Source organism: Azospirillum sp. TSO22-1, from assembly GCF_003116015.1.
GTDB lineage: Bacteria > Pseudomonadota > Alphaproteobacteria > Azospirillales > Azospirillaceae > Azospirillum.
This window is the reverse complement of the sequence record NZ_LGQZ01000072.1, coordinates 56,045-103,495: the sequence shown is the minus strand read 5'-3', so window position 1 is coordinate 103,495 and position 47,451 is coordinate 56,045. Positions and strand designations below refer to the sequence as shown.

Below are 47,451 nucleotides of genomic sequence, written 5' to 3'. Positions count from 1 at the left end.
CCACGCTGTCCGGCGCCTTCCTGGTCGCCTACCTGACCGGGGACGAGGACACCTACCGCATGCACGTCTTCTCCGGCTACGCTGCCCTGGCCGCGCTGGTGGCGCGCGTCATCGCCGGGCTGACGGCGGCCGACGGCAGCCCGCTACGCTTCCCCCGCCCTTCCATCGAGGACCTGCGGCACTGGGTGGCGCGGCTGGCCGCCGGCGACCCGCAGGCCCGCGCCGGGCGCAGCCCGCTGCTCCCCTGGATGGCGGCGGCGCTGCTGATCGGCGCCGGCGCCACCGCCCTGTCCGGCGCCGTGGCCGACTTCGTCACCCTGGTGGAGGACCTGCACGAGGCGCTCGGCGAGGTCGCGCTGTGGATCGTTCTCGGCCACATCGCCCTCGTCCTCGCCCTGCACCACCTGAAGCGGCCCCGCCCGCTCGGCGCCACCGCCTGATCCGACACGGAACCTGGACTCATGAAGCTATCCCTGACCTTCGCCGCGGCCGCCGCGCTGGCCGCCGGCTCCGCCTTCGCCGCGGGCGGCCAGCGCGCCGCGCTGCTCGACACGCTCGCCGCCCAGGCGGCCAAGGAGACGCCGGGCTTCGCCGGCTTCTCGGCGGAGCGTGGCCGCGCCCTCTACCTCGGTCCGCACGCCGGCGGCAAGGCGGAGACCAACGCCTGCGCCGCCTGCCACACGCAGACCCCGACCGCCACCGGCCGCCATTACAAGACCGGCCGCGACATCCCGCCGATGGCGGTCTCGGCGACCCCCAAGCGCTTCACCGACCCGGCCGAGGTGGAAAAGCGCTTCGAGCGCGACTGCCCGAACGTCCTCGGCCGCGCCTGCACGGCGCAGGAGAAGGGCGACTTCATCACCTACCTGTCCGGCCAGTGAGCGAACCCGCCATGAATCACAGCATCGACCCGCGCGCCATGCGCATCGCCTTCGGCCGCTTCGCCACCGGGGTGGCGGTGGTCACCACGCTGGCACCCGACCGCGCCCCAGTCGGGCTGACGGTGAATTCGTTCAGCTCGGTCTCGCTCGACCCGCCGCTGGTGCTGTGGGGGCTGATGCAGCGCTCCGCCCTGCTGCCGGTGTTCCTCGAATCGCCGCGCTTCGCCGTCAACGTCCTGGCGGCCGAGCAGCAGGCGCTGTCCGACCGCTTCGCCTCCCGCGCCGACGACCGCTTCGCCGGGGTGGGCTGGGAGCCGGGCGGCGACGGGATGCCGCTGCTGCACGACGCGCTGGCGCGCTTTGAATGCGCGGTCGAGCACGTCTTCGAGGCCGGCGACCACCTGATGTTCCTGGGCCGCGTGGAGCGCTTCGAGCACCGCGACGGCGACCCGCTGCTGTTCTTTTCCAGCCGTTACGCCGCGCTGCGGCCGGCGGCGCTGGCCGCCTGAAGGAGTCCGCCATGTCCCTGCGCCCCGTACGCCTGCACATCGCCACCGCCGTCCTCCTGCTCGCCACCGCCACCGCATGGGCCGACGAGATGGAGCGCGTGCTGCCCGTCGCCCATGCCGCCACGCAGAAGGAGTGTGGCGAGTGCCACATGGCCTACCAGCCCGGGCTGCTGCCGGCGGCCAGCTGGAACCGCGTGATGGATGGGCTGGCCGACCACTTCGGCGACAAGGCCACCCTGCCCGACGCGGTGGCCGCCGACATCCGGGCCTACCTGACGCGCAACGCCGGGCGCGGCGACGGACGGCTGCTGCGCATCAGCGAACAGCGCTGGTGGCTGCACGAGCACGACTTCCGCGCCGATGTCTGGCGCCGCAAGGAGGTCGGCTCCAAGGCCAACTGCGAGGCCTGCCACCGGCTGGCCGGCCAGGGCGACTACGACCACTGAGCGGCCGCCGGAGATACCGGCTTACGGCGCCTCGCGGTCGTGGACGGGCTCGCCCGGCAGGGCGCCGTCGGCCTTGGCGATGCCTTCCCACAGGCCGTTCAGGTAGACGGCCCCAAGCGCGCGATCGTAGAGGCCGTAGCCGGGCTTGCCGGTCTCGCCCCAGATCATGCGGCCGTGGTCGGGTCGGACGTAGCCGTCGAAACCGGCCTCGTAATAGGCCTTCACGATCTCGGCCATGTCGAGCGAGCCGTCCGCCGAGCGGTGGCTGGTCTCATAGAAGTCGCCGGCCTCGGTGACCTTGACGTTGCGCAGGTGCGCGAAGTGGATCCGCTTGCGGCCGGCAAACTCACGCACCATGGCGGGGATGTCGTTCTTGCAGGACGCCCCCAGCGAGCCCGAGCACAGCGTCAGCCCGTTGGCCGGATCGTCGACGATGGCAAGAAGCCGCGCGAGGTCGTCGCGGTTCTTCACGATGCGCGGCAGGCCGAAGATCGGGCGGGGCGGATCGTCCGGGTGGATGGCCATGCGGACGCCAGCCTCGGCGGCGACGGGGATGACCCGCTTCAGAAAACAGTCGAGGTTCCGCCACAGCGCCTCCTCATCGACCGCCGCGTATTCGGCGAGCAGCGCCCGAAGCTCCTCCGGACGGTAGCTGGCGTCCCATCCCGGAAGCGAGATGCCCTGGCTGACGTCGATCCGGTCGACGGTCCCGACGTCGAAGGACAGGGTGGTTGATCCGTCCGGCAGGCGCATGTCGAGTGCGGTGCGCGTCCAGTCGAACACCGGCATGAAATTGTAGCAGACCACCGTGATGCCACACCGGGCGAGGTTGCGCAGCGTGGTGCAGTAGTTGTCGATGAGGCGGTCGCGCGACGGCTTGCCGAGCTTGATGTCTTCGTGAACCGGCACGCTCTCGATGACGTCCAGCGTCAGGCCGTGCGCCTCGACCTTGTCCTTGAGCGCCTGGATGTTGGCGACCGGCCAGGGCTCCCCGACCGGCACGTCGTAGACGGCGGAGACGATGCCGTGCATGCCCGGAATCTGACGGATGTGGCTGAGCGGCACCGGGTCGCTGTCGCCGTACCACCGGAACGTCATCTTCATGATCTGCCCCCAAGGAAAAACGCCCGAAAGCGGAGGTACCCGCATCCGCGGTCTGGTGGACCACAGGCCTACTGGCCTGACCAGTGGACCACACGCTACACCCGCACGGGCGGCGCGGGCAAGCGGAATGTTTCGTCCGCACGGCTCCGAACGCCTTGATCTCCCCCCGCGGCCGACGCATTCCTATGCGTACCGCGCGCCACCACCGTTCCGGAGTAGCGATCCATGGACCTGCCGACGATCAAGGTCGAGCGCCTGTACCGGCAGATCTCGAACGTGCTGATCCAGTACATCCGCGACGGGCACTTCGCGGCGGGCCAGCTGCTGCCCGGGGAACGCGACCTGGCGAAGCAGCTGGGGGTCAGCCGGTCGTCGGTGCGCGAGGCGCTGATCGCGCTGGAGATCAACGGGTGGGTGGAGATCCGGACCGGGCATGGGGTGTACGTCGCCCAGAGGCTTCCCAGCCAGGAGGAGGTCCCGAACGACGAGGGCGTCGGCGTCGCGGACCTGATGGAAGCCCGGGAGGTAGTCGAGGGCGAGATCGCCGCGCTGGCGGCCAGGAAGGCCACCGACGCCCAGCTGGCCGACATCGCCCGGCTGGTCGAGGAGATGGAGGGCAGCGTGGACCGCATGGCCGCCTTCCACGACCACGACCGGCGCTTCCATGAACTGATCGGCGCGATGACCGGCAACCCGGTGTTCGTCGAGATCACCGACCTTCTGTGGAAGAAGCGGCAATCGCCGCATTACAGCAAGTTCGAGGAGCAGTATTCCGGGAACGCCATCGCCCGCAGCATGTGCGCCGACCACCGGGCCATCCTGGACGCGCTGCGGAGCCGCAACGCCAAGGCGGCACGCGCGGCCATGCAGACCCACATCCGGAACGCGCAGGGCCAGCTGTTCAATGCGGAAACCCCCGGCACCAGGCGGCGCACCGCACGGAAGGGGAATCCGGCGTAGGCGCGCCCCTGCGATTCCCGCGACGGATCGGGGCGGGCGGCCCGTACAAGGGGGTAGACCACAACCATCCGCCACCGCCCGCCCCATGATCATCCGCTGGAAACCGGCCGTCGCCGGGCTCACGGTCGCCCTCGTCGTCGCGGGGGTCGGCTATGCCGTACAGGAGCGGCTGGCACAGCCGCAGGGCGGCCCGGCCGCGGCCGGGGGGCGACGGGCCTTCGGCGGACCGGTGCCGGTGGTGGCCGGCACCGTCGGGCGCGAGGACGTGCCGATCTGGCTGGACGGCATCGGCACCGTGCAGGCCTTCAACAGCGTCACCGTGCGCGTACGCGTGGACGGCGAGCTGCAGCAGGTCGCCTTCACCGAGGGGCAGACGGTCAAGGCCGGCGATGTGCTGGCCCGCATCGACCCGCGCCCCTTGCAGGCCCAGCTCGCCCAGGCCGAGGCCAAGAAGGCGCAGGACGAGGCGCAGCTCGCCAACGCCCGGCGCGACCTGGAGCGCAACCTGAACCTGCGCGAGTACGCCTCCAAGCAGACGGTGGACACCCAGCGCGCCCAGGTCGCGCAGTTCGAAGCGCTGGTCCGCTCCGACGATGCAGCGATCGAAACGGTCAAGGTGCAGCTGGGCTACACCACGATCACCGCGCCCATCGGCGGGCGGATCGGCATCCGCGGCGTCGACCAGGGCAACATCGTCCGCGCATCCGACCAGAACGGGCTGGCCACCATCACCCAGGTGCAGCCGATCGCCGTGCTGTTCACCCTGCCGGAGCAGGCGCTGCCCCAGGTGCTCGACGCGCAGGCGGCGGGGCCGGTCAAGGTCGTGGCGCTCGACCGCGCCGGGCGGGCGCCGCTCGGCGAGGGGACGCTGGCGGTGGTCGACAACCAGATCGACACGGGCACCGGCACGGTGCGCCTCAAGGCCGTCTTCCCCAACGAGCCGCAGCGGCTGTGGCCGGGACAGTTCGTCAACGTCCGCCTGCTGGCGGCGGTGCGCAAGGGGGGCACGGTGGTGCCGGCCTCGGTGGTGCAGCGCGGGCCGCAGGGCACCTACGCCTACGTCGTCAAGGAGGACCAGACGGTCGAGCAACGCCCCGTCAAGGTCGCACGCAGCGAGGACACCCGCGCCCTGATCGACGAGGGGCTGAATCCCGGCGAGCGCGTGGTGGTGGACGGCCAGTACCGCCTGCAGCCCGGCGCCAAGGTGACGGCGACGGAAGCCGCTGCGGGCAACGCCCCGCCGCCCGCGGCCGCCGGCGACCAGCCGCGCGAGCGCCGCCGCGAGCGGGGCGAAAGCAGCGGGAACGGCCGCCCGAACCGCGATCCGAACCGCGGCCAGAACCGCGAACCGGCGCCGCAGCCATGAACATCTCCGCCCCCTTCATCCTGCGGCCGGTCGCCACCTCGCTGCTGATGGTGGCGGTGGTGCTGCTGGGCCTGCTGGGGTACCGGATGCTGCCGGTGTCGTCGCTGCCCACGGTGGACTTCCCCACCGTGCAGGTGACGACGCAGTTGCCGGGCGCCAGCCCGGACGTCATCGCCTCGTCGGTCACCGCGCCGCTGGAACGGCAACTGGGGCAGATCGCCGGGCTCAGCTCGATGATCTCCACCAGCTCCTTCGGGGTGTCGACCATCGCCTTGCAGTTCAGCCTCAGCCGCAACATCGACGCGGCGGCGCAGGACGTGCAGTCGGCGATCAGCGCCGCGGCCGGCGGCCTGCCCAAGGGGCTGCCGAACCCGCCCACCTACTCCAAGGTCAACCCGGCCGACACGCCGGTGATGGTGCTGGCGCTCAGCTCCGACAGCCTGCCGCTGGAGGTGGTGTCGGACGCCGCCGACACGCTGCTGGCGCAGAAGCTGTCCCAGGTGGACGGCGTCGGCTACGTCGGCATCGAGGGCGGGCTGCGGCCGGCCGTGCGCGTGCAGATCAACCCGGCGGCGGTCGCCGGCCTCGGCCTGACCATGGAGGACGTGCGCACCACCATCACCCAGGCCAACGTCAACGCGCCCAAGGGCAGCTTCGACGGCCCGCGGCAGGCCTTCTCCATCGGCGCCAACGACCAGATGGCATCCGCCTCCTCCTACCGGCCGATCATCGTCGCCTACCGCAACGGCGCGCCGGTGCGGCTACAGGACATCGGCGCGGTGGTGGATTCGGTGGAGAACACGCGGCTGGCCGCGTGGCACGACGGCAAGCCGGCTGTGCTGCTGAACATCCAGCGCCAGCCCGGCGCCAACATCATCGAGACGGTCGACCGCATCAAGGAGCTGCTGCCCCAGCTCCAGACCGCGATCCCGCCGCAGATCCGCGTCTCGGTGCTGACCGACCGCACCGACACCATCCGCGCCTCGGTGCGCGACGTGCAGTTCACCCTGGTGCTGACCGCGGCGCTGGTGGTGCTGACCATCTTCCTGTTCCTGCGCAAGGCGTGGGCGACGATGATCCCGGCGGCGGCGCTGCCGCTGTCGCTGATCGGCACCTTCGGCGTCATGGCGCTGTGCGGCTTCAGCCTCGACAATCTGTCGCTGATGGCGCTGACCATCGCCTCGGGCTTCGTCGTCGACGACGCCATCGTGATGATCGAGAACATCGTCCGCTACATCGAGGAGGGCGACCGGCCGCTCGACGCGGCGCTGAAGGGCGCCCGGCAGATCGGCTTCACCGTGGTGTCGCTGACGGTGTCGCTGATCGCGGTGTTCATCCCGCTGCTGTTCATGGGCGGCGTGGTCGGGCGGCTGTTCCGCGAGTTCGCCATCACGCTGTCGATCGCCGTGGTGGTCTCGGCCATCGTGTCGCTGACCCTGACGCCGATGATGTGCGCCCGCCTGCTGAAGCGCGACACCGGCGAGAAAGGCCATCTGTTCCGCTGGAGCGAGCGGGCCTTCGACGCGGCGCTCGACGGCTACGCCGCCTCCCTGCGCGTCGTGCTGCGCCACCAGCCGGCGACGCTGCTGGTGGCGGTGCTGACGCTGGCCGGCACGCTGTACCTGTACGACGCGGTGCCCAAGGGCTTCCTGCCGCAGCAGGACACCGGCGTCATCATCGGCGTCACCGACGCCGCCCCGTCCATCTCCTTCCGCGCCATGGGCGAGAAGCAGCGCGCGGTGGCGGAGGTCGTCGGCCGCGACCCGGACGTGGCGGGGGTGGCGAGCTTCGTCGGCGCCGGCACGGTGAACGCCACCAACAACACCGGCCGCCTGACCATCGCGCTGAAGCCGCGCGACCAGCGGGCGTCCTCGGCCGAGGAGATCGTCGCCCGCCTGCGCGCCGCCACGGCGAACCTGGAGGGCGTGTCGCTGTTCATGCAGGCGGTGCAGGACGTGCAGACCGACGCCCGGGTCAGCCGCACACAGTTCCAGTACGTCCTGCAGGACCCCGACCCGCAGGAACTGGCCGCCTGGGCGCCGCGCCTGCTCGCCGCGCTGCGCGCCCGGCCGGAGCTGGCCGACGTGGCAAGCGACCAGCAGCCGGACGGCTTGCAGGTGTTCCTGCGCATCGACCGCGACGCCGCGTCGCGGCTGCGCGTGCTGCCGCAGGCCATTGACGACACGCTGTACGACGCCTTCGGGCAGCGGCAGGTCTCCACCATCTACACGCAGACCAACCAGTACCGCGTCATCCTGGAGGTCGAGCCGGGGTTCCAGATGGACCCGGACTCGCTGTCCAAGATCTACGTGAAGGCGCAGACGGGCCAAGCGGTGCCGCTCAACACCCTGGTGACGGTGGAGCGCACCACCGCCCCGCTGGTCGTCACCCACCAAGGGCAGTTCCCGTCGGTGACGCTATCCTTCAACGTGGCGGCCGGGGCCTCGCTCGGCCACGCGGTGCAGGCGATTCAGGAGGCACAGGCGGAGATCGGCTTCCCCGACACCGTGTCCGCCACCTTCACCGGCACGGCGGCCGAGTTCCGCTCCTCGCTGGCCAGCCAGCCCTGGCTGATCCTCGCCGCGGTGGTCGCCGTCTACATCGTGCTGGGCATCCTGTACGAGAGCACGATCCACCCGATCACCATCCTCTCCACGCTGCCCTCCGCCGGCATCGGCGCGCTGCTGGCGCTGATGGCGACCGGGCACGATTTGTCGCTGATCGCGCTGGTCGGCATCGTGCTGCTGATCGGCATCGTCAAGAAGAACGCCATCATGATGATCGACTTCGCGCTCGACGCTGAGCGCGAGCGCGGGCTGCCGCCGGAACGGTCGATCTACGAGGCGTCGCTGCTGCGCTTCCGGCCAATCATGATGACGACCTTCGCGGCACTCCTGGGCGCCCTGCCGCTGGCGCTGGAGCACGGCACGGGCTCGGAGCTGCGCCGGCCGCTCGGCATCGCCATCGTCGGCGGGCTGCTGCTGAGCCAAGTCCTGACGCTCTACACCACGCCGGTGGTCTACCTGTACATGGACCGGCTGGGCGCGTGGCTGAAGGGCGGGCGCCGCGCCGAGGAGCTCCCTGACGCCGCGCACAAGCCGGCGGAGTAGCGCCATGGGCCTCTCCACCCCCTTCATCCACCGGCCGGTGGGCACCTCGCTCTTGATGGTGGGGATGCTGCTGCTGGGGATCGTCGCCTATCGGTTCCTGCCGGTGGCCTCGCTGCCGCAGGTGGAGTTCCCGACCATCGTCGTCTCCGCCTCGCTGCCCGGCGCCAGCCCGGAGATCATGGCCTCCACCGTCGCGACGCCGCTGGAGCGCCGGCTGGCCCGCATCGCCGACGTGACGGAGATCACCTCCAACAGCACGCTGGGCTCCACCTCGGTCGTCGTCCAGTTCGACCTCGGCCGCGACATCGAGGCGGCGTCGCGCGACGTGCAGGCGGCCATCAACGCGGCCGGCGGCGACCTGCCGAAGGAGCTGCCCAACCCGCCGCGCATGCGCCGGGTCAACCCGGCCGACGCGCCGGTGCTGGTGCTGGCGGTGACCTCCGACACGCTGGCGCCGGGCGAGGTCTTCAACCTCGCCGACACGGTCATCGGCCAGCGCCTGTCGCAGATCGAGGGCGTCTCCCAGGTCAGCATCAGCGGTGCCGAGAAGTCCGCCGTGCGGGTGCGCGCCAACGCCGCGGCGCTGGCCTCCATGGGCCTCAGCCTCGAGGACGTGCGCGCCGCCATCTCGCAGGCCAACGCCAACGCGCCGAAAGGCAGCTTCGACGGCGAGCGCGACAGCTGGGCCATCGGCGCCGACGACCAGCTGTTCGGCGCCGAGGCCTACCGCAACCTGATCGTCGCCGAGAAGGGCGGCGCCGTGGTGCGCCTCTCCGCCGTGGCCTCGGTGATCGACGCCACCGAGAACGCCCGCGTCGCCGCCTGGTACAACGGCCGGCGCGCCGTGCTGGTGCAGGTGCAGAAGCAGACCGGCTCCAACGTGGTGGAGACGGTCGACCGCGTCTACGCCGAGCTGCCGCAGCTGGAGCGCTGGCTGCCGCCGGGCGTGCAGGTGTCGGTGCGCACCGACCGCACGCCGACCATCCGCGCCTCGATCCGCGACGTGCAGTTCACCCTGGCGCTGACCGTCGCGCTGGTGGTGATGGTGATGTTCCTGTTCCTGCGCCGCGTCTCGGCGACGCTGATCCCGGCCGCCGCGGTGCCGCTGTCGCTGGCCGGCACCTTCGCCGCCATGTGGGCCTGCGGCTACAGCCTCGACAATCTGTCGCTGATGGCGCTGACCATCTCGGTCGGCTTCGTGGTGGACGACGCCATCGTCGTGGTCGAGAACGTCGTCCGCCACATCGAGGAGGGCATGCAGCCCCTGGCCGCCGCGGTGAAGGGCGCCCGGCAGGTGGCGTTCACCGTGGTCTCCATCAGCCTGTCGCTGGTCGCCGTGTTCATCCCGATCCTGTTCATGGGCGGCATCATCGGCCGCTATTTCCGCGAGTTCGCGGTGACGCTGTCGGTCGCTATCGGCGTCTCGGCCTTCGTGTCGCTGACGCTGACGCCGATGATGTGCGCCCGGCTGCTGCGCGCCGAGGCGGAGCGCGGGCCGCCCGGCCTGTTCTCCCGCCTCCTGGAACGTGGCTGGGACGCCGTGCACCGCGCCTACGCCGCCGGGCTGGACTGGGTGCTGCTGCACCGGGCGGTGATGCTGCTGGCGACCGCGGCCACCGTGGCGGCCAGCGTCTGGCTCTACACCGCGATTCCCAAGGGCTTCTTCCCGCAGCAGGACACCGGCCTGCTGTTCGGCACCACCGACGCGCCGCCGGACATCTCGTTCCAGGCCATGCTGGCCCGCCAGCGCGCCATCCAGGAGGCGGTGGCCGGCGACCCGGCGGTGGAGGGTGTCGGCTCCTTCATCGGCGGCGGCATGTCGGGCAGCACCGGCCGGCTGTTCGTGACGCTGAAGCCGCAGACCGAGCGCGATCCCATCGACGCGGTGATCAACCGCCTGCGCGGCCGCACCCAGCACGTGCAGGGGGTGCGGCTGTTCCTGCAGCCGGTGTCGGACATCCGCATCGGCGGGCGCACCGGCCAGTCGCAGTACCTCTACGCCCTGCAGGACACCGACCTGTCCGAGCTGAACGCCTGGGCGCCGCGGCTGGTCGCCAAGCTGCGCACCGTGCCGGAGCTGCGCGACGTCGGCAACGACCAGCAGAACGGCGGGCTGCGCTCCATGGTCACCATCGACCGCGACGCCGCCTCGCGCCTGGGCGTGGCGTTGCAGGACGTGGACGCGGCGCTCTACGATTCCTTCGGGCAGCGGCAGGTCTCCACCATGTACGCCATGCAGAACCAGCACCACGTGGTGCTGGAGGTGGACCCGACGCAGCAGCAGGGGCCGGACGGGCTGAACCGGGTGTTCGTCAAGGCGCGCGACGGCCGCATGGTGCCGCTGGCGGCGCTGGCGCGGTTCGAGACGCTGTCGGCGCCGCTCTCGGTGCAGCACCAGGGGCAGTTCCCGGTGGCGAACCTGTCCTTCAACCTCGCCCCCGGCGTCTCGCTGGGCGAGGCCACCGTCGCGGTGCGCCAGGCGGCGGAGGAGATCGGCATGCCGCCCACCGTGCGCGGCGGCTTCGCCGGCAACGCCAAGGCGTTCCGCGACTCGCTGTCCACCCAGCCTTTGCTGATCCTGGCGGCGCTGATCACAGTCTACATCGTGCTGGGCGTGCTGTACGAGAGCACGCTGCACCCGCTGACCATCCTGTCGACGCTGCCCTCGGCCGGGCTGGGGGCGCTGCTGGCGCTGGTGCTGGCCGGGCAGGACCTGTCCATCGTGGCGATGATCGGCATCGTGCTGCTGATCGGCATCGTCAAGAAGAACGCCATCATGATGATCGACTTCGCCCTGGAGGCGGAGCGCGAGCGCGGCCTGCCCCCCTTCGAGGCGATCCGCGAGGCGGCGCTGGTGCGCTTCCGCCCGATCATGATGACGACCTTCGCGGCGCTGCTCGGCGCCGTGCCGCTGGCGTTCGACTACGGCACGGGGGGCGAGCTGCGCCGGCCGCTGGGCATCGCCATCATGGGCGGGCTGATCGTCAGCCAGATTTTGACGCTCTACACCACGCCGGTGGTCTATCTGGCGCTGGAACGGCTGGCGCAGCGCCGCGGCGCGCGGCACCGGCTGGCGCCGGCGGAGTGAGGAGGCTAAGGTCGGATGCTGGCAGCGCTGAGAGGATGGCATGCGGTCTGGCCCGCGCGGTCGCCGATGACGGGCGCCCCCGACAGCGACGACGCGCTGATGGGCCGCGTCGCAGCCGGCGACGCAGCAGCGTTCGAGGACCTCGCCGCCCGCCACATGCGCCGCGCCGTGGCGCTGGCGCAGCGGCTGACCGGCAACGCCTCAGACGCCGACGAGATCGCCCAGGACGCCTTCCTGCGGGTCTGGCAGCACGCCGGCCGGTGGGAGCCGGGGCGCGCCCGCTTCGCCACTTGGCTGTACCGGATCGTCGTCAACCTCGCCGTCGACCGCAAGCGCCGGCCCGGCTTCCAGCCGCTGGACGCCGCGGCCGAGCTGGCGGACGAGCGCCCGGACGCCGTCGACCTCATCGCCGAACGCCAGACCGCCGACCGGGTGGGCCGGGCGCTGCTGGAACTGCCCGAGCGGCAGCGCGCCGCGGTCGTCCTCTTCCACCAGGAAGGGCTCAGCCAGCGGCAGGCCGCCGAGGTGCTGGGCGTCGGCGAGAACGCCTTCGAATCCTTGCTCGCCCGCGCCCGCCGGGCCCTGAGGACGGCGCTTGCCGCCGGGAGGACGCCATGACGCACGACGACTTCCTCGCCCTGCTCGACGCACATGGCAGCGATCTCAGCCTGTGGCCGGTGCCCGCGCGCGCCGCCGCCGAACGGCTGCTGGAGTCCTCGGACGAGGCCGCCGCGGCGTGGCGGGCGGCGCGGGCGGTGGAACGGCTGCTCGCCGAACCGCCGCAGGTCAGCGACGAGCGCGTCGGGCGGCTGCTCGCCGCGGTGGCGCGGCAGGCTGGCACGGCGCCGCGCGAGACCTTTCTGGTGCTGCTGTTCGGCCGCATGCCGGCGCGGCTGGCCGGAGCACTGTGCGCCGGCCTGCTGGCGCTCGGCTGGCTGGCGGGCGGGCTGACGATCGGGCCGGCGCCGTCCGACGGCGTGCTGCTGGCCGAGGACGTCCCCTCACTGTTCGACGGAGGCCCGCGATGATCACGCTGACGCAGCCCCGCGTCTCCTTCCGCCTGCTGGTGCTGGCGTCGCTGGGGCTCAACCTGTTCCTCGGCGCCATGCTGGTCAGCAGCTGGTGGAACCACCGCCCGCCGCCGTCCGGGCTGATGCCGGACCGGTTGGTCGAGCGCGTCGCCCCCGACCTGCCCGAGGTCGACGCCGTGCGGCTGCGCGCCGCCTTCTCCGCCACGCGCGCCCGGTTCGCCGCGCTGGAGGCGGAGTCCCGCGAGGCCTCGGCCGCCGTCCGCGCGGTCGCCATGCGCGAGCCGCTGGACGTCGGCGAGCTGCGCGCCCGCATGGACGCCGCTCGCGCCGTGCGCCGCCGCATGGGCGACCTGATCGAGGACACCGTGCTCACCCTGATGCCGGAGCTGTCGCTTCCCGCCCGCGAACGCTTGGCCGCCGGCCGCCGGTGACGCTGCCCGCACGGAGGGCGGCCAACAGCGCGCCGAAGCCCGCCAGTCCAGCCCCCCGCCGATCGTGAGTTCCATTGGTTGGAAACGTATGATTGTGTAAAAGTGCAAGACTTGGAAGTTTCCGTGATCCCGACGATGCTGCGCGCTGCAAGCAAGGAAGGCAGGGCAGACATGGCCATCGTCGGCTACGCGCGCGCCTCCACCGAGGACCAGTCCACCGAGGCGCAGATCCTCGACCTCAAGACGTTCGGCTGCACGGAGATCTTCCGCGAGAACGCGTCCGGCGCCGACCGCGAGCGCCCACAGCTCAAGGCGGTGCTGGCGCGCGTGAAGAAGGGCGACACGCTGGTGGTGGTGCACATCGACCGCCTCGCCCGCTCGCCCACCCACCTGCTCGACGTCATCGACACGCTGGAGAAGAAGGGGGTCGCCTTCAAGTCACTGGGCGACCCCATCGACACCGGCAGCCCGCAGGGCAAGTTCACCCTGCAGATCCTCGGCGCGGTGGCGGAGTTCGAGCGCTCCCTCATCCGCGAGCGCACCAAGGCCGGCGTGCGGATGGCCAAGGCGATGGGCAAGAGACCCGGCAACCCCGGCCTCATCGCCAGGGACCCGCTCGCCCGCCGCCGCGTCGCCCAGGCCCGCGACGAGCGCCTCAGCGAGCGCGTCATCGCCGGGGCGCAGGAGTTCCTGCCAGTGGTCCAGCGGCTGCGGCCGGAGCACCCGTGGGACCGGGTGGTCGATGTGTTGAACGGCGCCATGAAGATGCGCCCCGGCGACAACGCGTCACCCTGGACGCGCGACGCGCTGATCCGCGCGGTCAAACGTCTGGTCGGCGAGGGGCTGGCCGATCCGGGGCTGCTGAAGGCGGCGCCGCGGCGCTCGAAGAAGGCGGTGGCGCAGGGACGGCGGCTGGTCGAGCTGGTGGCGACCATCCACAACGCCTCCGGGGCCGAGAAGCCGATGCTGGCGCGCATCGGCCGGCAGTTGGAGCGCCAGGGCGTGCGCACCGCCACGGGGGCGAAGACGTGGGCGCCGTCCAGCGTCAAGGCACTGCTCGACAAGGCGCGCGAGGAAGGGCTGATCGATCCGGCGGATGCCGGGGGCTCGCCATGACGTCAGTCGATGGCGATGGCGATTCCCTTGGAGCGTAGAACGTCGACGAGGTTTCCCACGGCGGCGGCGCCCGCCATCTCGTCGGTGCGGAAGGTCACGCCGTAGGCGTCCTCGATCGCGACGATCAGGTTTATGTGGTTGAACGAGTCCCACCCCTTCACGTCCTTCGCGGTGAGATCGCGATGGATGACCAGGGTGTCGTCGCGGAACACGTCGCGGAAAATCGACTGGAGGCGGTCGAGGCTCATGGGGATCCGTCAGGTTACGAGGAAGGCGGCGATGCGCGGCACCGGCTCGTCCGCCCGGGGTTCATAGGCGATGTCCTCCTGGTGGTCGAGGACGCGGAACCCGGCGCCGACAAGCTGGTCGCGGATCTCCTCCCAAGAATTGTACAGGTAGATGTGGTCGGTGTTGGCCGACGTGATCACCGTCGCGATGAAGCCGATGCCACCCGCCTGCAGCATCCGGCGCAGGCTGCGCAGGAAGGCCGGCGGGTCCTCCAGATGCTCCAGAACGTCGGCCGAGACGATGAACGGCCACTGCCCGTCCGGTGAATCGATGGGCGGCGCGGCGATCACGTTGCGCAGCGTGCCGCTCCAGCGCTCGCGCACGCCGAACCGCTCCAGGTGGCGCGCCGTGTAGTCCAGGGAGTGCGCGCTGATGTCGAAGGCGTGCCCGCGCACGTCGGGCGCCACGGACAGCAGTTGCCGGCTGTAGAAACCACTCCCCACGCCGACCTCGCAGAAGCGGCGGTCGGCGGCCTCCCGGACCAGCGGTGCGAAGTGGGCGTGGAACCAGCGCAGCTGGTTGAAATAGTGCGGCCACAGGTAATGGCTCAGCAGGATGCCCGGCGCGTACAGGGTGTTGACGTACGCCTCGTTGTGATAGACTTGCGCCGCCGCCTCGGCATAGGTCTTGGCGGCGTAGACGCGCTCCCTCTCGAAGCGCTTCTGCAGCTTCGCCATCTCCAGCGAAAAGCCGACGTAGCCCTTGATCGCCAGTCCCATGGCCGCATCGTCGCCACCGAAGAAGCGATTCAGGAAGTCCTCGAAGGCCTCTTCCCACTCCCGGCCGAAGCGGGCGCGTGCCTTGGCAACGGTGCCGGCCATGAAGGGCGCCACGCGGGCCAGCGTCGCCTCGAAGCGTCCGATGGCGGGGGTGGCAAACGGGGTCTTCATGGGCCGATCATTCCTAAAGACGCGCGTGGAGCGGCGGATACCGTAGGTCCGGTATGCTTAACAACATCTCAACCCCGCAGCCGCCCCACCGGCCCCTGCTTCCCCACCGCAGGCCCGGCTGCCCTATCTTCTGCAGAAGAGGAAGGACGGACACTCGGCATGGCCGAACCTTAACGCCTTTTGGTGTTGTCAGGCTATGCAGTGCGTCAGGTGCGGGAGTGAGGAGCGGCGTTCTTTCGGGCTGCACGGTTCGGGCAGATCAACCCACACACGCGTGTATAGAAAGAAGCCAATCCACAACACATGATTGCAGCCCGTGCCGAAGCCGTGTTGTTGATGGCCTGGGGGTTATCGCCCTAACCACGGGGGCGTCTCTGAATGAAAAATCCTAAAAAAGGTTCTTGTTCCTATTTCGATATTGTGTTCCCATGAGGGGGGTTAGCCGGGGGCCGCAATGCGTGGGGAAGTGGGGTTGTCTGATCGGAAGCGGACGCTCGAATTGATCGCACTAGAAATTGAACAGGCGTCCGACGATCGCAGGGCTGCGTGTTGGAAGGCCCTGCGGTCTGCAGCGAAGGAGCTCAGGATTTCGCTTCGCGAACAGCGCGCAGGATCTCGGCCAGGCGGTCGTCCGGCACCTGCTTCAGTTCCGCCTCGATTCGAGACCTGATCGGTTCGGGGGTCGGGTCGTCCGTCAACCCCTTCAAATAGGCGGCACCGACGTTCAGCGCGTCGGCGATCTCGACCACGAATCGCGGATGCTTGGTCAGGCCCCGCTCGATCTTATCGATGGTCTGCTGACTCGTGCCAATCCGTCCGGCAAGCTCGGCCTGGGACAGGTTGGCTTTCTCGCGCACAGCTCGGAGACGTTGTCCAACGATGGTCATGGGAATCAGGCCGCAATACCCCTTTGCGCAACGTTTAACACGGACAGGTGTTGGAAGTCTAACAACAAACATTGTCTCCGGTACGCCCGTAAACGAATTAACCTCAATGGCGTGGACGACGGTCGTGGCCGGTCGTGACGGCAGGGTTGCCCTCTCCTTGCAACGCAACGCGACACAGACACAGAGTGGCACGGCATGATCGGGAAGCACGCCGCCTTGGCGGCCGAACTGAACCACAAGCATGAGGAACGGATGGCCAAGCTGCAGATGCTGCACGGCGTCGGCCAGCCCCCTCCCGCACCCGCGACGAAGCGCAAGCGGAAGCCCAAGAACGCCTCACCCGCGGAGCACACCCCGCGGGCGGGCGGCGCCGGCACGCTGGGGTGATCCCGAGGGCTCCCGGCGGCCGGTCGTGACAGCTCAATCGCGGGATCAACTTACCCGCGAGGCTCTGCATGTCCTACCCGTTTTCTGGAGCCGCGACGCCGATCGGCTCCGACGACATTCTCCGTATCGCCGAGTCCCTCGGCGTCGAACCGGCCGTGGTCCGCGCCGTCGATACCGTCGAGACCGGCGGCGTCGGCGGCTTCCTCTCCGACGGCTCGGGCCGTCCGCGCATCCTCGTCGAGGCGCATCTCTTCTCGGCCGCCACCGGGCGGCGCTGGGACACGTCGCACCCGGGCATTTCCTCGCCCACCTGGAACCGCGCCCTGTACCGCGGCGGCGCGGCCGAGTACCTGCGGCTCGCCGAGGCGTTGGAGCTGGATCGCGAGGCCGCCTTGAAGGCGGCGAGCTGGGGACGCTTCCAGATCCTCGGCGGCAACCACCGGATGGCGGGCTTCGACGACGTCGGGGGGTTCGTCGTCGCCATGGCGGACGACGAGGACAACCACCTCGAAGCCTTCGCCGCGTTCTGCCGCGCGGCGCGCCTAGTGGACGCGCTGCGGGACCGCGACTGGGAGACCTTCGCACGCCGTTACAACGGCCCGCAGTACGCCAGGAACCGCTATCACCTCCGCCTCGCCGCGGCGTACGCCGACGCGGCCGGCCGCGAGGCGGCGCCCGGCAGCGTGCTCCGCCTGGGCTCGGCGGGCCCGGCGGTGAAGGGGCTGCAGGTCGTGCTCAACGCGCGCGGTGCCGGCCTCATGGAGGACGGCGCATTCGGCCGTGTCACGGAACTGGCCGTCATGCGCTTCCAGGATGCCCACGGCTTGCTGGCCGACGGCATCGTGGGTCCGGACACGGCCGCGGCGCTGGGACTGCCTCCCGTCCACCGCAAGGCCTAGGAGGGCCGCATCATGTTCTCCTTCCTCCTGTCGCTGCTGCCGCTGATCCCGGATCTGGTCGGGATGGCGGACGACAAGCTTGGCAAGGTGGCCGAACGCTTCGTGCCGGCGGTCCAGGCCCTCACCGGTCAGAGCGAACCGGACGGCATCGCAGCCGCGCTGAAGGCCGATCCCGCGCTCCTCCTCCAGGTGCAGAAGCTGGCGACCAACGCCATGCTCGCCGTCGAGCGGGACGAGGTCGAACGGCTGCGCATCGTCAACGCGACCATGCAGAACGAGGCCAACAGCAAGGACCCGTTCGTCCGGCGCATGCGGCCGGCGTTCGGCTACCTCATTGCGCTGGTGATCCTGCTGCAGACGCTGATCATCGCGTACGTGGCGGTCATGCACCCGTCCGAGCTGGCGGCAAGCATCACGGCGATGTCGCAGATGTCCTCGATCCTGTTGCCGGCCCTGGCGGTGCTCGGCGTCTACGTCTACCGGCGCAGCGACGAGAAGGGCGTCGTGCCGGGCCCGTTCGACGCGCTGGCCGGCGCCCTGGGCAAACGCAAGCCGGGCGCCAAGTAGGGCCGTAATCCCCGGCGGCCACAATCGTTTTAACAACAAAAAGTGTTGATGGTTGTGGCCGCGCGAGGTACCGTGTTCGCCAGGTCGTGAACGACAGGTGCGAACATGTCCAATGCGTCAAGGGTAACCATACAGGGCGCCGCCGGCGGCCCGGTGATGATGCGCTGCCAGCGGCGCTCGGTAACGCTGGCCGAATCCAGCTGCGCGGCCAGTTGGGAGACCGCGCAGAAGAAGCGTCCGGAGCCTTGGGAAGGGCGCTGGCATTGCCGGTCCTGCGCGCTGGGGGCCGAAAAGGCCGGGAAACCCCTTCCCCAGACGGCCATTGCCGCCGACGCGCTGTCGTGCCTGTGCCCGCGCTGCTTCCGCCCCGCCCCACGCTTGATCAACGGGCATCTCTGCGTGTCCTGCTACAACCGCGACCGGGAGGTGGCGCGCGGCCGCAACGCCAAGGGCGGCGTGCCGCGCCTGACGGCGAAGCTGCACAATTTAACAATATTGATTGTTGAGGCGGGAGCCGTCCGGCGTGAAACCCTCGACCGCGTCACCGGGCCGCAGGAGGCGATGATCATGCTGGCCAAGCGCGCCCGCCGACCCATCGCGTTCCTCCGCCCGATCCATCGCATCGGTCCGGCCGGCCTGCCCCCGATATCAGAGGCCATGCAGTTGGAGTTGCCGCTATGAGCGCCGAGATGATCTGGACGCTGACCGAGCACGTCTGCCGTCACTGCAACATCGGACGCATCCTGGTGCGGGGCGCCGTGCACCGGTGCAGCGTCTGCGGGGAGTCGGTCACCGGCGGCATCGACACGCTGTGCGGCTGCGGCATCGGCGGCAGGAAGCGGGCCTTCCAGTGCCGGCCCAACCCGCTGCCGATGCCGAGCAACCCGGCCGAGTTCGTCATCATGTTCGTCGGCGGCGACCAACAGACGGCGGACTCCTCCGCCGACGCCCCGGCACCGCGCTGCACCGGCACCGCGACCCTGTTCTGAAGCGGTCAGCCGCCCGCGCGTCGGTTCAGCAACGCGCCAGGTCGTGACGGCAAGCTGCCGGAATGAAACACCGCGGTTCACCGGCATGATCACGCTCATACAGCCCCTTTCTGCGGGCAACGCCCTCAGACTCTTCATCACACCGCCACCGGGCGCGGAACGATGGCGCGTACTGCGCCGGACAGCCGACGCCTTCACCGGACCGGACGACGCCGGCGCGGCGACCGTGGCGGACGACTGCACCGATACCGTCGTGCTCGACCAGGGCAAGGCGCTGCTCAACGGCACGCTCTACCACTATCGCCCCTACTACCGCGTCGGCGGCTTCTGGGTGGCCGGGGACAGCGCGTCGGCAACGCCGGCCGCGACCTACCAGGGCGACGCCGTCGACCCGCAGACCCTGCTGTGCGAGCGGTTGGAATTGGGACTGGCGGTCGAGGTGGCGCGCGGCACGCTGGCGCCGGCCTCCGGCGCGGTCCCGGTGCTGACCGTTCCGCACGCGCTGTCCGGCCAAACCGTCTTCCCATGCGTCTCGGTCTGGGTGGAGGAGAACTCCACGGCGGAGCGCGCGGTGGGCGAGGTCCTGTGCGACGACGAGCATCTGGGCGACGGCGGCTGGGTGGAAACCGAAGGCTGGCTGTCAAGCACCAGGCTCAGCGTCGTCGGGGCGTCGTCCGACCCGGCCGGGCGCATCGCCCTGCGCACCGCCATCGGCCGTGTCATCGCTGCCAACCTGCCGGTCTTCGCCGAGTACGGGCTGACGCAGGTGACGTTCTCACAAAAGGATTCCGAAGACGTCACGCAGAGCGAGACCCCGCTCTATCTCGTCTTCGGTTCGTTCTCCTGCATGACGCCGTCGTACATCCGCAATGTCGTCGGCGAAATCACGGATGTCGAGACCACCGTTTCTTCCTCAAGATAGGGCAAGTCCATGGCCAAAACACAGACGCAGACGTCCATACAGGCGGCCGAAGCGACCGAATTCCCCGTCTCTCTCGACGAGTTCTGCGCCCGCCTGTCGGCGGACGACAAGCGCGTCGAGCTGATCGCCGCCTTCCACCACGACGAGGCGGCCGCCGGCCGCCTGCGCGACCTGGAAGGCCTCTACCACTCCCGCTTCGCCGAACTGGCAACGCGCCCGGCCTGATAAGGAGCTGCCCATATGGCTTCCCGTCTCTTCTTCAACGGCCGACTGTGGACCACCCCGGCCACCATGTCGGTGATCGACGACTCGGCCATGCAGCCGAAGGGCCTGACCGTCGGCAACATCCTGGCCCTGGTCGGCAAGGCCCTCGGCGGCAAGCCGAACACCGTCCTGAAGTTCGGCTCGCCGGCTGAAGCCGCCGCCGTGCTCAAGGGCGGCGAACTGCTGGCCGCCGTCCAGAAGGCGTTCGACCCGAGCCCCGAAACCAACGCCCCGGCGACGGTCGTCGCCATCCGCGTCGGCCAAGCCACGCAGGCCACGCTCACCCTCAAGGACGCCGGCGACGCGACGGTCGTCACCCTCGTCTCCGACGACTACGGCCTGGGTGCCAACCAGATCAAGGTGAAGATCGAGTCCGGCTCGGTGCGCGGCAAGAAGCTCACCACCATGCTGGGCAACGGCTACTTCAGCCAGGACAACGTCGCCCGCGACGCGCTGACCGTCCGCTATGCCGGCACCGGCACGGCGGCCACGATCGCCGTCGCCAGCACCACCGTCACCCTCGACGTGGACGGCACGGCGACGGTCATCGACCTGTCGTCCTTCGCGACCGTCGGCGAGTTGGTGGACCGCATCAACGCGGTGGCGGGCTTCACCGCGTCGGCGATCGCCGGGTCCGAGGACAGGCCGGCCCTGAACGGGCTGGACGGCGTCACCGGGCAGGACGTCAAGGCCGCCGCGTACACGGTCACCGCCAACCTCCAGGCCGTCGTCGACTGGCTGAACGGCGTCGGCGAGGGCTTCGTCACCGCGACGCGCGCCGCCGGCGCCGGCACCCTGCCGGTGAACGCCGACTGGACCTACCTCGCCGGCGCCGTCGATCCGGCCCCGGTCGTGGGCGACTGGACGAACGCGCTGACGACGCTGCAGGGCGAGGACGCGCAATGGGTGGTGCCGCTGACCGGCAACGCCGCCATCCACGCCGCGGTGGACGCGCACTGCGCCTACATGAGCAACGTCGCCCGGATGGAGCGGCGCGCCCTGGTCGGCCCCGCGGCCAACACCGCGCTCACCGCCGTCAAAGACCTGCCGAAGGCGCTGAACAGCGACCGCACGTCGCTGGTGTGGCCCGGCCACTACGACTACGACGCCAGCGGCAAGCTGGCGCTGCTGCCGCCGTACATGACCGCCGCGGTGATCGCCGCCGCCTTCGCCGGCAGCAACCCCGGCACGCCGCTGACCAACAAGGCGCTGAAGATCCGCGGCCTGGAGTTCAAGGTGCGCAACCCGACCGACACCGACGACCTGATCCAGGCCGGCGTGCTGTGCCTGGAGGAGACACCGAAGGGCTACAAGGTGGTGCGCAGCGTCTCCACCTGGCTGGTGAACGACAGCTACAACCGCGTCGAGGTATCGACCGGGGTCGCCACCGACTTCGTCGCCCGCAACGTCCGACAGGCGCTCGATGTCCTGCGCGGCGCCAAGGGCTCACCGATCGTGCTGTCCCGCGCCGTCTCCATCGCCGAGACGACGCTGCGCGAGCTGGCTCGGCCGGAGCCCCAGGGCCCGGGCGTCATCGTCGGCGACGAGGAACACCCCGCCTACAGGAACATCCGCGCCGAGCTGGACGGGGATGTGCTGCGCGTCGAGTTCCAGTGCTCGCCGGTGATTCCGGTGAACTTCATCCCCGTGTCCATCTTCGTCGTGCCGTACAGCGGCACCGCGGCCGCGGCGTAAGGAGACAGGCCAACATGCGCCAGAATCTGAAAACCCATTCCGGCAACCGCATCGCCGTGGAACTCGACGGCAAGGTGGTCGGGCTCGTCCAGTCCGTCATGGCGAAGGACAACTACGGACTCCAGGACGCCATCGGCATCGGCGACATCCACGTCCAGGAGCACATCCCGACCAAGGCCGACCACGCCCTGACCGTGGACACCATGGTCCTGTTCCGGGGCAACCTCCGCGATGCGGGCGTCGCCCCGCAGAACGGCGACGACGTCCTGCGCGGCGTCGTCTTCGACCTGTGCATCTACTCGAAGGACACCGGCCAGTTGCTGCGCAAGTACATCGGCTGCAGCTATCTGAGCGGCGAACTGAAGGTGGAGGCGCAGAAGATCGTCATGAACAAGGGTGATTTCAAAGCCCTCGACGTGGTCGGGACGGCCATGTGATGGGCAGGACTGACCGCAGCTATACGGTCAGCGTGGACGGCGTCGGAGACTTTGTCTTCCGACGCCGTGTCATGCGCGACCAGTTCCGGATCCACGCCGATACCCTGCGCATCCTGGGCGGCCCGGTCGACGAGCCGCTGCTGTGGAACAGCGCCGCGGCGATGGCCACCATCGGCGTGCTCATGGTCAGCGGCCCCGACGGCTGGGACGTCGAGGAATTGGACCCGCTGGCCCCCGAAGACCTGGAGGGACTCTACAAGGTGCACGGGAGGCTCCTGGAAGAGGAGGAGCGATTTCGCGGAGGCGCTCAACCGTAACGCCCGCCAGTGGGGCCGGGAGCTCAGCGACACCGTGGAGTTCGCCTTCCGCCGGCGGTACGGCCTGCCGCCGACGGACCCACGGTTCCTGGACGCCGGCCTGGACGAGATGCTGATCGACTGGTGGGCGCACCGCTTCACCGACGATCCGCAGCTGAAGGACGAGGTCGTCAACGTCAACTTCGAGGCGGACGTCGAGGCCATGGAGCGGTCGATGATGGACGCGGACCCGGACGGCTGGGAAGAGGTCGCGGCGGATACCTACGCGTGACCGGTCCGCAGGTCGTGACGGCACGCTGGCCCATGCCTCAAAAACGCATGGGCCAGCACCGTGTCCATCCCCACTCCGATTTCCGATGACGCCGCCGGCGTCGCCACCGCCTTCGAACGGATCCGCACCGCGCTTCGTCTTGCCGGCCAGGAAGGCAGAGCGCTCAAGGAGCTCGACCTGTCCCATCCCGCGCTGGCGGAGGTGGCCGGGGACATGCAACGGCTTCAGGAGAACTTCGAGACCCTGAAGCGCGTCACCCGCGGCGGCACGGCCGCCGCGCTGCGCGGCACCGGGGCCGACGACTGGCTGTCCTGGTACGCCGGCCTCGATCAGACCTTCCCGGACGGGAACGAGCGCCTCCGGCACACCGATGCGGTCGGCCGCTACCTGCTGCAGGGAAGCCGGTTCGCCCCGCCGTCCGACAACGGTACGCCCGAGGGCGACCTGTCCTACACGATGCCGCTGAACAGCGTCCCGACCACTGCGGTGTCCGGACCCGCCCCGGAGGAAGTGGCGGAGGGATCGTCGCCCAGCGACGCGCTGTTCCGCGCCCTCCACGACAACGGCGGCGACCTCGGCCTGCCACTGGCGAACGCTCTCCCCGAGCCTCCTTTCCCAGCGTCGGACAGCCCAACGAATGGGACGCATGCTGGCCGTATCCAGGATCCGATGCGGCCCGGCGCCGACTTCACCCCACCCCCCAGCCTGGAGCCTGATTCTGCGGCCGTGCTGCAGGCCCTACGGAAAGAGACCGCTCTGGAGCAGAAGCCAGCGCCATTCTCGGTGCCGTTCGCCGGCACCGCAAAGGACGGTTTCTTCGCCGGGGCACCAACACCCACCTTGTCTGGCGGCGATGCGGCGGAAACCCCAAGCGCTCCCTACCGGCACTGGAATGCCAGGTCGCTCACGGCTAGCCCGGCCATGCGTCAGGAGCCGGGGCCGGAACACGACTGGGACGGTGCCACCGACGTCGTGCCCGCCGCTGACAACCAGCGTGACGTACCCCACCAGACGCTCCTCCGCCACACCGGCACGGAGATGCCAGGAACCGCAGCCGCTATGGCAATGGGCGAACGGGGTGCGGGCCCGCGCAGGAAAACGGTCGGAACCCCAGCGCAGTCCGGTATGGAAACGACCGGTGGTGCGCGCGCCAATGGGATTCTAGAGACGCTGAGCAAAGGGCTGTTTGGCCTCAATGAACAGGCTTCTCCGCTGGTAGGCACTTGGGATGAATGGTTGCGTAGCGCCTCTGGCTCGGCGCAGCCCCCGGTCGAGGGGAAGTTTGGCTACGACGCAGTCAAGGCTCTCTTCACCCGGTCCATGGAGGCTGTGGAGAGCAGCAACGGCACCGACATGGCTGCGACGACCTCTTCCGCTCGCGGCTGGCACCAGTTCCTCGACGGCACATGGAAGAGTGTTGCCAGAAAATACGCACCAGAACGCGTTCGCGGCATGAATGATGAGGAACTCCTGAAGCTACGCTTCAATCGAGACTTCAGCCGTGACATGGTCTCGCTTTATGTTGATAGGGAATTGGCGCCGGCTCTGGAGAGAGCTGGCCTGCCGGTTACGCCACTGTCCTTGTATGCCACTTGGCATTTTGGTCCAGGCGGCGGGCCGAAGGTAATGGGCGCAGCCGATACGGAAATGATGGCAAAAATTCTGAGCAAAGAAGCGATCGATGCGAATGATTATCTGAAAGACATGAGCGTCGGTGAGTGGAAGAACAAGTACGCTCGCAAGTTCTACCCGCCACTGCCAGGCCACAAGCCGCCGGTGCCGCCCGAGCCACCGCTCTTCGTTCCGCCGCCACCGGCCCGCAAACCGGGCGTATCCACGAGCGAGGCTCCCTTCCTAACACCGTCGGAAGGCGGGCAGACCTCCTCGATCCCGTCCATCGACCGGCCGGCGGTCGGCATGCCGCTGCCGGAGGGCGGGCAGAGTGCGCCTGCACCGCAGAACACCAGCGTCAGCTTTCAGATCGCGCCACTGCGCGTCGTGCACGAGGCGCGGGACGGCACGGTGCGGGGCGTCGAGCATCTGCCGGTCGCGCCGGTCGGCCCGGCCCGGCCATGGGGGGTTTCCTGATGGCGATCACGACCTACACACCGCAACTCCAGGTCCGGCTGATCAAGCTGGTGGGGCGCCGGAACGGAGTCTCGGAGCGCCATGCCGCAGCGCAACGCGACCTGGACCTGCTGCATTATCTGGGCGATCACGGCGACGCCGGCACGGTGACGACAAGCAAGAACCTGACGGAGGCCGGCACCTTCACGGTGAGCTTCGCCGACCGGTCGCGCAGAGGGCTGGACACCGTATACGCCCTGGTCGAGCCCATGGACCTGATCGAGATCCGGGCCGCTCGGGTACCGACCGGCGGTTCCCTGCCGCTCATCATGCGCGGCTTCGTCGACCAGGTGCAACGCAAGGAGTCGTTGGGCAAGGACGGCGAACCGATACGCACCGTGGTCATCACGGGGCACGACTCCGGCAAACTCCTCGAGATGAGCCAGGTGTTCTATGAAATCGCCCCCGTGGCCGAGAAGAACTTCCTGTCCGATTTCATGCTTCGCGCTGACAGCGGCATGGCGCTCAAGATCATGAAGGTCGGCGAATTCATGAATGAAATCGTCGACAAGGTGGTCAACCCGCGCGCGCGCAAGCTGTTCGCGGTGAGCAGCCAAGCGGTGGGCGAATTCAAGCTGTACTCCTCGGTTGAGGAAGGCTCGCTCACGCCCAGCATGATGACCTCCAAGGAAAACAAGAACCAGCCGCTGTGGAAGGTGATGGAGGCCTACGCCGACCGTCCCTGGAACGAGTTGTTCGTGGAGGACGAGGACCGGGGACCCGCCATCCGCTTCCGGCCGGTGCCCTACAAGACCGTGGGCGGCCATTTCATCATGCCGGGAGCGATCGATCCGGGGACCGTCGCCATCGAGGACCGGGACGTCGTCAGCTGGGAAGCCAGGCGTGGCGACAAGCGCATCGCCAACTGGTACTGGGTGTCGCCGGAAAGGGCACTCATGGAGACCAACGGGGCGCTGAATCAGCAGTCCACGCGCACGCGGAAACACCTCGATTTCGAGCACCCCAACTCGCGCGAGGATCTATACGGCGCCAAGAAGATGGAATTCTTCTCGCACCTGATCCCCGACATCACCAGGCACCCGACGACCGCCCCGCCGGCGGAGCGGCAGCAGATCCTGTCCAAGTACGTCGATTGGTTCCATACGCGCGCCGAACGGCTCAAGGAGATGAACCGGGACAACAGCGCCTTCGAGGAGTGCACCGCGACGCTGAAGGGAAGCGAGGCGCTGAAGGTCGGACGATTCCTCCGCCTGACGCGCGGCGAACTGGTGTCGGAACTGGTGTCGGAAGGCTACGTCACCAAGGTCACCCACGAATTCAAGCCGCTGCGGACCTGGACGACGGCCGTCGAACTCGAACGCTGCACCGGTTTCCTGGAGCGGTCGAAACTCACCTCCAACCCGTACTGGAAGCAAGGCATCCGGGGGCCGTACACATGAGCCTGCGCATCGCACAAGTGGTCGCCGTCCACCCGTCGCGGCGGCGCGTCGATCTGGTGTTCCTCGACGACGGCTACCGCGCGGCCAACGTGCTGGTGGCCACCGGCGGCGCCAGCTCGGACGCCGGGTCCTGGAACGTCCCGAACGTCCCGAGGCCGGCCAGCGAGGCCGAGGCCGGCGGCTACAACCACTCCGGCCGCACCATGCTCGCCCTGGTCGGCTTCGTGGACGGCGGGCCCGTCGTCGTCGGCTGGGTGCCGCCGCTCAGCGGCGAGATGGAGTTCACGGAACAGAACCGGGAGGTGCACCGCCATCCTTCTGGAACCTGGTGGACGATCGCGCCGGATGGCTCGGTGGAGGTTCACCACAACGGCGGCGCCTATCTGCGGATCGGCTCCGGCGACCATGAGGACCTGGGCGGCGTCGCGGCCGGCGGCTGGTCCCCGCCCGGCGGCGCCCCGGCTCGGATCACGCTCCACACCGACGGCTTCACGCTGACGGTGCTGCCCGGCGGGACCGTCACCATGGAGGCCGACGCGTCCGTCACCGTCAAGACGCCGTCGGTCACCATCGATTCCCCGCAGTCGCTGTTCACCGGCGCCGTCACCGTGCAGGGAGCCTTCACCTACCAGGGCGGCATGACGGGTTCGGGTGGCGCCAAATCGGCCGCCATCACCGGCGACGTCCAGGTCACCGGCGGCGACGTCAAAGCCGACGGCGTCGGCCTCAAGAGCCACACGCATCCCGATCCGCAGGGCGGCGCCACGGCGCCTGGAGTGGGCTGACGGTCGTGACGCTACGGTGGAGGCATGACACCTCCATCGCAAAAACACCGCAAGATCGGCTTTTACCTGGAGGGTGGTGAAGGCGGGGTCCTGACCTGGAACTTCACCATCCGTCCGGAGGAACTGATCCGGGAAGAACCTTCCCGCCTCACCGTCCAGCAGACGCTGGGCAGCGCCTGGGTCGACGCCTTCGACCGAGGCGTGAGTACCATCACGCTGAAGGGGCACACCGGCTGGCGCGGCGGCTTCAGCGCAGACGGCGCGGCGCAGTTCGAAAATCTGCGCTCCACCGTCTTCACCCAATGGCATGCCCGCCGCAAGGCCCTGGCCGAGAAGGGCCAGGACCCGGAGGCCGTCGGCCTCTACTTCGCCGACACGCTCGACCGGATCACGGCGCGGGTGGCCCCGAAGACCTTCACGCTGCGGCGGTCGAAGGACGCGCCGCTGCTGATGCGGTACGACGTCAGCCTCCTGGTCTTGAACGACAACGCCGAACCGACCAGCGCCAAGGATGCCATCACCGGCGCTCTCTTCAACCCGCTGCGCTGGCTGACGGCGAAGCTCGGTCTGGAGAATCTGGTCCGGGAGATCGGCGAGATCATCAAGCAGGTGGGGCAGGCCTACTCCGCGGTGAAGGAGGTGGTGACGCAGGTCTGCGCCTTCGTCCAGAGCTGCGTCCGGCTCGTGCTCGACGTCATCGACGAGGTCCGCAGCGGCATCGGCAACCTGACGGCGCCGATCTTCTCGACGGTGCAGATGGTCGCCCAGGCGGCCGGCAACGGGTTCGGCATCCTGGCGACCGGGGAGTCGGCGGGTGCGGTCAAGGGCCTGCTGATGCGCGCGGCCTCCACCATGAACGACATTGCGTGCACCATCGCCAACGGCTTCGAGACCGGCCGCACCTTCCGTTCCTTCGACGACCTGTACGGCGCCAGCAACTGCTCCTCCACCGGCGGCGGGCGCGCCTGGTCGACCTATGCGGAAGCGGAAAGGAGCCCGCTCCAGGAGATGTTTCCGCCGGTGGCCTCGCGCGTGTCCGTATCCACGGCTGGCCGCAACGCGATCGACACGCTGCTGCGCGACCCGCTGACCATTCCGTCCGTGGCCGCCTCCCAGGCGCTCGCGGTCCTCCCGTCGGGAGTCAAGCTGCGATGAGTTTCACCAAAGCCCTCAACGGCTATCGGCGCGTCGCGACACGGGTCGGCGACAGCCTCCAGGCCATCGCCGCCCGGGAGATGGGCGACGCGGCGCGCTGGCCCGATCTGGCGCAGATCAACAACCTGATGCCACCCTACATCACCGACGACCCGGCCCTAGCCGGGTCCCAGGTCCTGCTGTCCGGCGCCCCGATCATGCTGCCGACCGCGGCCCCCCCATCGACGGGCGTGGCCGACGCGCACAGCATGTTCGGGTGCGACATCGCGCTCACCAACGGCCGGATCGAGGTGACGGACGGCGGCGACCTGCGGCTCACCGAAGGCGTGGCCAACCTGAACCAGGCGCTTCGCCACGCGCTGGCCACCGATCCGGGGGACCTGCTGTTCCACCAGGGCTACGGCTGCCCCGCTCGCACGCTGATCGGCCGGCCCGGCGGCGAAGTCAACAACCAGCTCGCGGCCATGTTCGTCGCGCGCACCCTGCGCGCCGACCCGCGGGTGGCCCGCGTCGAAAATCCGACGGCCGACATCCAAGGCGACGGCATCGCCGTCACGGCAACGGCCGTCACCGTGGACGGCCAGCACCTGCCGGTGGGAATGGGGATGAACAATGCCTTTTCAGATTAAGGACTTCCTGTCGATCGTCGCCGGCATGGTCAACCACATGCGGAAGACTTCGCCGAAGGTCACGGACTTCAACGTGGGATCGGTGGCGCGCACCATGATCGAGGCGCCGGCGATCGAGATCGACGAGCTGTACCAGCAGTATCTGGCCGGCCTGGTCGAAGGGATCCCGACGGCGATCTACCGCAGCTTCGACTTCCCGCTGCTGCCCGCCGTTCCGGCGTCGGGCATCGTCCGGTTCAACGCGCAACCGGGGCGCACCGCCCCCGTCGCCATCGCGGTCGGGACGCGCGTCGCCAACGCCTCCAACGTGGAGTACGAGACGGTCGAAGCCGCCACGATTCCGGTCGGACAGACCAGCGTCGACGTGCTGATGACCGCCGGCACCGCGGGGCCGGCCGGCAACGCGCTGCCGGGCGCCATCGGGCAGCTGGTCTCGCCGGTGGACGGCGTGGCGGGCGTCACCAATCCGGACGCGCTCGCCAACGGCCGCGGCGCCGAGACGGAGTCGGAGCGCAAGCTGCGGTTCGCCGAGTTCATCAAGAGTCTGGCGCGCGGCACCGTCGGCGCGCTGGCCTACGCGGCGCGCCTCGCCACGGTGACCGACGTGTCCGGCACGACGGTGCTGGAGCGCGTGGCGCGCGTGGCCGTGGAGGAGGAGGCCGGGTTCGTCACGCTCTACGTCCACAACGGCGCCGGCAGCACGTCCGAGCAGCTCGTTCAGGCGGTGAAGGACATCGTCGAAGGATACGAGGACGCGGACGGCAACCTGATGCCCGGCTATCGCCCCGCCGGGATGCGCGTGGACGTGGTCGCCATGGCGGAACGGCCGGTCGACGTGACCATCCAGGCGCAGATCCCGGCGTTCTACCAGACCGACGACACCCGCGCGCAGATCGCGGCGGCGCTGACCGGCGTCATCCGCGCCACGCGCAGCGGCGGCGACCTGCGGCCGGTGAATCTGATCAACGCGGTGCTCTCGCTCGAGACCGCCCAAGGGGCGGAGATCGTCACGCCGACGCAGGTGGTGGGATGCCCGGTGGGCTCCGTGCTGGTGCCCGGAACGCTGACGGTGGTGTGGTCATGATAACGACGATGCAGCCGTGGCTCCTCAGCCACCTCCATCGCGTGTTCGACCGCGATCCCGCGGCGGCCCTGGCGATGCGCGTGCGCTCCCCCGGCGGACTGCGCTGGGCGGTCGCCGCCGACGTGCTGAGGGTGGAGCGGCCGGACCTGCCGGACCTGGAGGTGCCGCTGGACGGCGCGACCATCGGCGAGGTGCGCGCCGCCCTGTCCGCCGCCGGCGTCGGGATCGTGTACGCCGATCCCGCACTGGACGGCGTCGGCGCCCTGGCGCTGCTGCCCGGGTCCGGCGACCAGGACACCGGGGACGGCGATCACCTGCTGGCCTACACCTCGATCCTGTGGGGGTGGACGGATGCCGTCGGCCGGACGCTGGACCGCGCGAAGGCCGACATCGGCGAAGCGCTTCGCCAGCTCGTCATCCCGGATTCGCGAGGAGAGTGGGCCGACCTGTGGGCGTCCTATTTCGGCCTGCGCCGCCGCAACGGCGAGTCCGACGCGCGGCTGGCGGAACGCATCGTCTGGGAGCCGCGCCGGCCGCGCTCGAACCCGACGGCGATGCGCGCCAACATCCGGCGGCTGACCGGCTTGGACGTGGAGGTGCGCGAGCCCTGGCGGGAACTGTTCACCATCGGCGTTTCCGAGCCGAGCGGCGGCGACCACCTGCCCGACGACAAGGAGTTCGGTTACCACCGCATCCAGCTCGTCGCGCGGCGCTCCATCGACTTCACGGCGCCCATGCGCGAGGCGGAGGCCGACCGACCGGCCGGAACGCTGCTGCTGCCGCCGGCGATCCACCTGCCACCCATCCTGGTCCGGGCCGTCGAGGGAGGAGCGGTCGCCTTCGGCGGCCACGACACCTTCTCCTGGCACCTGCACGACTTCGACGGCCAGATCCTCGACTACAACTTCGTCCTCGGCGACTCCTTCGTGAAGATGAACCCGCGCCTCGCGATCACGGCGCTGTTCTCCGGTCACGTCCTGGGGCCTCCCGACCCGGCCGACATCGCCCGGCACCTGACGTTCTGCAAGGGCGAAATCATCCTGTCCGATCAGGGCGCCATCGGCGAGGAGCAGGCTCACCTGCCCGGCCGCGTCCTGGTCGAGATCGGCGAGGCGCCGGTCCTGTCCGACAGCGGGCGCCTCTCGGACTACGAATGGGGCGTGCGCTACGAGCCGATCGACGAGTGGACCGCGGTCACGGAAGGCGCGGCGCCGGCCCCATACGTCTACCCGGACCACGAGCCGGCCAGCCTGCACGTGACCTTCTCGACCGCCGTTTCCAAGGAGGCCGCCGCCGGCGCCATCGCCTCCCGCGATGTCCACCGGCTCACCACGCCGAAGATATACCGCGACACCAGGTGGGCGGGACGATGGGAAAAACGCCGCTGGAGCGACCGGTCCTATCCAATTCCGCAAATCGGCTTCAAGGCGTCCGAAGTTCCTCCAGTCATTCGGATCGACTCTCAAGGAAACAAGCTGGTTACCGAAACCGGCGGTTATGTGAGGATATGATATGGCCGATAAAACCATCGCACAGCTCGCCGGATTGAATGGCGATGCCGTCTCGCCCGATGACCTGCTGCCGGTCTGGGACGCATCCGGGAACGCGACGAAGAGCGTCAGCATCGAGGGCCTGAAGCAGGCCATTGATCTCGCCACGGGCACCTCGACACTGGCGCTCGCCGCCCTCGACGAGAACAACGACGCGGCCGAGTTCAGGTTCAACGCGAAGCCCCTGCTGAAGGTTGGCAGCTCCTACGCACTGAGCACGCAGTCCCTGAGTACGCCGTCCGCCAACAGCGCGCTCTACAACAACTCGGTCGCCCTCTACAATCCTAAGGGTGCCCTGCACCTCCATGCGGCCCGCTCGGACACCGCGGCGGCGGGCGCGGCTGGCACCAGCATCGTGTTCGGGGGCATGGCAGCGGCCGGTTCCAACCTGAGCGGTGGGGGGGCTCAGCTCAACGGCGGTCTTGGCGACAGCACCGGCGCCGGTGGTGGTGCGGCGGTCGTCGGGGGCAACGGCGGCCTCACTGGCCATGGCGGCGCGGTCAGCATCACCGGCGGGCGGCCGGGCTGGGACCAGGCCAACGGCACCTTCAACAACGGCACCGGCAACGGCGGCGGCGTCGCCATCAGGGGCGGCGTTGGCGGTGCGGTCGGCGGCAACGGCGGCAACGTGTCGATGACCGCCGGCAACGGCACCGCAGCGGGCAGCGCTGGTGGTCAGGCCTCGCTCACCGCCGGCAACGGCGTGGCGGCTGGCGGCAGCATCTACCTGAAGGCCGGTGGTGGCGCCACCCTGGGTCAGTTCTATTGGCAGATCGGTGACGAAACCGTCGCCCGCGTCTACCGGTCGGCGCCCGGGGCGTACGTCATCGACGTGCCGGCGCCGAGCAGCGCCACCAGCACCGGCCACCTGCTGTCGCTGCAGGCCGGCTACGGCGGCACCACGGCGGGCAGCGGCGGCTGGCTGTACCTCAACGGCGGTCCGGCGCTTGCGGACGGCAACGGCGGCTCGGTCGTCATCCAGGGCCGCGACGCCGCCGGCACCGACCGCAACGGCGGTTCGGTGACGATTACCTCCGGAGCGGCGACCGGAACCGGAACCGTCGGCAATGTCAGCCTGTCCACCCCGGCTGGCGGGACGGTGTCGATGGCAAGCGGTGACAGCTCGCTCGCTATCGCCGATCCCGGCAGCAACGCGCGCGCGACGTTGAGGATCGACGGAAAGGACTTGCTGAAACTCGGTTCCATTTACGCCATCGGTTCGAGTGCCCAGCGGACACCGCCTGCCGACGACGCGGACACGCAGAACAGCGTGCACCTGTACAACCCGCGGGGCCAAATCTGGATACAGGGCGGGCGTTCGGACACCCGCGCAAGCGGGGCGACGGGTTCCGTTCGGCTGGAAGGCGGACACGCGGCTGCAGGGTCCAACGGTACCGGCCACGATGTCATGTTGCACGGCGGTGCCGGTGACGGCACAGGCAGCAACGGTGCGGTGATTCTCCATGGAGGCGCAATCGGCATCATCGGCAGTGCCGCCAACGGCGCCAACGGCGACGGCGGGGGAGTCTACATCGAGTCCGGCGAGGCGACGGGCACCGGCACCCCCGGAAATATCACGCTATGGCCGGCCGGCTACATCGTGTTCCCCGGCGGCCTGACCAACGCGGCGGATGACACTGCCGCAGCCTCGGCCGGCGTGCCGGTGAACGGCCTCTATCGGAACGGTTCGGCGCTGATGCTTCGGGTGGCCTAGCGTCCCTTTCCTTCAGGAGACAGCATGATCCAAGGGGCGCCGATTCAGCCCGACGTCGTAAAGGACAACCGGCCTATACTGTTAAGCCGGACGGCCGCTTCGCCGGCCGCCTGATCATTCTCTGATTCCTCCTCCGATCCCCCTATGGGCGCCCACTGGAACGGTGGGCGCCCGTTGCGCTTCGGCCTTGCCGGAGGCCTCAATCATGCCCCACCGCATTCGCCAAGGCTGACGGTCTCGACCGCCTGACGCTGCCGCTTGGTGCAAGACATGCTTCGATCTCACCGACGGAAGGTTTCCCTGAGCGCGGTTGAATCCAGCACCGACCTGTTGTCCTTGGTGCTTTTTTTATCCACCCGCGGCCCCGGGCCAGCGGTCGTGACGGCAGGGTTGTCCGAGACCACGATGTCTGGAGCCTCCGTTCATGGCCATCTTGACCACCTCGGGCCGCACGGCGATCGCGCTCGCCGTTGCCGCCCAACCGCTGCACCTCGCCTGGGGCACCGGCGACCCGGCCTGGGACGCCACGCCGGTACCCGAGCCCACCGACGCCACCGCGCTGGTTGCCGAACTCGGCCGCCACGCCGTTGACGTGCAGAAATACTGCACCCCCGATCCGGCCGGCGACATCACCGTCCCGGAGGGGCGTTACAGGACCTCGCCAACCCCCACCAACCACCTCTACGTCCAGTTCAACTTCGACTACGCCGACGAACCCACCGCCGTCATCCGCGAAGTCGGCGTCTTCCTCGGCACCGCGCCCAAGCCCGCCGTCCCCGCCGGCAAGGGCTACCTGCTGCCCGCCGACCTGGACAGCCCCGGCGTGCTGCTCGCCCTGCAGCGCGTGCCCGCCATCCCGCGAAGCTCGGCCACCCGCCAGAGCTTCGAGTTCGTCCTGGAGCTGTAACGCCATGACCGTGACCCTCGACGGCTATTACAGCCGCTTCGACCCTACCAAGGGCTACGAGCGCCACCTCTTCCGCATCGGCAAGGTGGTGCAGTGCGCCGAGCTCAACGAGGTCCAGGAGACGGAAATCCACCGCCTCAAGGGCGTTGCCGACGCGCTCTTTCGCGACGGCGCCATCATCCGCGACGCCGCCGTCGTCGTCGATCCCGACACCGGCGCCGTCACCGCCGAGGCCGGCGCCGTCTACCTGCGCGGCGCCGTGCGCGGCGTGCCCCCGGCCGGCTTCGCCATCGCCAGGACCGGCATCGTGCAGATCGGCGTCTACCTCGACGACGTCGTCATCACCGAGGCCGACGACCCGGCCCTGCGCGACCCCGCCATCGGCCCGCGCAACTACAACGCCCCCGGCGCCGCCCGCCTGCGCGCCGACACCGCCTGGGGCTTCGCCGGCGACGGCCAGGGCGGCGAGTTCTATCCGGTCTACACCGTCGTCAACGGCGTGCTGGTCCAGAAGGAGCCGCCGCCCCAGGTGGACAGCGTCTCCCTCGCCATCGCAGACTACGACCTGCAGTCCGCCGGCGGCTTCTACGTCTCCGCCGGCCTGCGCCTGACCCGCCTCGCCGATGACGGCGCCAACCAAGTCTACTCGCTCTCCGAGGGCGTGGCGCGCATCGCCGGGCGCGAGGTGCGCATTCCGCACGCCATCCGCCTCGCCTACCCGGCGCTGCCCGACCTCAAGACCGTCAGCAGCGAGCCGCACACCGCCGTCGGCGGTACCGAGCGCGTCACCCTCAACCACGGCCCGGTGGATTCCATCCAACAGGTCCTGGTGACCAAACAGAAGACCGTCACGCTGACCCACGGCGGCTTCTCCGGCGCCCAGGACGCGCTGCCCGACAGTCCGGTCACCGCCATCGTCGCCGTCAACCAGGGCGGCACCTGGGGCGGCAGCGCGTTTTCCGGCGGCACCACCTACCTCAACGGCACCGACTACAAGCTGACCAGCGACAAGGTGGACTGGAGCCTGCCGGGCGCCGAGGTGGCGCCGGGCAGCACCTACCAGGTGGTCTACCAGTACCTCGCCACCGTCGCCCCGACGGGAGCCGACGCCACCGGCTTCACGGTCAGCGGCGCCGTGGCCGGCTCGCTGATCCAGACCACCTACAAGTGGCGCCTGCCGCGCTACGACCGGCTGTGCCTGGACAAGGACGGCGTGCCGTCCTGGGTGACCGGGGTGGCCAGCGACACCGGCCCGGTGGTGCCAGACGTGCCCTCCGGCATGCTCGGCCTCGCCAGCGTCTACCAGAGCTGGGACGCCGGACGGCGTGTCGTCAGCGACGCCATCCGCGTCGTACCGATGAACGAGCTGGAGGCCATGCGCGACCAGATCGACACGCTGTACGGTCTGGTGGCGCTGGCCAACCTCAACATCACGGTCAACCTCACCGAGCCCGCTGCCAAGAAGGGCGTTTTCGTCGATGCCTTCCGCGACAACGCGCTGCGCGACCAGGGCATCGTCCAGGACGCCGCTATCGTCAACGGCGAGTTGATGCTGCCCATCGACGCGCAGATCCTGGCGCCGTCCGGCTCGGCACGGGTGACGCTGTCCTACACGCCCGAGGTGGTGCTCGAGCAGGCCAAGCAGTCCGGCTCGATGAAGATCAACCCCTACCAGGCGTTCGACCCGGTGCCGGCGGTGATCAAGCTGACCCCGGAGGTCGATTTCTGGACCACCACGGTGACCAGTTGGACCACCGACGGCACGACGCGCTTCGTGCGCGAAGGCCACTTCGTGCCCGGCGTGTCCACCGTCGTGCGCTCGTCGACGAGCATCGAGGACACCGTGGTGTCGTCGGTAACCACCACCGAAGAGTACCTGCGTCCCATCACCGTGACTTTCACCATCGATGGCTTCGACCCGAACGAGACGCTGGACAAGGTCACGTTCGACGGCATCGACGTCACGCCGGTCTGAGGAGCATCCAATCCATGGCAAAACTGAAGGCGAACGCCCAGGGCGCGGTATCGGGGTCGTTCCAGATCCCGGCCAGCGTGCCGGCCGGCACGAAGAAGGTGGCGTTTTTCGGGGCCGAGGGCTCGTACGGGCAGGCCACCTTCACCGGGCGCGGCTCGATCACCACGGAGCTGCGCCGGCGCGTGGCGACGGTGACCGAGTACCACTTCGATCCGCTGGCGCAGACGTTCACCCTGCCCACCGGGCGGCACATCGTGGCCGCCGAGCTGTGGTTCAAGGCCAAGGGCACGAAACCGGTGTACGTGCAGATCCGCGGCGTGCAGACCGGCATCCCGACCTCGGAGGTGGTGGCGCAGGGCGTCATCAAGGCCGCCGACATCAGCCTGTCCGGACCGACGCCGGTGAGCTTCGACCCGGTGTGGCTGGAGGCCAACCGCGAGTATGCACTGGTGGTGCTGACCGACGACGCGACGCACGCGCTGGCGGTCGCGGAATTGGGCAAGTACGACCAGGCCAGCGGCTGGATCACCCAGCAGCCCTACACGGTGGGCGTGCTGCTCTCCAGCTCGAACGCCTCGACCTGGACGCCGCACCAGGACAAGGACCTGGCGTTCCGCCTGTACGGCGCGCGCTTCGACGTGCTGACGCGCACGGTGAACCTGGGCACGATCAGCGCCGCCGACGTGACCGACCTGGTGGCGGCGGCCACGGTGGAGCGGCCGGCGGCGGACACCAACGTGACCTTCATCTTCACCCAGACGGACGGCACGCAGTTCCGCCTGGCGCCGGGGCAGGTGCTGAAGCTGCCGGCGAAGATCACCGACACGCTGCAGGTGCAGGCGGTGCTGAGCGGTTCGGCCGAGCGCTCGCCGGTGCTCTACCCCGGCACGCAGCCGATCCTGGGCAAGCTGGCGGAGAGCGCCAGCTACGTGAGCCGAGCGATGGCCTGCGGCAGCGGGGTGAAGGTGGCGGTGACGTTCGAGTGCCTGGCGCCGGGCACCTCGACGGTGGCGGTGGCGGCACAGAAGGACGACGGCAGCTACGCCGCGGTGCCGTTCGCCAGCGCCACGCAGGTGGGCGACGGCTGGGAGGAGCGGAAGTTCGTGCTGACCCCGTTCACCGCCACCAACACCCGCGTCAAGCTGACGCTCGCCGGGACGGCGCTGTATCGCCCGCGCGTGCGCAAGCTGCGCGTGGTGATCACCTGATGGGGGGCGCCGCCATGCCGGCCATCCACGACGACCGCACGCCCACCCTCGGCCTGCCGCTTCCCCACCAGGACAACGAACTCAGCGACGACGTCCAACGGATTCGCGAGGCCGTGACCGGCCTGGACGCCCACGCCCAAGCCGTCGGCTTGGGCGTGGGGGCGCTCCAGGACGCCTCCGCGAAGGTCCGGGTCAGCGCCGGCGACACGGCGCCGGGCACGCTGGATGCGAAGCTCGCCGCCGGCACCAACATCACCCTCACCAGGGTGAACGCCGGCGGAAACGAGCAATACCGCATCGACAGCCAGCCCGGCTCCACCATCAACCAGTCGGCGCCGACCTACGTCGGCAGCGGTCAGACGGCCACCCTCACCGGCCAGTCCGTCGCGGCGGCGTACGAGCAGATCGCCGGACAAGCGTTCAACCTGACCTACAACACCGAGGCCGACTACATCCAGGAGAACGCCGCCACCGGCACCGACCTGTCGGGCGGAGCCTTCGTGCTGCACAACGCGGCGGGGGCGGTGATCGACAGCAACACCAAGCTGCTGATCCACGCGGACGGGGTGAACGGCGACACGGCCATTGTGGACGAGCGTGGTATCACGCCATTCGGCACGCACTGCATGTATCTGACTGATGATGCTTACTTCAACATCCCAAAGTCCTACAAGCTGGCTTTTGGAACGACGCAGGACTTCACCATTGAGACGTGGGTGCGCCCGGAAACTGCCCCGCCGATGGGTGAAGGGTACGTTTTTGATCTTCGCGACACTAATACCGGCGATACGCGCGGCGCTGCATACATGTCGTACAATTATAGCACCGGCAAGTTTAGTACTGGTGGTATAGCGGGCATGATTGCCAGCGCAACCAGTGCAGTCCAGACATGGCATCATGTAGCTGTTGTTCGCTACAATGGCACTCGCACCCTGTACGTGGACGGTGTCAGCGTTGGATCGGCAGTCGATACGACCAATTACACCAATTCGCAGATTTGGTTCGGCAAACCAACCGGACCTGGACCGAACGGTTACAGCCTCAATGGATGGTTGTCCAATTTCCGGGTCTCCAAGGTCGCCCGCTACACCGCGGCCTTCACCCGCCCGACCGTTGAGTTCACGCGCGACAGCGACACCGTCTATCTGTTCAAGGGCTGCGACGGCCACGGCTCGCAACTGATCCGTGACGACAGCCGGAGCGGGCATGATGTGCGATTGATCAATTCCGGCTGCACCATCAGTACCGCGAGGGCAAAATTCGGCACTTCGTCCGCTGTTATGGACGGGTCACCTGGTACCGGCATCTCCATTGACGACAACAAGCCCCACAACGATTTCCAGCTCGGATCGGATGATTTTACAATCGACACCTGGGTGTATCCTACTAGCTTCGGTACCGGGGCTATACTCTTTGCCATCGGCCCGGTGTCTGCCAACCTGAGTCTGCGCTGCACTCATGACAGCAGTGGGCAGGTTCGACTGAGCGCCGCGTCGTCCAACAGCGGCTATGACATCGCCAATGGCACTGTGTTTGGCACGCTGACGCTGAACGCCTGGAACCACGTCGCCATCACGCGTTCTGGGACCAGCCTTCGTGGGTTTGTGGGCGGTGTGTTGGGGACTACCGCGAGCGCTGGTACCAACACTATCACCCGCGGCAGCCCTTACGTCACCATTGGTCGCTACGCGGACAACACCACGCCGAACTTCGCTGGTAATGTTGATGAGTTCCGGGTTAAGCGCGGCGTCGCTGAGTGGACTTCCACTTTCACGCCACCGACCAGCGCTCATACCACCGATGATCGCACCATCTTGCTGCTGCATTTCGATGGCGCTAACGGCGACAAGGTGACGCTGGACAGCAGCGAGAGCAGCTACGGCAACAATGTGTTCGGGGATACAACGACCCCCACGTGGCAGCTTATGTGGAATTCGACGCCACAAACGTCGCTTTCCTCCACCTTCACACGCGGTGGCCACGGCACCAGTCTGCGTCTGGATGGGACGCAGTGGGCAGTTTTAACCTACGCCCAACCCTCTACTGGGCACCCAATGTACTTCGCGTCTGGTGAGCAGTTCTGCATCGAAGGTTGGGTGTACCTTAGCGCTGTCACGAGTGTTACTCTGTTCACATACGGCGGTGCAGTCAACACCGCCAGTGCCGCCTATCTCCGGCTTGACTTCGTCAGCGGAGTTCCAACCCTGGTTTACGGAAACGGCTCCGGCAACTTGGCGACCGGCCCATCGGTATCGACCGGCTGGAACCACATCGCCGCCGTGCGTGAAGGGCGCGGATGGGTGGTCTACTCCAACGGCGTCGCCGGGACGCCCGCCAACCCGGCCACCTACTTCACACACGCGTCCGAGGCGCATACTCTGTGGCTGGGGACCAATTTCGCACTGAACGGGTTCATCAGCGGGGCCATCGACAGTTTCCGCATCACGCACGGAAAGCCGCGTTATCAGACCAACTTCACGCCGGGCAACCTGACCCAGGACGACGATACCGCGCTGCTGTGGGTGTTCGATGGGTCGGTAGGCCAGAGGTGGGTCAAGGAGTTGTCGAAGAACACGGCGCTGATCCAGGCGACGAACGCCCGGACGGTGAAGGATGGCGTGTGGCTGACCAGTGTCAACGATGGCTCGGCCAACATGCCGGTTGTTAAGACCGACCAGCTCAAGTTCGGAACCGGCGGCATGCACATGCAGGGCGGCATCACCGCTTGCGTCAAAATGCCGATCAGCGCGCTTGGAACACCATTGCAGGCATGGGCTATCGACTTCTGGGTGCGCCCCGGCAGCACCAACACGTACGACTTTCCATTCTATTGGGGAACTGGCAATAACGCCGACAATGTTATGTTCTTCCAGATTAATCCAATAACTGGAGGCGTGAGGAGTTGCGGACTGTCCTGGCAAACGAACTCTACAGGGAGCATAACCGGTCCATCACCGGCCAACCTCACGGCTGGGGCATGGTCTCATGTTGCAGTCAACCGTTCAGCGGACGGAACGACCCGGTTCTTTGTGAATGGTACATTGATCGGTAGTGGGACGTCGTCCACGATCAACTACGTTGCCGGTACATCGGTCATGCGAATTGGTGTGGCTGGTGCTGGCGCGGACACCCGCATCGACGAAATGCGCATTTCGATGGGCACCGACCGTGGCTGGACCGGCTCGACCATCACGGTTCCGACCATGGCCTACGGCCAGCAGTACGTCACCGGCCCGTACTACGTCACCACATCGAACACCAGCCACATCGACCTGTCGGCGTTCTCGTCCATCGACAACGTTACGGTGGCCGAGACGATCAACCCGGGCACCACGATCAAGTACCTTACGTCCTTCGATGGGCGGACGACCTGGAAGTCCTGGAACGGCTCGGCCTGGGTTAGCGCAGCGCTGGGGAACATTGAAACGGTCGGCAACACCAGCACCGACCTCAAGACCGGCCTTCTGGCCTGGAGCCCCGCGCTCGGCACCACCATCGACGTGGCGGCCAGCCTGAAGACCTCCAACCCGGCCTTCACCCCGGCGCTCGACAACATCACGGTGACCATGGACGAGTACCAGATGCTCCAGCCGGTCGCCGACTACACCGTCAGGCGCAAGAAGGCGAACGGCGTGCAGACGCTGGTCTTCACCCGCGTCAAGGCCGGCAACGCCAACCACGTCTTCGACGTCGTCTCATAGCCGGTCCAGCGTGACGATCCGGACGGGCGTCCACGCGCAACACTTCCGGAACGGGTCGCCTTCGGGCGGCCCTTTTCGCATCCGGATGCCGGTCGTGATATCCAGCCGGCGCTGCGACCTCCATCGCCTCAAGCAGCGTGTCGGCAGGCTTTCCGGCGTTCCATCAGGAACAGCCCGCGGCTGACGGAGCCCCCCGCCAAGACCGGCCGGCACGCCTGACCGAAGTCGGACGGTCAGTCCGACTTTTGTGTAGGGCGGTCGGCGGGACGTCCGTAATACGGAGGAATACCCCTTTCGGCCTGTTTATCATATATTATTAAGGGAATTCCTTCATAAGACGTGTGAGTATTCGGCACAGGCCCGCCTGGTGCGGAGTCTTGCGCCCCGTCTTCCGCGGCCGGGCTCCGGCGGGCGTTCTCATGTGCACACAATCGCATACGATCCCGAGGTTCCCCAATGAACAGCAGCTTCGCCAGTCGCTTCCGGGTCGGAACCCGTGTCTATTTCGGTTTCCTGGTGATCCTGGCGCTGCTGGGCGCCATCGTGGCCGTGGGCTACCGCTCGCTCGGCGCGGCCGAGGGGGGCTTCGATCGCTACGCCTCGATCGCCGACAACTCGGCGCACGTCCTCGATATCGCGGTGGACGTCGGGCAGATGCGGCGAAACGTCGTCACGTATTCGCTGTCCGGCGATCCCGCGGCGGCGCAGCAGGTGCAAGAGGTGCAGGGCAAACTGCGCGCCGCGCTGCGCACAGCCGTCGACGCCACCGGCAACGCCGAGCGCCGCCGCGGGCTGGAGCGTATGGCCGCGCTGTTCGAGGCCTACGGCGCCAACTTCGGCAAGCTGGTGGAGGCGCGCCGCCAGCGCGACCGACTGGTCGATGAGCGGATGAACCCGCTGGGCGCCCGGGCGCGCGAGAACCTGACGAAGATCATCGCCTCGGCCATGGCCGATGGCGACATGGAAGCGGCCGCCCTGGCCGGCCAGGCGCAGGAGATGCTGATGCTGTTCCGCCTCAGCGGCCTGCGCTTCCTCGCCAACCCCGAGCAGAAGTTCGTCGACGAGGTCAAGACGCGCAACGCCGAGTTCGAGGCCCTCATCAAGCCGTTGTCCGAGCGCCTGAAACACCCCGAGCGCAAGCGGCTGGCGCAGGAGGCCGACCGCATCTCCGACGACTACGTCGAGGCGTTCACGGCCATCACCAAAGCGTCGCTGGAGATCCAGGGCCTCGCCTTCGGCACCATGGCCAAGGAAGGCGCGGAGTTCGCCGACCTGACCGACAAGGTGGTCGATGCGCAGAGCAAGGCGCGCGACGAGATCTTGAAGGACAGCAAGAGCGACATGACCGCCACGCAGTCGACGTCGCTGCTGATGGGCGGCAGCGCGGTGGCGTTGGGGCTGCTGCTGGCGTGGCTGGTGGCGCGCTCCATCGTACGCCCGGTCACCGAGATGACCAGCTCGATGACCGCGCTGGCCGGCGGCGACCTCGCCGTCGCCATCCCGGCGCTCGGCAACCGGGACGAGATCGGCGCCATGGCCAAGGCCGTGCAGGTCTTCAAGGACAACGCCATCGAGAAGACGCGCATGGACGAGGCCGAGCGCGAGCGCCTGGAGGCCGAACGCCGCGCCGACGAGGCGCAGCGGCTGCACGAGAAGGCCATCGGCGAGGAGATCGCCACGCTCATCGACGGCATCTCGAAGGGCGACCTGTCGCGGCGCCTCGATCTCGCCGGCAAGGAGGGCTTCTACAGGACCATGTCGGAGGGCATCAACCGCCTGACCGACACCGTCGAGGGCGTCATTGCCGACCTCGCCGGCGTCATGGGCGCGCTGGCCGAGGGCGACCTGACCAAGCGGGTCGAGCGCGACTACCAGGGCGCCTTCCAGAAGCTGAAGACCGATGTCAACGCCACCTCGAGCAAGCTGGCGGAGATCGTCGGGCAGATCACCACCGCCGCCGACGCCATCGCCAGCGCCGCCGCCGAGGTCTCCACCGGCAGCGCCGACCTGGCCGAGCGCACCGAGCAGCAGGCTTCGAGCCTGGAGGAGACGGCAGCGAGCATGGAGGAACTGGGCGCCACCGTGCGCTCCAACGCCGACAACGCGCAGCGCGCCAACCGTATGGCGCACGACGCCCGGCAGGCGGCGGAGGGCGGCGGCGCGGTCGCCGGCTCGGCCATCCAGGCGATGAAGCGGATCGAGACGGCGTCCCACTCGATCACCGACATCATCGGGGTGATCGACGAGATCGCCTTCCAGACCAACCTGTTGGCGCTCAACGCGGCGGTGGAGGCGGCCCGGGCCGGCGACGCCGGGCGCGGCTTCGCGGTCGTGGCGCAGGAGGTGCGCAACTTGGCGCAGCGTTCCGCCCAGGCGTCGAAGGAGATCAAGTCGCTGATCCTCGACAGCGACGGGCAGGTGAAGGACGGCGTCGAGCTGGTGGCCAAGGCTGGCGACGCGCTGGGCGGCATCGTCAAGGGCGTGCACGAGGTGGCGGCGCTGATCTCCGAGATGGCGTCGGCGTCGAGCGAGCAGGCCACCGCGCTGGACGAGATCAACGCCACCGTCGCCTCCATGGACGAGATGACGCAAAAGAACGCCGCGCTGGTCGAGGAGACCACCGCGGCGGCGCAGGCGATGTCCGGGCAAGCCTCCGACCTCAAGGCGTTGGTCGGCTTCTTCAAGCTCGACCGCCGCACCATGGCCGCCGCACCGGCGCCGGCCCACCGGGCCCCGGTCTCCGCCGCCAAGCCGACGGCGGCCAAGCCCACCGCAGCGAAGCCGGCGGCGAAACGGCCGCAGCCGCACCACGCGGCCAAGCCGGCGGCGCACGCCTCCACGGCGAAGGCGGTGCTGAAGCACGCCGACGCCGCGGAGGACGAAGAATGGAAGGAGTTCTGAGCCTCGGCGTCTTCGGGCTGCCGCATCGCCAGTTGGAGGCGGTGCGGGCCGGGGCATTCGAACTTCTCGACGTGTCACCCGACCAGGCGGCGGCGGCCCCCGTCGCCGCCTTTTTGCTCGGCTGGGACGGGCAGGCGCCGGCCGCAGCGCGGCGGGTGCGTGGCGCCGGCTATGGCGGGCCGCTGATCGCGGCATTGGACGGACACAACGTCGACGCCATCGCCGCCGCCCTGGCGCACGGCTGCGACGACGCCCAGGCCTTCCCACTGCACCCGCGCGAACTGGCGGCGCGCATCGCCGCCATCCGCCGCCGCGCGGCGCCGCCTTTGCGCACGCGGGTGCGCTGCGGCCGGCTGGAGATCGGCCGCGACGGCAGCGACCCGCTGGTCGACGGCAAGCCCCTGAAGGTCAGCCCAAACTGCGCCAAGGTGCTGGGCATCGTCGCCGCCGCGCGCCACCCGGTGCCGCTGCCGCGCATCGCCACGGCGCTTTACGGCGACGACCCGCCGCCGTCGAAGACCGTCAACACGTACCTGTGCATGCTGCGTTCCATCATGGCCGCAGCCACCGGCGAGGACGGCTGGCTCGCCCTGCACGACGGCGGCTACGTGCTGCACCGTCCGGTGGGGTGAGAGCCGGTGGGAGGATGGGAGGTCACGCCGACTTCCGCTGCGCCAGCAGCCGGTCGCACGGGAAGGCGACCGTCACCGTGGTGCCGGCGCCCGGGGTGCTGGCGATGCTCAGCGTGCCGCCCATCAGCCGGGTGAACTCCCGGGCCAGCGGCAGGCCCAGGCCGGCGCCGTTGTGCTTGCGCGTGTGGCTGTTGTCGATCTGCCCGAAGGGGCGCAGCACGGTTTCCAGGTGCTCCGGCGCGATGCCGACGCCGGTGTCCTGCACCGACACCACCAGCCCGGCGGAATCGGCCATGACCCGCAATGCCACCCGGCCGCCCTCCGGCGTGAACTTCACGGCGTTCGACAGCAGGTTCAGCACCACCTGCCGCAGCCGCCGGGCATCGGCGGTGAGCCACGGCAGCCCGGAGGGAATCGCGGCATCGAAGGTCAGCGCGCCGCTTCCCGGCAGCTCGCGGGCGAGTTGGACGCTCTCCTCCAGCACGACGGCCACGTCGACCGGTTCCGCCACCACCTTAAACTCGCCCGCCTCCACCTTGGACAGGTCGAGGATGTCGTTGATCAGGTTCAGCAGGTGCGTGCCACTCGTGCGGATGCGGCCCGCGCTGTCGCGGTAGCGGTCGCTGAGCGGGCCGAACAGCTGCTGCTCCATGATCTCGGCGAAACCGAGGACGGCGTGCAGCGGGGTGCGCAGCTCGTGGCTCATCTGCGCCAGGAACATCGACTTGGTGCGGTTGGCCGCCTCGGCCACGCGGCGGGCGGCGTCGGCCTCGACCAGGGCGCGCTGCAGCTCGACGTGGCGCGCCAGCGCGGCGGCCAGGGTGCCGATCTCGTCGGTTCCGCGGACTTGGCCGGCATCCCCGACCGGGGCGAAGCGCGCCGTCAGGCCCTGGATCGGGCGGACGATGATCCGCCGCAGCGCCATCCACAGCAGGAACAGGATCAGCACCGCCGACAGCACCAGCGACAGCGCCGCCACCAGCAGCGTCCGGCCGCCCAGCAGCTCGATGCTGCGCGGCATCTCGGCGTGGAAGGTCAGAAGCGGCTTCCGGTCGATGCCGCGCAGCACCGACGCCGCGACGATGGTGTCGGCGGTGCGCCTCAACGCCAAGTCCTCGGCGGGCGCACCGGCCGGCAACGGCGCGTCGAAGGCGACCGGCAGCCGGACGCGGCGGCGCAGCGACTCCGCGACCTCGTCATCGACGGCGCGCGCGAACACCAGGACGCCGTTGGCCGGAGCGCCGCGGTCGCTGGGCTGGATGCCGCGGGCGGCGGCCATGAACAGCCCGCCATCGGCCAGCACCAGCCCGCTGGCCTCCCCCGCCGCCCAGGCCCGGTCGATGAGCGGGCGCGCCGCCGCGGCGAAGCCCCGAGCGGCGTCGAGCGCGGCGATGTCGACGCTGCCCTCGGCGCGGTCGAAGGTTGTGGTGAGGACGGGCCGGTGCGCCGTGTCCTCGGCGTACAGCAGGCTGACCGACAGGTTCGCCAGCGATGTCGCGGTGAGGTTGTCCTGCACGAACGAGGGCTTGCGGCCAGCAACGAACAGGTAGGTGTCGTCCCAAGCTGCCCAGTCCGTCACGATGCGCGCCAGCGTCGCGACGTCCTCATCCAGCACGGAGTGCACGCGCGCGATGTTGCGTTCCGCCTCGTCCTCCTCCAGCGCCAGGTAGCTGGGGTAGATCGCGTACCAGAGCACAGCGGAGTTCGTGAAAGTGATCAAGGCCACGGCAAGCAGCATGGCCAACGTGACTTTCATCTGCAGACGCATGCGATCCCCGCCCGGCTATGACTGGCGACCTATTGCAAAAGTTGCGCGCACGGCGACCACTGTAACCTTCTTTTACTTACGAGCCTAGGCGATGACGGCTGTGGACGAAAAATAGCAAGCTCCGGTCAGAGTTCGCGCCAGCGGGCTTGACATTTCGGAAACACCGGGTATCGGGACAATAGATTTAATTTGACTCTTCTTTTCAGCGATTCCAGGATGAGGAATCGTCGTGCCACCGCAGGGCACAGGTGCCGCCATGATGATTGCCGCTACGAGCTACGCTCCCGCGACCACCCACGCCACCGAAGCCGCCAAGCGTTCGGGAACCTCGGCCGCGTCCGACACCGGCGCGCGCGCCGCCGCTCCGCAGGCAGAAGCCCAGAAGCCCCCCGTCGTGGTGTTCAACCCGCGCAGCCACTTCGATTCGGAGGCCGGCGTCTTCGTCATGGAGTTTCGCAGCGCCCGCACCGGCGAGATCGAGCGCCGCTTCCCCGATGAGCAGCAGCTGAAAGCCTACCGCCAGGCCGCCGTCAGCAAGAGCAGCGGCCCCCAGCCCGCGGCCGTCGTCGTCTGAGCGCCGGAAAGCCTGTCGGGAACCTCCGGTTTTGCTAGAGTGGCGTCTTCACCCTTTAGGTGAGGTGCCGCATGCCGTCTTCCGGACCCCTCCTGGCCAGCGTTCCGCTGTTCGCCGGCCTGACCGCGGCGGAGCGCGACGCCATCGCCGCGCACGGCGCGGTGCACGAGGTGCCCGCCGGCACCCTGCTAATCCGCGAAGGCGACCGGGCGGACGCCATGTTCGCGCTGCTCGACGGCACCGCGCGGGTGTCGCGCGCCGAGCAGGGTGGCACCGACGTGGCCATCGCCACGCTGGCGCCCGGCGACTGCTTCGGCGAGATGGCTCTGCTGGACGGCGAGCAACGCTCGGCGACCATCGTCGCCGCCACGGCGTGCCGCTACTTCACCATGCAGCACGACGCCTTCTGGGCGCTGATCGCCCCCTCCCCCGCCCTGCTGCGCAAGCTGCTGGCCGAGCTCAGCGCCAAGATGCGCGACACCTCGC

Annotated in this window: 44 protein-coding genes (1 of these 44 running past the window's edge); 39 read left to right on the top strand and 5 right to left on the bottom strand. The window is 68.9% G+C overall.

Features of this window, described 5'->3' with window-relative positions; all coding sequences use genetic code 11:
- The 4 genes from TSO221_RS35505 to TSO221_RS18800 form a co-directional block, all read left to right on the top strand.
- The coding region (locus TSO221_RS35505; RefSeq protein ID WP_158284135.1) for a cytochrome b/b6 domain-containing protein at positions 1-440 on the top strand (440 nt) is incomplete at its 5' end.
- 21 nt (positions 441-461) lie between these two features.
- Positions 462-881 carry a DUF1924 domain-containing protein gene (locus tag TSO221_RS35500; RefSeq protein ID WP_158284134.1) on the top strand — a complete coding sequence of 140 codons (420 nt, stop codon included), beginning with the start codon at positions 462-464 and terminating at the stop codon, positions 879-881.
- Positions 882-892: 11 nt separating this feature from the next.
- Positions 893-1,390 (top strand): flavin reductase family protein, encoded by a 498-nt coding sequence (locus TSO221_RS18805; protein ID WP_109120056.1) that lies wholly within the window; start codon positions 893-895, stop codon positions 1,388-1,390.
- Between the two features lie 11 nt (positions 1,391-1,401).
- Entirely contained in the window at positions 1,402-1,836 is a 435-nt protein-coding gene (locus TSO221_RS18800) for a diheme cytochrome c (RefSeq protein ID WP_109120052.1), read from the top strand.
- A 21-nt stretch (positions 1,837-1,857) separates the two neighbouring features.
- Here TSO221_RS18800 and uxuA read toward each other — a convergent pair whose 3' ends face one another.
- Positions 1,858-2,940, bottom strand: coding sequence for a mannonate dehydratase (gene uxuA / locus TSO221_RS18795; RefSeq protein ID WP_109120051.1), 1,083 nt, complete (start codon positions 2,938-2,940; stop codon positions 1,858-1,860).
- A 225-nt stretch (positions 2,941-3,165) separates the two neighbouring features.
- On the opposite strand from uxuA, the gene TSO221_RS18790 reads away from it, so the two are divergent.
- The 8 genes from TSO221_RS18790 to TSO221_RS18755 all read left to right on the top strand — a co-directional run bounded on the left by TSO221_RS18790 (position 3,166) and on the right by TSO221_RS18755 (position 14,042).
- Entirely contained in the window at positions 3,166-3,900 is a 735-nt protein-coding gene (locus TSO221_RS18790) for a FadR/GntR family transcriptional regulator (RefSeq protein WP_109120050.1), read from the top strand.
- 85 nt (positions 3,901-3,985) lie between these two features.
- Positions 3,986-5,266: an efflux RND transporter periplasmic adaptor subunit gene (locus tag TSO221_RS18785; protein ID WP_109120049.1), complete on the top strand. Its 1,281-nt coding sequence runs from the start codon at positions 3,986-3,988 to the stop codon at positions 5,264-5,266.
- The gene (locus tag TSO221_RS18780) at positions 5,263-8,376 is read left to right on the top strand and encodes a multidrug efflux RND transporter permease subunit (RefSeq protein WP_109120048.1); all 3,114 of its coding nucleotides are present in this window, start codon (positions 5,263-5,265) and stop codon (positions 8,374-8,376) included. Before TSO221_RS18785 ends, TSO221_RS18780 begins: the two co-directional genes overlap by 4 nt.
- 4 nt (positions 8,377-8,380) lie before the next feature.
- Positions 8,381-11,464, top strand: a complete 3,084-nt coding sequence (locus TSO221_RS18775) for a multidrug efflux RND transporter permease subunit (RefSeq protein ID WP_109120047.1) — start codon at positions 8,381-8,383, stop codon at positions 11,462-11,464.
- Between the two features lie 66 nt (positions 11,465-11,530).
- Positions 11,531-12,082, top strand: a complete 552-nt coding sequence (locus TSO221_RS18770) for an RNA polymerase sigma factor (protein WP_109120046.1) — start codon at positions 11,531-11,533, stop codon at positions 12,080-12,082.
- Positions 12,079-12,492 (top strand): hypothetical protein, encoded by a 414-nt coding sequence (locus tag TSO221_RS18765; protein ID WP_109120045.1) that lies wholly within the window; start codon positions 12,079-12,081, stop codon positions 12,490-12,492. Before TSO221_RS18770 ends, TSO221_RS18765 begins: the two co-directional genes overlap by 4 nt.
- A complete protein-coding gene (locus TSO221_RS18760) occupies positions 12,489-12,926 on the top strand; it encodes a periplasmic heavy metal sensor (protein WP_109120044.1) in 438 nt (145 codons plus the stop codon). Before TSO221_RS18765 ends, TSO221_RS18760 begins: the two co-directional genes overlap by 4 nt.
- Positions 12,927-13,049: 123 nt before the next feature.
- The gene (locus tag TSO221_RS18755) at positions 13,050-14,042 is read left to right on the top strand and encodes a recombinase family protein (protein WP_247878123.1); all 993 of its coding nucleotides are present in this window, start codon (positions 13,050-13,052) and stop codon (positions 14,040-14,042) included.
- Positions 14,043-14,044: 2 nt separating this feature from the next.
- Here TSO221_RS18755 and TSO221_RS18750 read toward each other — a convergent pair whose 3' ends face one another.
- From TSO221_RS18750 to TSO221_RS18740, 3 genes are all read right to left on the bottom strand, one after another.
- Entirely contained in the window at positions 14,045-14,290 is a 246-nt protein-coding gene (locus TSO221_RS18750; protein ID WP_109120042.1) for an acyl carrier protein, read from the bottom strand.
- A gap of 9 nt (positions 14,291-14,299) precedes the next feature.
- Complete coding sequence (locus TSO221_RS18745; protein ID WP_109120041.1) at positions 14,300-15,220, bottom strand: class I SAM-dependent methyltransferase; 921 nt, start codon at positions 15,218-15,220, stop codon at positions 14,300-14,302.
- A 581-nt stretch (positions 15,221-15,801) separates the two neighbouring features.
- Positions 15,802-16,107: a helix-turn-helix transcriptional regulator gene (locus TSO221_RS18740; protein WP_109120040.1), complete on the bottom strand. Its 306-nt coding sequence runs from the start codon at positions 16,105-16,107 to the stop codon at positions 15,802-15,804.
- A 195-nt stretch (positions 16,108-16,302) separates the two neighbouring features.
- On the opposite strand from TSO221_RS18740, the gene TSO221_RS18735 reads away from it, so the two are divergent.
- The 25 genes from TSO221_RS18735 (at position 16,303) to TSO221_RS18610 (ending at position 44,623) form a co-directional block, all read left to right on the top strand.
- Entirely contained in the window at positions 16,303-16,494 is a 192-nt protein-coding gene (locus tag TSO221_RS18735; protein WP_109120039.1) for a hypothetical protein, read from the top strand.
- Positions 16,495-16,562: 68 nt separating this feature from the next.
- Positions 16,563-17,393, top strand: coding sequence for an N-acetylmuramidase domain-containing protein (locus tag TSO221_RS18730; protein WP_109120038.1), 831 nt, complete (start codon positions 16,563-16,565; stop codon positions 17,391-17,393).
- 12 nt (positions 17,394-17,405) lie between these two features.
- Positions 17,406-17,960 (top strand): 3TM-type holin, encoded by a 555-nt coding sequence (locus TSO221_RS18725; RefSeq protein WP_109120037.1) that lies wholly within the window; start codon positions 17,406-17,408, stop codon positions 17,958-17,960.
- Positions 17,961-18,065: 105 nt separating this feature from the next.
- Complete coding sequence (locus TSO221_RS18720; protein WP_146208851.1) at positions 18,066-18,641, top strand: hypothetical protein; 576 nt, start codon at positions 18,066-18,068, stop codon at positions 18,639-18,641.
- Positions 18,638-18,949, top strand: a complete 312-nt coding sequence (locus TSO221_RS18715) for a hypothetical protein (RefSeq protein ID WP_109120035.1) — start codon at positions 18,638-18,640, stop codon at positions 18,947-18,949. The genes TSO221_RS18720 and TSO221_RS18715 overlap by 4 nt, the downstream gene beginning before the upstream one ends.
- Positions 18,950-19,175: 226 nt before the next feature.
- The gene (locus TSO221_RS18710; RefSeq protein WP_109120034.1) at positions 19,176-19,871 is read left to right on the top strand and encodes a hypothetical protein; all 696 of its coding nucleotides are present in this window, start codon (positions 19,176-19,178) and stop codon (positions 19,869-19,871) included.
- Positions 19,872-19,880: 9 nt separating this feature from the next.
- Positions 19,881-20,096, top strand: a complete 216-nt coding sequence (locus tag TSO221_RS18705) for a hypothetical protein (RefSeq protein WP_109120033.1) — start codon at positions 19,881-19,883, stop codon at positions 20,094-20,096.
- A 15-nt stretch (positions 20,097-20,111) separates the two neighbouring features.
- The gene (locus TSO221_RS18700) at positions 20,112-21,830 is read left to right on the top strand and encodes a hypothetical protein (RefSeq protein WP_109120032.1); all 1,719 of its coding nucleotides are present in this window, start codon (positions 20,112-20,114) and stop codon (positions 21,828-21,830) included.
- Positions 21,831-21,844: 14 nt separating this feature from the next.
- The gene (locus TSO221_RS18695; RefSeq protein WP_109120031.1) at positions 21,845-22,267 is read left to right on the top strand and encodes a hypothetical protein; all 423 of its coding nucleotides are present in this window, start codon (positions 21,845-21,847) and stop codon (positions 22,265-22,267) included.
- Positions 22,268-22,338: 71 nt separating this feature from the next.
- On the top strand, positions 22,339-22,584 hold the full coding sequence (locus TSO221_RS18690) for a hypothetical protein (protein WP_146208850.1): 246 nt from the start codon (positions 22,339-22,341) through the stop codon (positions 22,582-22,584).
- A gap of 34 nt (positions 22,585-22,618) precedes the next feature.
- Complete coding sequence (locus tag TSO221_RS18685; RefSeq protein WP_109120029.1) at positions 22,619-22,855, top strand: hypothetical protein; 237 nt, start codon at positions 22,619-22,621, stop codon at positions 22,853-22,855.
- Positions 22,856-22,915: 60 nt separating this feature from the next.
- The gene (locus TSO221_RS18680) at positions 22,916-24,943 is read left to right on the top strand and encodes a hypothetical protein (protein ID WP_109120028.1); all 2,028 of its coding nucleotides are present in this window, start codon (positions 22,916-22,918) and stop codon (positions 24,941-24,943) included.
- Positions 24,943-26,382: a hypothetical protein gene (locus TSO221_RS18675; RefSeq protein ID WP_146208849.1), complete on the top strand. Its 1,440-nt coding sequence runs from the start codon at positions 24,943-24,945 to the stop codon at positions 26,380-26,382. Before TSO221_RS18680 ends, TSO221_RS18675 begins: the two co-directional genes overlap by 1 nt.
- Entirely contained in the window at positions 26,379-27,167 is a 789-nt protein-coding gene (locus TSO221_RS18670; RefSeq protein WP_109120026.1) for a hypothetical protein, read from the top strand. The genes TSO221_RS18675 and TSO221_RS18670 overlap by 4 nt, the downstream gene beginning before the upstream one ends.
- 24 nt (positions 27,168-27,191) lie before the next feature.
- Entirely contained in the window at positions 27,192-28,322 is a 1,131-nt protein-coding gene (locus TSO221_RS18665; RefSeq protein ID WP_109120025.1) for a hypothetical protein, read from the top strand.
- Positions 28,319-28,951, top strand: a complete 633-nt coding sequence (locus tag TSO221_RS18660; RefSeq protein WP_109120024.1) for a hypothetical protein — start codon at positions 28,319-28,321, stop codon at positions 28,949-28,951. The genes TSO221_RS18665 and TSO221_RS18660 overlap by 4 nt, the downstream gene beginning before the upstream one ends.
- Positions 28,935-30,035, top strand: coding sequence for a baseplate J/gp47 family protein (locus TSO221_RS18655; protein ID WP_109120023.1), 1,101 nt, complete (start codon positions 28,935-28,937; stop codon positions 30,033-30,035). Before TSO221_RS18660 ends, TSO221_RS18655 begins: the two co-directional genes overlap by 17 nt.
- Before the next feature lie 8 nt (positions 30,036-30,043).
- Complete coding sequence (locus TSO221_RS18650) at positions 30,044-31,546, top strand: hypothetical protein (RefSeq protein WP_109120022.1); 1,503 nt, start codon at positions 30,044-30,046, stop codon at positions 31,544-31,546.
- 1 nt (position 31,547) lies between these two features.
- The gene (locus tag TSO221_RS36840; RefSeq protein ID WP_146208848.1) at positions 31,548-33,299 is read left to right on the top strand and encodes a hypothetical protein; all 1,752 of its coding nucleotides are present in this window, start codon (positions 31,548-31,550) and stop codon (positions 33,297-33,299) included.
- 424 nt (positions 33,300-33,723) lie between these two features.
- A complete protein-coding gene (locus tag TSO221_RS18635) occupies positions 33,724-34,206 on the top strand; it encodes a hypothetical protein (RefSeq protein WP_109120019.1) in 483 nt (160 codons plus the stop codon).
- Between the two features lie 4 nt (positions 34,207-34,210).
- The gene (locus TSO221_RS18630) at positions 34,211-36,181 is read left to right on the top strand and encodes a DUF4815 domain-containing protein (protein WP_109120018.1); all 1,971 of its coding nucleotides are present in this window, start codon (positions 34,211-34,213) and stop codon (positions 36,179-36,181) included.
- Positions 36,182-36,195: 14 nt separating this feature from the next.
- Positions 36,196-37,389 (top strand): hypothetical protein, encoded by a 1,194-nt coding sequence (locus TSO221_RS18625; protein ID WP_109120017.1) that lies wholly within the window; start codon positions 36,196-36,198, stop codon positions 37,387-37,389.
- Positions 37,390-37,403: 14 nt separating this feature from the next.
- A complete protein-coding gene (locus tag TSO221_RS18620) occupies positions 37,404-41,090 on the top strand; it encodes a LamG domain-containing protein (protein WP_158284133.1) in 3,687 nt (1,228 codons plus the stop codon).
- A 456-nt stretch (positions 41,091-41,546) separates the two neighbouring features.
- Positions 41,547-43,991, top strand: a complete 2,445-nt coding sequence (locus tag TSO221_RS18615; RefSeq protein ID WP_109120015.1) for a methyl-accepting chemotaxis protein — start codon at positions 41,547-41,549, stop codon at positions 43,989-43,991.
- A complete protein-coding gene (locus TSO221_RS18610; protein WP_109120014.1) occupies positions 43,976-44,623 on the top strand; it encodes a hypothetical protein in 648 nt (215 codons plus the stop codon). Before TSO221_RS18615 ends, TSO221_RS18610 begins: the two co-directional genes overlap by 16 nt.
- A 22-nt stretch (positions 44,624-44,645) precedes the next feature.
- On the opposite strand, the gene TSO221_RS18605 is transcribed toward TSO221_RS18610, so the two are convergent.
- On the bottom strand, positions 44,646-46,379 hold the full coding sequence (locus TSO221_RS18605) for an ATP-binding protein (protein ID WP_158284132.1): 1,734 nt from the start codon (positions 46,377-46,379) through the stop codon (positions 44,646-44,648).
- Positions 46,380-46,647: 268 nt separating this feature from the next.
- Here TSO221_RS18605 and TSO221_RS18600 point away from each other — a divergent pair, with 268 nt between their 5' ends.
- Together TSO221_RS18600 and TSO221_RS18595 are read left to right on the top strand one after the other, a co-directional pair.
- Positions 46,648-46,965, top strand: a complete 318-nt coding sequence (locus tag TSO221_RS18600; RefSeq protein WP_109120012.1) for a hypothetical protein — start codon at positions 46,648-46,650, stop codon at positions 46,963-46,965.
- Positions 46,966-47,036: 71 nt separating this feature from the next.
- Positions 47,037-47,451: the beginning of a cyclic nucleotide-binding domain-containing protein gene (locus TSO221_RS18595; protein ID WP_109120011.1), read on the top strand. The gene runs 779 nt beyond the window's last position; 415 of the gene's 1,194 nt are visible here — the first part of the coding sequence; its start codon is at positions 47,037-47,039; the stop codon falls past the right edge of the window.

Coding starts and splice junctions, on each gene's coding strand:
- TSO221_RS18765 (WP_109120045.1), top strand. CDS start 12,079: ATGACGCACGACGACTTCCTCGCCCTGCTCGACGCACATGGCAGCGAT.
- TSO221_RS18785 (WP_109120049.1), top strand. CDS start 3,986: ATGATCATCCGCTGGAAACCGGCCGTCGCCGGGCTCACGGTCGCCCTC.
- TSO221_RS18745 (WP_109120041.1), bottom strand. CDS start 15,220: ATGAAGACCCCGTTTGCCACCCCCGCCATCGGACGCTTCGAGGCGACG.
- TSO221_RS18690 (WP_146208850.1), top strand. CDS start 22,339: ATGCGCGACCAGTTCCGGATCCACGCCGATACCCTGCGCATCCTGGGC.
- TSO221_RS18770 (WP_109120046.1), top strand. CDS start 11,531: ATGACGGGCGCCCCCGACAGCGACGACGCGCTGATGGGCCGCGTCGCA.
- TSO221_RS18610 (WP_109120014.1), top strand. CDS start 43,976: ATGGAAGGAGTTCTGAGCCTCGGCGTCTTCGGGCTGCCGCATCGCCAG.
- TSO221_RS18720 (WP_146208851.1), top strand. CDS start 18,066: ATGTCCAATGCGTCAAGGGTAACCATACAGGGCGCCGCCGGCGGCCCG.
- TSO221_RS18650 (WP_109120022.1), top strand. CDS start 30,044: ATGCAGCCGTGGCTCCTCAGCCACCTCCATCGCGTGTTCGACCGCGAT.
- TSO221_RS18750 (WP_109120042.1), bottom strand. CDS start 14,290: ATGAGCCTCGACCGCCTCCAGTCGATTTTCCGCGACGTGTTCCGCGAC.
- TSO221_RS18605 (WP_158284132.1), bottom strand. CDS start 46,379: ATGAAAGTCACGTTGGCCATGCTGCTTGCCGTGGCCTTGATCACTTTC.
- TSO221_RS18695 (WP_109120031.1), top strand. CDS start 21,845: ATGCGCCAGAATCTGAAAACCCATTCCGGCAACCGCATCGCCGTGGAA.
- TSO221_RS18760 (WP_109120044.1), top strand. CDS start 12,489: ATGATCACGCTGACGCAGCCCCGCGTCTCCTTCCGCCTGCTGGTGCTG.
- TSO221_RS36840 (WP_146208848.1), top strand. CDS start 31,548: ATGGCCGATAAAACCATCGCACAGCTCGCCGGATTGAATGGCGATGCC.
- TSO221_RS18665 (WP_109120025.1), top strand. CDS start 27,192: ATGACACCTCCATCGCAAAAACACCGCAAGATCGGCTTTTACCTGGAG.
- TSO221_RS18625 (WP_109120017.1), top strand. CDS start 36,196: ATGGCAAAACTGAAGGCGAACGCCCAGGGCGCGGTATCGGGGTCGTTC.
- TSO221_RS35500 (WP_158284134.1), top strand. CDS start 462: ATGAAGCTATCCCTGACCTTCGCCGCGGCCGCCGCGCTGGCCGCCGGC.
- TSO221_RS18780 (WP_109120048.1), top strand. CDS start 5,263: ATGAACATCTCCGCCCCCTTCATCCTGCGGCCGGTCGCCACCTCGCTG.
- TSO221_RS18660 (WP_109120024.1), top strand. CDS start 28,319: ATGAGTTTCACCAAAGCCCTCAACGGCTATCGGCGCGTCGCGACACGG.
- TSO221_RS18740 (WP_109120040.1), bottom strand. CDS start 16,107: ATGACCATCGTTGGACAACGTCTCCGAGCTGTGCGCGAGAAAGCCAAC.
- uxuA (WP_109120051.1), bottom strand. CDS start 2,940: ATGAAGATGACGTTCCGGTGGTACGGCGACAGCGACCCGGTGCCGCTC.
- TSO221_RS18675 (WP_146208849.1), top strand. CDS start 24,943: ATGGCGATCACGACCTACACACCGCAACTCCAGGTCCGGCTGATCAAG.
- TSO221_RS18670 (WP_109120026.1), top strand. CDS start 26,379: ATGAGCCTGCGCATCGCACAAGTGGTCGCCGTCCACCCGTCGCGGCGG.
- TSO221_RS18630 (WP_109120018.1), top strand. CDS start 34,211: ATGACCGTGACCCTCGACGGCTATTACAGCCGCTTCGACCCTACCAAG.
- TSO221_RS18775 (WP_109120047.1), top strand. CDS start 8,381: ATGGGCCTCTCCACCCCCTTCATCCACCGGCCGGTGGGCACCTCGCTC.
- TSO221_RS18705 (WP_109120033.1), top strand. CDS start 19,881: ATGGCCAAAACACAGACGCAGACGTCCATACAGGCGGCCGAAGCGACC.
- TSO221_RS18615 (WP_109120015.1), top strand. CDS start 41,547: ATGAACAGCAGCTTCGCCAGTCGCTTCCGGGTCGGAACCCGTGTCTAT.
- TSO221_RS18700 (WP_109120032.1), top strand. CDS start 20,112: ATGGCTTCCCGTCTCTTCTTCAACGGCCGACTGTGGACCACCCCGGCC.
- TSO221_RS18730 (WP_109120038.1), top strand. CDS start 16,563: ATGTCCTACCCGTTTTCTGGAGCCGCGACGCCGATCGGCTCCGACGAC.
- TSO221_RS18735 (WP_109120039.1), top strand. CDS start 16,303: ATGATCGGGAAGCACGCCGCCTTGGCGGCCGAACTGAACCACAAGCAT.
- TSO221_RS18715 (WP_109120035.1), top strand. CDS start 18,638: ATGAGCGCCGAGATGATCTGGACGCTGACCGAGCACGTCTGCCGTCAC.
- TSO221_RS18600 (WP_109120012.1), top strand. CDS start 46,648: ATGATGATTGCCGCTACGAGCTACGCTCCCGCGACCACCCACGCCACC.
- TSO221_RS18655 (WP_109120023.1), top strand. CDS start 28,935: ATGCCTTTTCAGATTAAGGACTTCCTGTCGATCGTCGCCGGCATGGTC.
- TSO221_RS18805 (WP_109120056.1), top strand. CDS start 893: ATGAATCACAGCATCGACCCGCGCGCCATGCGCATCGCCTTCGGCCGC.
- TSO221_RS18800 (WP_109120052.1), top strand. CDS start 1,402: ATGTCCCTGCGCCCCGTACGCCTGCACATCGCCACCGCCGTCCTCCTG.
- TSO221_RS18635 (WP_109120019.1), top strand. CDS start 33,724: ATGGCCATCTTGACCACCTCGGGCCGCACGGCGATCGCGCTCGCCGTT.
- TSO221_RS18790 (WP_109120050.1), top strand. CDS start 3,166: ATGGACCTGCCGACGATCAAGGTCGAGCGCCTGTACCGGCAGATCTCG.
- TSO221_RS18620 (WP_158284133.1), top strand. CDS start 37,404: ATGCCGGCCATCCACGACGACCGCACGCCCACCCTCGGCCTGCCGCTT.
- TSO221_RS18725 (WP_109120037.1), top strand. CDS start 17,406: ATGTTCTCCTTCCTCCTGTCGCTGCTGCCGCTGATCCCGGATCTGGTC.